Source organism: Arthrobacter sp. efr-133-R2A-63 (assembly GCF_030209795.1).
Lineage (GTDB): Bacteria > Actinomycetota > Actinomycetes > Actinomycetales > Micrococcaceae > Arthrobacter > Arthrobacter bambusae_A.
Genome location: NZ_JARVRG010000032.1, coordinates 56,847 through 98,626 on the forward strand (window position 1 = coordinate 56,847; position 41,780 = coordinate 98,626).

Annotated in this window: 37 protein-coding genes (1 of these 37 only partly in view); 27 read left to right on the forward strand and 10 right to left on the reverse strand. The window is 63.4% G+C overall.

Features of this window, described 5'->3' with window-relative positions; all coding sequences use genetic code 11:
• From QRN45_RS17920 to QRN45_RS17975, 12 genes are all read left to right on the forward strand, one after another.
• Positions 1 to 4 carry the final stretch of an RpiB/LacA/LacB family sugar-phosphate isomerase gene (locus tag QRN45_RS17920; protein ID WP_078107542.1) on the forward strand. It extends 476 nt beyond the left edge of the window, so only the last 4 of its 480 coding nucleotides appear in the window; its start codon lies beyond the left edge, outside the window; it ends in the stop codon at positions 2 to 4.
• A 152-nt stretch (positions 5 to 156) separates the two neighbouring features.
• Positions 157 to 924 (forward strand): type 1 glutamine amidotransferase domain-containing protein, encoded by a 768-nt coding sequence (locus tag QRN45_RS17925; RefSeq protein ID WP_078107541.1) that lies wholly within the window; start codon positions 157 to 159, stop codon positions 922 to 924.
• Between the two features lie 191 nt (positions 925 to 1,115).
• Complete coding sequence (locus QRN45_RS17930; protein ID WP_284764185.1) at positions 1,116 to 2,138, forward strand: LacI family DNA-binding transcriptional regulator; 1,023 nt, start codon at positions 1,116 to 1,118, stop codon at positions 2,136 to 2,138.
• Between the two features lie 111 nt (positions 2,139 to 2,249).
• Positions 2,250 to 3,560: an extracellular solute-binding protein gene (locus QRN45_RS17935; protein ID WP_241710398.1), complete on the forward strand. Its 1,311-nt coding sequence runs from the start codon at positions 2,250 to 2,252 to the stop codon at positions 3,558 to 3,560.
• A gap of 13 nt (positions 3,561 to 3,573) precedes the next feature.
• Complete coding sequence (locus tag QRN45_RS17940; protein WP_284764186.1) at positions 3,574 to 4,536, forward strand: carbohydrate ABC transporter permease; 963 nt, start codon at positions 3,574 to 3,576, stop codon at positions 4,534 to 4,536.
• Between the two features lie 217 nt (positions 4,537 to 4,753).
• Positions 4,754 to 5,509, forward strand: a complete 756-nt coding sequence (locus tag QRN45_RS17945) for a carbohydrate ABC transporter permease (RefSeq protein WP_241710426.1) — start codon at positions 4,754 to 4,756, stop codon at positions 5,507 to 5,509.
• A gap of 5 nt (positions 5,510 to 5,514) precedes the next feature.
• On the forward strand, positions 5,515 to 6,597 hold the full coding sequence (locus QRN45_RS17950; protein WP_284764187.1) for a glycoside hydrolase family 130 protein: 1,083 nt from the start codon (positions 5,515 to 5,517) through the stop codon (positions 6,595 to 6,597).
• 72 nt (positions 6,598 to 6,669) lie between these two features.
• Entirely contained in the window at positions 6,670 to 8,754 is a 2,085-nt protein-coding gene (locus tag QRN45_RS17955; protein ID WP_284764188.1) for a hypothetical protein, read from the forward strand.
• Between the two features lie 24 nt (positions 8,755 to 8,778).
• Positions 8,779 to 9,858, forward strand: a complete 1,080-nt coding sequence (locus QRN45_RS17960) for a glycoside hydrolase family 130 protein (protein WP_284764189.1) — start codon at positions 8,779 to 8,781, stop codon at positions 9,856 to 9,858.
• Between the two features lie 68 nt (positions 9,859 to 9,926).
• Positions 9,927 to 12,524 carry a glycoside hydrolase family 2 protein gene (locus QRN45_RS17965; RefSeq protein WP_284764190.1) on the forward strand — a complete coding sequence of 866 codons (2,598 nt, stop codon included), beginning with the start codon at positions 9,927 to 9,929 and terminating at the stop codon, positions 12,522 to 12,524.
• Entirely contained in the window at positions 12,521 to 13,408 is an 888-nt protein-coding gene (locus tag QRN45_RS17970; RefSeq protein ID WP_284764191.1) for an N-acetylglucosamine kinase, read from the forward strand. Before QRN45_RS17965 ends, QRN45_RS17970 begins: the two co-directional genes overlap by 4 nt.
• A 148-nt stretch (positions 13,409 to 13,556) precedes the next feature.
• A complete protein-coding gene (locus tag QRN45_RS17975) occupies positions 13,557 to 13,769 on the forward strand; it encodes a hypothetical protein (protein ID WP_078107533.1) in 213 nt (70 codons plus the stop codon).
• Between the two features lie 107 nt (positions 13,770 to 13,876).
• On the opposite strand, the gene QRN45_RS17980 is transcribed toward QRN45_RS17975, so the two are convergent.
• Together QRN45_RS17980 and QRN45_RS17985 are read right to left on the reverse strand one after the other, a co-directional pair.
• Entirely contained in the window at positions 13,877 to 15,862 is a 1,986-nt protein-coding gene (locus QRN45_RS17980; protein WP_284764192.1) for an ABC transporter ATP-binding protein, read from the reverse strand.
• Positions 15,859 to 17,592 (reverse strand): ABC transporter ATP-binding protein, encoded by a 1,734-nt coding sequence (locus QRN45_RS17985; RefSeq protein WP_284764208.1) that lies wholly within the window; start codon positions 17,590 to 17,592, stop codon positions 15,859 to 15,861. Before QRN45_RS17985 ends, QRN45_RS17980 begins: the two co-directional genes overlap by 4 nt.
• Before the next feature lie 164 nt (positions 17,593 to 17,756).
• On the opposite strand from QRN45_RS17985, the gene QRN45_RS17990 reads away from it, so the two are divergent.
• Together QRN45_RS17990 and QRN45_RS17995 are read left to right on the forward strand one after the other, a co-directional pair.
• Positions 17,757 to 18,596, forward strand: coding sequence for an alpha/beta fold hydrolase (locus QRN45_RS17990; RefSeq protein WP_241710405.1), 840 nt, complete (start codon positions 17,757 to 17,759; stop codon positions 18,594 to 18,596).
• Positions 18,597 to 18,726: 130 nt separating this feature from the next.
• Positions 18,727 to 19,200 (forward strand): sensor histidine kinase, encoded by a 474-nt coding sequence (locus QRN45_RS17995; RefSeq protein ID WP_241710406.1) that lies wholly within the window; start codon positions 18,727 to 18,729, stop codon positions 19,198 to 19,200.
• Between the two features lie 188 nt (positions 19,201 to 19,388).
• Here the strand turns inward: QRN45_RS17995 and QRN45_RS18000 are convergent, their stop codons facing one another.
• Both QRN45_RS18000 and QRN45_RS18005 read right to left on the reverse strand, forming a co-directional pair.
• The gene (locus tag QRN45_RS18000) at positions 19,389 to 20,744 is read right to left on the reverse strand and encodes a formimidoylglutamate deiminase (RefSeq protein WP_284764193.1); all 1,356 of its coding nucleotides are present in this window, start codon (positions 20,742 to 20,744) and stop codon (positions 19,389 to 19,391) included.
• Positions 20,741 to 21,940 carry an allantoate amidohydrolase gene (locus tag QRN45_RS18005; RefSeq protein ID WP_284764194.1) on the reverse strand — a complete coding sequence of 400 codons (1,200 nt, stop codon included), beginning with the start codon at positions 21,938 to 21,940 and terminating at the stop codon, positions 20,741 to 20,743. The genes QRN45_RS18000 and QRN45_RS18005 overlap by 4 nt, the downstream gene beginning before the upstream one ends.
• Positions 21,941 to 22,136: 196 nt before the next feature.
• On the opposite strand from QRN45_RS18005, the gene QRN45_RS18010 reads away from it, so the two are divergent.
• From QRN45_RS18010 to QRN45_RS18020, 3 genes are all read left to right on the forward strand, one after another.
• The gene (locus QRN45_RS18010; RefSeq protein WP_284764195.1) at positions 22,137 to 22,868 is read left to right on the forward strand and encodes an IclR family transcriptional regulator; all 732 of its coding nucleotides are present in this window, start codon (positions 22,137 to 22,139) and stop codon (positions 22,866 to 22,868) included.
• Positions 22,869 to 22,880: 12 nt separating this feature from the next.
• A complete protein-coding gene (locus QRN45_RS18015; protein WP_284764196.1) occupies positions 22,881 to 23,126 on the forward strand; it encodes a hypothetical protein in 246 nt (81 codons plus the stop codon).
• Positions 23,127 to 23,191: 65 nt separating this feature from the next.
• On the forward strand, positions 23,192 to 23,995 hold the full coding sequence (locus tag QRN45_RS18020; RefSeq protein WP_284764197.1) for a hypothetical protein: 804 nt from the start codon (positions 23,192 to 23,194) through the stop codon (positions 23,993 to 23,995).
• 255 nt (positions 23,996 to 24,250) lie between these two features.
• Here QRN45_RS18020 and QRN45_RS18025 read toward each other — a convergent pair whose 3' ends face one another.
• The 3 genes from QRN45_RS18025 to QRN45_RS18035 form a co-directional block, all read right to left on the reverse strand.
• Positions 24,251 to 25,180, reverse strand: coding sequence for a serine hydrolase (locus QRN45_RS18025; protein WP_284764198.1), 930 nt, complete (start codon positions 25,178 to 25,180; stop codon positions 24,251 to 24,253).
• A 173-nt stretch (positions 25,181 to 25,353) separates the two neighbouring features.
• Positions 25,354 to 25,659, reverse strand: a complete 306-nt coding sequence (locus QRN45_RS18030) for a putative quinol monooxygenase (protein ID WP_241710419.1) — start codon at positions 25,657 to 25,659, stop codon at positions 25,354 to 25,356.
• 28 nt (positions 25,660 to 25,687) lie between these two features.
• The gene (locus QRN45_RS18035) at positions 25,688 to 26,425 is read right to left on the reverse strand and encodes a glutamine amidotransferase (protein WP_241710420.1); all 738 of its coding nucleotides are present in this window, start codon (positions 26,423 to 26,425) and stop codon (positions 25,688 to 25,690) included.
• 384 nt (positions 26,426 to 26,809) lie between these two features.
• Here QRN45_RS18035 and QRN45_RS18040 point away from each other — a divergent pair, with 384 nt between their 5' ends.
• Complete coding sequence (locus QRN45_RS18040; RefSeq protein ID WP_284764199.1) at positions 26,810 to 28,156, forward strand: ammonium transporter; 1,347 nt, start codon at positions 26,810 to 26,812, stop codon at positions 28,154 to 28,156.
• A 47-nt stretch (positions 28,157 to 28,203) separates the two neighbouring features.
• On the forward strand, positions 28,204 to 28,527 hold the full coding sequence (locus QRN45_RS18045; RefSeq protein WP_284764200.1) for a DUF6221 family protein: 324 nt from the start codon (positions 28,204 to 28,206) through the stop codon (positions 28,525 to 28,527).
• A 277-nt stretch (positions 28,528 to 28,804) separates the two neighbouring features.
• Here QRN45_RS18045 and QRN45_RS18050 read toward each other — a convergent pair whose 3' ends face one another.
• Positions 28,805 to 30,301 (reverse strand): lysozyme, encoded by a 1,497-nt coding sequence (locus QRN45_RS18050; protein WP_284764201.1) that lies wholly within the window; start codon positions 30,299 to 30,301, stop codon positions 28,805 to 28,807.
• A 276-nt stretch (positions 30,302 to 30,577) separates the two neighbouring features.
• Here QRN45_RS18050 and QRN45_RS18055 point away from each other — a divergent pair, with 276 nt between their 5' ends.
• Both QRN45_RS18055 and mctP read left to right on the forward strand, forming a co-directional pair.
• Complete coding sequence (locus tag QRN45_RS18055; RefSeq protein WP_241710423.1) at positions 30,578 to 30,868, forward strand: DUF3311 domain-containing protein; 291 nt, start codon at positions 30,578 to 30,580, stop codon at positions 30,866 to 30,868.
• On the forward strand, positions 30,865 to 32,562 hold the full coding sequence (mctP, locus tag QRN45_RS18060) for a monocarboxylate uptake permease MctP (RefSeq protein WP_284764202.1): 1,698 nt from the start codon (positions 30,865 to 30,867) through the stop codon (positions 32,560 to 32,562). The genes QRN45_RS18055 and mctP overlap by 4 nt, the downstream gene beginning before the upstream one ends.
• 44 nt (positions 32,563 to 32,606) lie before the next feature.
• Here the strand turns inward: mctP and QRN45_RS18065 are convergent, their stop codons facing one another.
• On the reverse strand, positions 32,607 to 34,079 hold the full coding sequence (locus QRN45_RS18065; RefSeq protein ID WP_284764203.1) for an HNH endonuclease: 1,473 nt from the start codon (positions 34,077 to 34,079) through the stop codon (positions 32,607 to 32,609).
• Positions 34,080 to 34,280: 201 nt separating this feature from the next.
• Here QRN45_RS18065 and QRN45_RS18070 point away from each other — a divergent pair, with 201 nt between their 5' ends.
• The 6 genes from QRN45_RS18070 (at position 34,281) to QRN45_RS18095 (ending at position 40,587) form a co-directional block, all read left to right on the forward strand.
• Complete coding sequence (locus QRN45_RS18070) at positions 34,281 to 35,180, forward strand: LysR family transcriptional regulator (RefSeq protein ID WP_284764204.1); 900 nt, start codon at positions 34,281 to 34,283, stop codon at positions 35,178 to 35,180.
• Positions 35,181 to 35,304: 124 nt separating this feature from the next.
• Entirely contained in the window at positions 35,305 to 36,402 is a 1,098-nt protein-coding gene (locus QRN45_RS18075) for a tartrate dehydrogenase (RefSeq protein ID WP_264636987.1), read from the forward strand.
• A gap of 159 nt (positions 36,403 to 36,561) precedes the next feature.
• Complete coding sequence (gene dctA, locus QRN45_RS18080) at positions 36,562 to 37,956, forward strand: C4-dicarboxylate transporter DctA (RefSeq protein WP_264636988.1); 1,395 nt, start codon at positions 36,562 to 36,564, stop codon at positions 37,954 to 37,956.
• A gap of 1 nt (position 37,957) precedes the next feature.
• The gene (locus QRN45_RS18085; RefSeq protein WP_284764205.1) at positions 37,958 to 39,106 is read left to right on the forward strand and encodes a glycerate kinase; all 1,149 of its coding nucleotides are present in this window, start codon (positions 37,958 to 37,960) and stop codon (positions 39,104 to 39,106) included.
• 80 nt (positions 39,107 to 39,186) lie between these two features.
• Positions 39,187 to 40,278: a type I restriction endonuclease gene (locus QRN45_RS18090; RefSeq protein WP_264636990.1), complete on the forward strand. Its 1,092-nt coding sequence runs from the start codon at positions 39,187 to 39,189 to the stop codon at positions 40,276 to 40,278.
• 93 nt (positions 40,279 to 40,371) lie between these two features.
• Complete coding sequence (locus QRN45_RS18095) at positions 40,372 to 40,587, forward strand: type II toxin-antitoxin system Phd/YefM family antitoxin (RefSeq protein ID WP_264636991.1); 216 nt, start codon at positions 40,372 to 40,374, stop codon at positions 40,585 to 40,587.
• Positions 40,588 to 40,764: 177 nt separating this feature from the next.
• On the opposite strand, the gene QRN45_RS18100 is transcribed toward QRN45_RS18095, so the two are convergent.
• Positions 40,765 to 41,634: an ABC transporter permease gene (locus tag QRN45_RS18100; protein ID WP_284764206.1), complete on the reverse strand. Its 870-nt coding sequence runs from the start codon at positions 41,632 to 41,634 to the stop codon at positions 40,765 to 40,767.
• Between the last annotated feature and the right edge of the window lie 146 nt (positions 41,635 to 41,780).

Genomic DNA, 41,780 nt, shown 5'->3' on the forward strand with positions numbered 1-41,780 from the left:
CTGAGTCCCGTCCCCCGTCCCAACTAGCTCGCAGTTGTTGTCGTTATGAGCCTCCAAAACGACAACAACTGCGAGCTAGTTGTGGTGCTATAGCGCCGGGGGTGGGCCTGAATTTGGGCTTGGCGTAGGGTGGAATGTGGACGATAGGAGCATTTCATGAAGAAAATCCTCATGGTACTGACCAGCGTTTCCGAGCTCGGCGATACGGGAAAGAAGACCGGCTACAACGTGGCCGAGGCCGCACATCCTTGGAAGGTCTTCAAGGATTCCGGGCACTTCGTCGATTTCGCATCCATCAAGGGCGGACAGCCTCCGCAGGATGAAGTAGACCCGCAGGATCCCATCCAGGTTGCCTTCACGACGGACGAGACTACGCGCGCCGGACTCTACAACACGGCCCGCGTGGACGTCGTTGATCCGGGCCAGTACGACGCAGTCTTCCTCGTGGGAGGCCATGGCACCATGTGGGACTTCCCGGACAGCGAAGGCCTGCAGAAACTGGTTGCGAACGTGTACGACGCCGGTGGAGTGGTTGGCGCTGTCTGCCACGGACCCGCGGGTCTGGTGAACGTGGACCTGGCCGACGGGTTCCGGCTCGTCGGGGGCCGGGAAGTGGCCGCATTCACCAACGACGAAGAAGTTGCAGCAGGCATGGACAAGGTCATCCCGTTCTTCCTGGCCGACCGGCTCAAGGAAGAGGGTGCAACCCACGTCTTCGCCGACGTCTTCGCAGAGAAGGTCGTGGTCTCCGACCGGCTGGTGACCGGGCAGAATCCAGCCTCCGCCGCCGGCGTGGCCAAGGAGATGGAAAAGCTCCTCGCGGTGGTCATCCACCAGGAAAAGGCCGAGGAACAGCACGAGGCCGAGGCCCTGCGGGCAGAGAAGGACGCCAAGAAGGCTGCTGCGGCAGACGCAGAGCAGTAACGCCCACAGCCCACTGACAGTGGCGGCCGCCCCCGACGACGGGCGGCCGCCAGTGTCCGTCGCCGCCAATGAACGGCCCGCAAATAACCATAATTTCTTGATTGCCCTTGACAAGCGCTCTCTGAACCGGTTCAGTAGATATAACAAAACCGGTTCAGTGATCCCAATCACCAAGTGGCAATGAGGCAAACATGACAGTGACCATCAACGACGTTGCGCAGGCAGCCGGCGTGAGCAAGGGTGCCGTCTCGTACGCGTTGAATGGGCAGCCCGGCGTCAGTGACGACACCCGGGAGCGCATTCTCAAGGTGGCCCGGGAGCTGGGATGGACGCCCAATCTTCGCGCTAAGAGCCTGTCTTCAGCCAAAGCGTTCGCGGTCGGGCTTGTGGTCGCAAGGGACCCCAGGCTTCTGGGAACAGACCCCTTCTTCCCCGCGTTCATCGCCGGGATCGAGACCACTTTGGTTGAGCACGAATACGCACTGGTGCTCACCGTTGCCGCCAGCGCCGACGCCGAAGAAATGGGCTACCGGAAGCTGGCTGCCGACAGCCGCGTGGACGGCGTCATCCTTACGGACATGAGGGTTGACGACTCCCGTATCGCTTTGTTGAAGAGCCTCAAGATTCCGGCCGTCACCCTTAATCGGCCCGAAACCTCCTCGCCGTTCCCCGCCGTCTGCATGGACGATACCGACGGCATTGCCGCCGCCGTCGAGCATCTGGTTTCCCTCGGGCACACCCGGATTGGGCACGTGGGCGGGCCTCAGAGTTACATTCACGGCCGAAGCCGGCGGGTGGCCTGGCAAAACGCTATGTCGAAAGCCGGGCTCGAGGCCAGTTCCTTCATTGAGGCGGACTTCACGGCAGCCGGAGGACTGGCGGCAACTGCTGAACTGCTTCGCTCGGCCCAACGGCCCACTGCGATCATCTACGCGAACGACCTGATGGCCACTGCCGGACAGTCCTACGCCCAGTCCCTCGGACTGACCGTTCCCGACGATCTGTCCATCACGGGTTACGACGACACAGAGCTCGCCACCTACCTCAACCCTCCGTTGACCACTGTCCCCGCCGATCCGCTGCTCTGGGGGCGTGTTGCGGCCCAGCAGTTGCTGAGCCTCCTCGGCGGAGCGCCTGCGGCGGACGTCTATCTGCCCTCTCCCAAGCTGGTAGTCCGCGCCTCCACCGGACCGGTCCCCCAGCATGCCGAATAACTAATCCCTACGAAGACCGATTTACCCGCCATTGGGTGGGGCTATTTGCCATTCCCCTGGAAGGCAATGTCGCCGCCGCATTTTCAGTTTTTACCCGCAAAAGGAGTTGCAATGAAGCACGGAAAATTTGGTTCGAGAGTCCTCTCCCTTACGGCTATTGCCGTTATCGGAGCCGGCCTGGCAGCATGCGGTGGAGGCGCCTCCAGCAACACAGCATCTGGCGCGAGCTCCGCCACCACGGCCAAAGGCCCCATCAAGATCTGGTACTCCAACAACGAGTTCGAGGTGAAGTGGGGCAAGGACATGGTGGCCTCATGGAACGCTGCACACCCGGACCAGCCAATCGATGCGCAGGAGATCCCGGCCGGGAAGACCTCCGAAGAGGTCATCGGGGCAGCGATTACCGCCGGCAATGCTCCTTGCCTGGTCTTCAACACGGCACCGGTGGCTGTTCCGCAGTTCCAGAAGCAGGGTGGCTTGGTCCCGCTGGACTCCTTCCCGGACGGCGCACAGTACATCAAGGACCGCACCGGCGATCTCGCCAATCAGTACAAGTCATCCGACGGCAAGATGTACCAGCTTCCGTGGAAGTCCAACCCGGTGGTCCTCTTCTACAACAAGGACCTTTTCGCGAAGGCCGGGCTCGACCCGGCAAACCCCAAGTTGGGCACCCAGCAGGAGTTCCTGGACACCGCCCGGACCCTTGTGAAGTCCGGCGCGACCCAGACCGCGATCTGGCCCTCGCCCACGAGCGACTTCTACCAGCCCTGGTTCGATTTCTACCCGTTCTATGCCGCCAGTACGCAGGGCACCCAGCTGCTCAAGGATGGCAAGTCCACCTTTGACAGCGATCAGGGCAAGCAGGTCGCCACGATGTTCCAGACCCTGTACAAGGAGAACCTGGCATCCAAGGAAGCGTACAAGGGAGATTCCTTCGCGGACGGCAAGTCCGCCATGGCCCTGGCAGGCCCGTGGGCCATCGACGCCTACAAGGGCAAAGTGAACTGGGGAACTGTCCCGGTTCCGGGCACCCAAGCCCAGACCGACGGCTCCACCTTCTCTGACGCCAAGAACATCGCCATGTACTCGGCGTGCAAGAACCAGGGCACTGCGTGGGAGGTCATGAAGTTCGCCACCAGCAAGGAACAAGACGGCAAGCTGCTCAGCGGAACCGGCCAGATGCCGATGCGGAAGGACTTGACCACCGCCTACCCGGACTACTTCAACCAGAACCCGGCCTACAAGACGTTCGCCGACCAAGCCGCACGCACCGTGGAAGTCCCCAACGTCTCCAACTCAGTCCAGATCTGGCAGACCTTCCGGGATGCCTGGAGCAAGTCCGTGATCTTCGGCAACCAGAGCATCGATGACGCCTTCAAGGGTGCTTCCGACAAGATCAACCAACTGGCAGCCCAGAAGTAGCAGGCGAATCCCCATGTCACTACGCTCAGCTGGGGGTCCCACTACGGGAGACACTGCCGGGCGGACCGTGGATCAGCGGCAGGCGCCCAGGAAACGCAAGAACTTCCTGGGCCGCCAGCCACTGGGACTGCTGTTCAGCGCCCCCTACGTCGTCTTCGTCCTTGGAGTGCTGGCATACCCGCTGGGGTACGCCGTCTACATCTCCTTCCACCAGTTCTTCTTCACCGCTCCGGGCGTCCAGGTTGACCGGCCCTTCGTGGGGTTGGACAACTACATCACTGTCCTGTCCGATCCGGAAGTACAACGGTCCTTCGCCAATATCGGCGTCTTCCTTGTCATCAACGTGCCGCTGACCGTGGGACTGTCCCTGGTCCTGGCCAACGCCTTGAACCGCGTGACCCGGCTCAAGACCTTCTTCCGGGTCAGCTACTACGTCCCGTACGTCACGGCGAGCGTCGCCGTCGTCGGGGTCTGGCTGTTCCTGTTCCAGCAGAACGGGCTGGTCAACGCCATTCTGGGGCCACTGGCTCCGAACCCCTCGTGGTTGACGAACTCCTGGCTGGCAATGCCAACGGTGGCCCTGTACGTGACGTGGAAGCAATTGGGATTCTTCATCCTGCTTTACTTGGCCGCACTGCAGAACATTCCGGATGAGCTCTACGAGTCCGCCTCGGTGGACGGCGGAAACAAATGGATCCAGTTCTGGAACATCACCGTTCCGGGAGTGCGCTCCGCCAGCGTCTTGGTGACCCTGCTTGCCACCATCACCGGAGCGAACCTGTTCACCGAGCCCTATCTGCTCACTGGCGGAGGCGGTCCGGACGGCGCCTCGACGTCACCGGTGTTCCTGATGTACCAGAAGGGGATCCTGCAGGGGAACCCCGATGTGGCAGCGGCGCTGGGAGTGGTGCTGGTGATCGGCGTGTTGCTGATCGCCCTGATCCAAAAACGCCTCGTAGGCGGGAAGGAGGACTGACGTGTCTATTTTCAATAAAGCGCCTCTCCGGAACGACGACGACGGCGCCCGCCGGCCAGGTGCCGGCGCTCCCGAAGGAGCGGGTCCCGAAGCCCCGGTCCCCGGATCCGCGGCCTCCCGCAAGGGCAGTTCCGTGTCGAAGCGCAAGAACCTGGGCGTGGGCAGCTTCGTGCTCCTGGCCGTCGGAGCCTTCGTCTTCCTGTTCCCCTTCTACTACATGTTCATCGGCTCGCTCCAGACCAATCCGGACACCTCCGTGGGTGGCGCGTTCCCCAGTCCGGCAAACATCACCGGCGAGAACTACAGCAACATCAACAACTCGATCGACCTGCTCAAAGGCCTGGCCAATTCGGGTATTTTCACCGGTGGCGTCATCTTCTTCACGGTGGTGTTCGGGCTCCTGGTGGGCTATGCACTCGCCCAGATGCAATTCCGGGGCAAGGGCTTTGTGTTCGGGATGATGCTGCTGGTGCAGATGATCCCGTTCCAGCTCCTGCTCATCCCGCTGTACGTCATGATCGTGCGCGACTATGGGCTCGCTGACACCTACCTGGGCATGATCCTGCCGTTCGCGATCAATTCCACCGCGGTGTTCGTCTTCCGTCAGTACTTCATGCAGCTGCCCTCCACTTTGTTCGAGGCCGCCCGCATTGACGGAGCAAGCGAGCTGAGGATCCTCTGGCAGATCGCGATCCCCCTTGTCCGGCCAGCCATCGTCACGGCAGTCCTGCTGACGTTCATCGGGCCGTGGAATGAGTTCCTGTGGCCATTCCTCGTCACCAAGGACCAAGCCATTCAGCCGCTCGCAGTCTCCCTGGCGAACTACATCTCGAACATCGCCGCCACGGCATCAAACCCGTTCGGCGCGATCCTTGCCGGTGCCTGCGTTCTCGCGGCCCCCGCCGTCGCGCTGTTCATTTTCTTCCAGCGCCAATTCATTTCTACCAATATCGGATCAAGCGTAAAGGGCTAAGCTCTATGACTTCCTCAACTTCAGCACTCCCCACTGTCCCGTTCACCCTCACCCGCGCCGGCGTCATCATGACCCCGGAAGACGGGAACGAGTTCGAAGCCGAAGGCGTCCTGAACCCCGCCAGCGGCCGCGGACCCGACGGCGAGCTATACCTCCTGCCGCGCCTCGTGGCGAAGGGCAATGTCTCCCGCGTGGGGCTCGCCAAGGTGATCGTCGGCGACGACGGCGTCCCGTCCGGCGTCGAACGCCAAGGCGTTGTCCTGGCACCGGACGAAGGATGGGAACGGGGCCGCAACAACGCGGGAACCGAAGACCCCCGCATCACCTGGGTACCGTCGCTCGGCCGCCACCTGATGACCTATGTAGCCTACGGACCGCTGGGGCCCCGCCTGGCCTTCGCCCATTCCGAAGACCTGCGTACGTGGGACCGCCTGGGGCCCTGCCACTTCGAGTACCAGGCCGACTTGTCCATGGACTTGAACTTGTTCGCCAACAAGGACGCAGTCTTCTTCCCGGAACCGATCAAGGACCCCGACGGGGTCCCCTCCTACGCTTTGCTGCACCGCCCCATGTGGGATCTCGGCTGGATCCGCGAAGGCGAAGGCGAGCACCTGCCGGCCGGCATCGAAGACAACCGCCCCGGTATCTGGATTTCCTATGTCGCAGTTGACGATGTCGAGAGGGACATCCGCAATCTCGTTCACATGCGCAAGCACAAGCTCGTGGCCCTGAGCGAGTTCCCCTTCGAAGAACTCAAGATCGGCGGCGGACCGGCCCCGATCCGGGTCGACGAGGGCTGGCTCCTGATCTACCACGGCGTCTCCGGATCGATGGAAAAGTCCGCCTTCGACCACCAGCAGAACGTCAACTACACAGCCGCGGCGATGATCCTCGACAGCGACGATCCCTCCATCGTGATCGCCCGCAGCGACAAGCCGCTTCTGGAGCCGGAGACGGAAGACGAGATCTCGGGCATCGTCCCCAATGTCGTTTTTCCCACGGCAATAGAGAAGATCGGCGAGCAGCTGTTCGTCTTCTATGGCATGGCTGATTCGAAGATCGGCGTGGCGCGGCTGGACCGCGCGTAGGGCGGACCGCGCCCCAAGGCACCACCCCGCCCCAGCAGTCCAGCCTTTCTTCCATGCCCCTAGGAGTTAGCCATGACACCTCCCCTCGTTTATGCGCGGCTGAAATCCGCCCCGGTCGCAGTTGTTGCCACCTTGTCGATGCTCCTGGCCGGGGCTGGGGTGGCCTCGGCGGCGCAGCCGGTTCCGGCCGCTGCGTCGCAGGCGCCGGCGTCGGCGTCGCAGGCACCGTTGACCAATCTGTCCCACCTGAATTTCCTGCTGGACACGGTTCCCCTGAACGCCGTGGATGGCCACACCACCTACCAGATCGCTGAACACCCCGCGGCGCAGGCGCCGTGGACGTACGCCAACAAGAACGCCGACGGCAGCTACACGCGGGTAGGAGGAGGTTCCAAGGACGCAACCACGGGTTACTGGAGCCAAGGGGCCTTCAACGCGGACGACATCGCCCGCACCGCCGTCGTCTACTTGCGCCATTGGCAGCAGACCGGCGACGCGTCGAGCCGCGCCCATGCCTTCGACGTGCTGCGCGAGCTGACGTACCTGCAGACGTCTTCCGGTCCCAATGCCGGCAACGTGGTGTTGTGGCAGCAAGCCGATGGCACCCTGACGCCGAGTGCCAAGCCGGTGGAACTTCCTGACCCCAGCGATTCGGCCGAGTCCTACTGGCTGGCCCGGACCGTGTGGGCCCTAGGCGAAGGATATGCGGCGTTCAAATCCGCCGATCCCCAGTTTGCCGCGTTCCTGCAGACCAGGATGGACCTTGCCGTCGCGTCCCTCAACAAGCAGTCCCTCTCGAAGTACGGAAAGTACGACGTTGCCGACGGCACCAAGGTCCCTGCCTGGCTGATCACCGGAGGGGCGGATGCCTCCGCGGAAGCCGTGCTCGGACTCTCCGCCTATTCAAAGGCAGCGCCCGACGACGGCGCTGCCGCCACCGCGCTGGGCCAGCTCACCGAGGGCATCGCCGCGATGTCCTCGGGATCGGTCCATCAGTGGCCGTTCGGCGCGATTCTTCCGTCGACCCAGACCCAGACCCTGTGGCATGCATGGGGCGGAATGGCTGCAGCCGCCGTCGCGACCGCGTCCCCGTTGCTGCATCGCCCTGAGCTGTTGACCGCCGCTGTGAAGGACTCCGCCCAATTCACTCCGCAGCTCCTCGCCGCGGGAGGACCGGACAACGCCTGGAGCCCGACCCCCGGTGAGGCACAGATAGCCTACGGCGTGGACTCGCGGGTTGAAGGACTCGTGGCGACCGCAAAAGCCGCGAACGCTCCCGGACTACTCGACGTCGCGGCGGTTGCCGCAGGCTGGTACTTCGGTGCCAACCGCAGCGGAAAGCCCGCCTACAACCCGGCAACAGGCACCGCTATTGACGGCATCGAAACCGACGGCCGTGTCAACCCCAACTCCGGGGCGGAATCCACCATCCACACGTTGTTGTCCATGCTCGCTTTGGACGCCAATCCGGAGCTCAAGGCCAAGGCCCTGGGGATCAGTAGCACCGTGGGGACGGACGGACTCAAGGTAGCCGAAGCCGAAGCCGGAACCATCACCGGCGGCGCGGTCGTCAAGCCAGCCTCCGCATGGACCGGTGAGGCGAATTGGTCAGGCGGTGCATACGTCGCCCTCAACGCGGGCGGCACCGTGAAGATCCCGGTCCCGGCTTCGGGCCAGGCACGTAATGCGTACCCGATCGTGAACCAGCGCTCCGAAGCCGCCGGAACGACGTCGTGGACTGCCGGGAGCACTTTCCTCGGTATCACGCCCAACGGCGGGGCAGGGGAACAAGGCATCACGGCAACTCCCGGCAAGCTCTTCCCGTTCTCCCTTGACCGGGCCCTGCCGGCCGGCCAGGACAGCGTGACCGCCAAGGCCGGAAGCGACGTATCGATCGACGGTGTGCTGCTGCAGCCGCAGATTTCCTCGGTTTCCGTCTCCGGTTCCGGAGGCCAATCAACCCTGTACATCAGCGCGGCTCCGGGAAGCATCGATCGAAAAGTGGACATGCCCCAAGGGTTCCATTTGAGCCAGCAGGCCTTCGATGCTTCCGGCCAGCCCGTCGCACCAGGTCCCGACCAGAACGGGGCAGACCATTCCGGCCGCGTCACCGTAGCCCCGGGTGGGTTCACCTGGGTGACCCTGGTCCACAACTGACACTTATCACCACAGGAAGAACCCATGCAGAAAATCACCACGGAAGCCCTGCTCCACAGTTACGAGGGAGCGCTCACGTTCAGCAATCCGCTGACCGACACCATTTCCACCGACCAGTTTTCCGCCGCGTATCCCGAGCACCCTGAATGGGCTGTTGGTCCGTTCCGCAAGGACGATTCCCTGACGTTCCGGCAAGTCCAGGACTGGGCCGATCCGACCGGCATCGGCTGGACGGCGGATTCGATCTTCAACCCCTCGGTCATGGAACGCGACGGCAAGCTCTACCTCTTCTACCGCGCATCCCCGCGCAAGGAATCGGTCTCGAGCCGCATCGGCGTTGCCGTCTACGATCCCGAAACCGGCTGGCAGGACAACCCCTCCAACCCGGTGATCTACCCCACCCAGGACAATGAGATCCTTGGCTGCGAAGATCCCAAGGTGTACCAGGCCGATGGCCGCTACTACATGTTCTACAACGGGATCTGGACGATCGACCGCAGCGAGGAGCAGGCTGACCAGGACCCGGATGTCTATCCCCTGGGCGACGTCGGCTGCGACATCAATGTCGCCGTATCCGACGACCTGATCCATTGGGAAAAGCTCGGCCTGGCCGTCCCCTACGAGGTTTCGCGGTTCTGGGCCAAGGGGGCCGTCATCCCCCGGAACGCCCAGGGCGACGCCGTCAAGATCGGCGGCCACTACCTGATGTACCTGTCCGAGGGCTGCGGCGGAACCACCCACGTGGGCCGGTCCACCGACATGGTGAACTGGACGTTCGAGCCACAGGAGTACCTGGACCTAGGGCCGCTGGGCGGCTCACTGCACGAAGTGGCCTGCGCCATCGTCGACGACGGCGGCAACACCGGGAGCGACGGCGGCAAGCTGGTGCTGGACTTCTTCTACGGCGACACAGACGGCCAGTTTTCCGCCGCACAGGCGCTCTATGACATGAACGAACCGTTCACCCAGAAGGCGATGCACCGAGGAGGCTCCCTGGCTTGGGGCGGGCTCCTGAAGTTCGGCGGAACCTGGATGTTCGCCCAAGGCTGGGATGCCCCTTCGGGCTCGCGGGAGATGTACTTCTACCGCGCAGACCAGGGCTAAGCACCTCCAGCCGCCTGCCGTACCCCGCCACCCTTGGCAACAGACATTCGATTGATAAGGCACACATGATGATTGAGACGAGCAACCTCGCCAAGGGATGGACTCTAAGAGTGACCGCTCCGGCCCCGGACGCCCCGTCCGGGGCCGAGGGCTGGAAGCTGGATGCCTCCGTTCCGTCGGTTGTGCACACGGTCCTCATGGACCATGGGCACATCCCGGACCCCTACGTGGGGCAAAACGAGGAGTCCCAGCATTGGGTGGGCCGGAGCGAGTGGGAATACTCCACAACCTTCAACCACGACGGCAATGAAGACCGGCGGACAGAGCTCGTCTTCGAAGGTCTCGACACTGTCGCCGTCATCCGGGTCAACGGGCAGGACCTTGCGCACACGTACAACCAGCACCGCAGCTACGTCGTGGACGTCTCCGACGTGGTCAGGCCGGGTGCCAATGACCTGGCCATCGTTTTCAAGAATGTACGCGAGTACGCCGAACACATCCGGGCCTCCGTGGGTGAACAACCCAACGGCAATCCGGAGCCATTCCAGTATGTCCGCAAATCGGCCTGCAATTTCGGCTGGGACTGGGGCCCGAACCTCGTGACGGCCGGACCGTGGAAGCCTGTGGGCATCAGGCGGTACGGGACGGCACGGCTGCAGTCCGTTCGTCCATCGGTGACCACCACCGTTGTACCCGGGACCGGACCGGGAGAACTCCCCACCCACGGACATGCCCGGGTGGAAGTGGAGGTCGAGGTTCTGCGGGCGCCGGGCGTTTCAGGCGAGCTCGGACTCAAGGTCGCCATCCAAGGCAAGACCGAGTCGTTGTCCATTCCGGCGGGCTCCCACAAGGCCCGGGTAGTGGTGGATCTCGAGGGTGTTGAATTGTGGTGGCCGCACGATATGGGTGCCCAACCGCTCTCCCAACTGACGGTAACACTGTTGGCCGACGGGCACGGCCTTGACGTCTGGTCCAAAAACATCGGGTTCCGGCAATTCGAGCTCAAAACCGAACAGGACGAAGCCGGAACCGGCTTTGTCTTTGCCATCAACGGAACCGACATCTTCGTCAAAGGTGCCAACTGGATCCCGGACGATTGCTTCCCGTCACGCATCACCGAAGACCGGCTCCGGCAGCGCCTCTCGCAAGCGACTGCGGCAAACATGAACCTGCTCCGTGTGTGGGGCGGCGGGGTGTATGAATCGGACACCTTCTACGAGCTGTGCGACCGCATGGGGATTCTCGTCTGGCAGGATTTCCTCTTTGCCTGCGCCGGCTACCCGGAGGATGGGCCGCTGTCCGGAGAAGTCGCTGGCGAAGTCCGGGACAATGTCACACGCCTCATGAGCCACCCGAGCCTGGTGCTGTGGAATGGAAACAATGAATGCGTTTGGGGCTTCTGGGATTGGGATTGGAAGCCACAGCTCGATGGTCGAAACTGGGGATGGGGCTACTATTCCGAGCTCCTGCCCGCTTTGGTAACAGAGTTGGATCCCACCCGCCCGTACTGGAACGGCAGCCCATATTCGGGAGATCCCGAACTGCATCCCAACGATCCCAGGCACGGGAACGTGCATATCTGGGATGTCTGGAACCAGAAGGACTATTCGCACTACGCGGAGTGGAATGCACGGTTCGTTTCCGAATTCGGATTCCAGGGCCCACCCAACTGGTCCACCCTCACCCGCGTCCTGGAGCCGGCGGACCTGGACCTCGAATCCCCGGCATTCCTCCAGCACCAAAAGGCCGAAGACGGTACCGGGAAGCTGCAGAGAGGGCTCTCCGCACATCTTCCCGAGCCCGCGAATTTCCAGGAATGGCACTTCCTCACGCAGGTAAACCAAGCCCGCGCCATCCGCTTCGGCATCGAGCACTTCCGTGCCGGATCGCCTGTTTGTGCCGGATCGATTGTCTGGCAGCTCAACGACTGCTGGCCCGTCACCTCCTGGGCCGCCATCGATGGATATGGTCAGCTGAAACCGCTGTGGTATGCAATCCGTGAGGCCTACCGGCCGCGGCTGGCGACCATCCAGCCCCGCGGCGACGGGCTCGCCGTCGTTCTGGTCAACGATTCCGTGGAGGCCTGGAGTGGAGCCCTCACCGTGGAACGCGTCGGCACGGATTCTCCGAAGGAGGCTTTTGCGGGGGGCGTCCGGCTGGAGGCGTCCCATGAATTCGCGTTCGAGGTCGAACCCCGGGGCAAGACAGAAATCCGCCTTCCGAAGGATTTGCACGAGGCTGAGCGGCCCTTGACCGATGTTCTCGTGGCGCGAGGCGCAGGACTCGGGCATGGGGACCGGATCCTCCACTTCTACGCCGAGGACAAGGATCGCATCAAGGAGCCGGCGCGGGTCACCGCCCGGGCATCGAAAGTCCCCGACGGCGTTGAAGTGACTGTCACCGCTGACAGTATTGTGCGCGATCTGGTTCTTCAGGCGGACCGGCTCGACCCCAAGGCGACTGTCTCCGAACAATGCATCTCACTGCTGCCCGGGGAAAGCCATACCTTCCGGGTCGCCTCCACGGTTGATGGTGCCGACGGGCCGGGACTTGAGGCATGGTCGCGGTATCCGGTGCTGCAGGGGGTCGGAATCCGAGCCGAAAGCATCATGCCACCCGCCGGATTCGCATTCTCGAACTCAACTGAAGAAGGATCATTTCAATGACACACCCCGGCACGATCGGCGCCGTCGTAGGTCTGGACATCGGAGGCTCGAAGACGCGCGGCATCAAATGGCTGGATGGCACCGCCGTCGCCGATACTTCCGGCGGCAGCGCCAATGTCCAGAACGTGAGCCGCGCCCAAGCCCGAACCAACCTGGAGGGTGTCTTCGCCACCCTCCAGGGCGGGTCCGTTGCGCGGGTGGTGGTCGGTTCCGGAGGGATCGACACTGCCGAAGACGCGAACGCACTGAAGGAACTGATCCAGCCCTTGGCTCCCGACGCCGCCGTCTCCGTTGTTCACGACACGCGCCTTCTGCTGGCTGCCGCCGGATGCAGCGTTGGAATCGCCGTGATCGCCGGTACCGGGTCCGCGGCCTGGGGCACCAACGGCGAGGACGAGGCGCGCGCTGGCGGCTGGGGTTACTTGCTCGGCGACGAAGGCAGCGGGTACTGGTTCGGTCGTGAAGCGGTGAGGTACAGCCTCGAACGCATGAACAGCGGGCTGCGTCCCGACGGACTGACGGAAGCGTTGGTGAAGTCGTGTGGTCTCGCCGGTCCGGAGGGATTGATTGCCCTTTTCCATGGCGACGCGGGACGCGAGTTTTGGGCGTCGAAATCACCGATCGTCTTTGAGTGCGCGGCCTCGGGGCACACAGCGTCCTTGGACATGATCCTCCAAGCAGGCGCCGATCTCGCCTCCTTGGCGGCAAAATGCGCCGAGCAACTGGACATCGAGGGCCCCATTGTCCTTGGCGGTGGCCTCGGGATGAACCAGCCCACCTTGCAGGCAGCCATGCGGATCGCCCTCGCAACCCGGGGTCTCCACACTCTGCAGGTCCTGACCCAGGATCCGGTCTTCGGCGCTCTGCATCTTGCATCCCACTAGGCGCCACTGTGATGAGTCTCACGAGCAACAAACGCCGTTCTGGCTTGAGCAGTCCGCGCCTCGCTGTGCACTATGGAAAAGCTGTACGGCGGCTTTCGCACTGGCGCGATAGCCGGATATCCGGATTCATGAATGGAAGCACTGAACAATGACGTTTGAAACTGCCGATTCCGTAACCCTCAAAATTTGGGACCGCTCAACCACCCACCACACCCTGGACGCCCTGGTGCACGACTTCTCGGTGCGCCACAACACCTCCAAGGCCAGCATTGCAGTCACCTGCAGCGGGCCGAACACCTTCACTGTCAGCCTGAACGGCAACGCGGCCAAGGCCACCGCCTTCGACGCACACTCCCTGTAAACAGCGCCTTTTCGGACGCAAAGCAACGACGACGGCGGGAGCCACCTCCCGCCGTCGTTCGCGTATCCGGAGGCCTGCCTGGAGGAACGGCTATGTGGACAGAGCCGTCAGACCTCCGTCACCGGCGCCGCGAACTGTGCTTCGTACAGCCTCGAGTAGGCGCCCCCAGCGGCCAGCAACTCTGCGTGCGTACCCTGCTCCACGATCTGCCCGGCTTCCATCACCAGGATGAGGTTGGCATCGCGGATCGTGGACAGGCGGTGCGCGATCACAAAGCTCGTCCGGTCAGAACGCAGGGCACTCATGGCCTTCTGGACCAGGACCTCGGTCCGGGTGTCCACGGAGCTCGTAGCCTCGTCCAGGATCAGGACTGACGGCCGGGCGAGGAACGCCCGTGCAATGGTGAGCAGCTGCTTCTCACCGGCGGAAACGTTGCTGCCTTCGTCGTCGAGCACGGTGTCATAGCCCTCCGGGAGGGAGTGCACGAAGCGATCCACGTAGGTTGCTTGTGCCGCCTCCAGGATCTCGGCTTCGGTGGCGTCGGGCCGTCCGTAGGCGATGTTGTCCCTGATCGTGCCGCCGAAGAGCCACGTGTCCTGCAGCACCATGCCCATCCGCGAGCGCAGCTCGTAGCGCGACATTGAGGCGACGTCGACGCCGTCGAGCGTTATCCGCCCGGCGTCGAGCTCGTAGAAGCGCATCATCAGGTTCACGAGGGTGGTCTTGCCCGCTCCGGTGGGCCCGACGATCGCCACAGACTGCCCAGGTTCGGCCACCAGGCTCAGATTCTGGATCAACGGCTTGTCCTCGGAGTAGGAGAAGGAAATGTTCTCGAACACCAGGCGCCCGCGCGTCACGTCGGGGACGGCCGAGGGCTCGGGGTCCGCGCTCTGCTCTTCAGTATCGAGCAGCGAGAACACGCGTTCCGCGGATGCCACGCCCGACTGAAGCAGGTTGGCCATCGAGCCGAGCTGGGCCAGCGGCTGCGTGAACTGCCGGGAGTACTGGATGAAGGCCTGGACATCGCCCAACTGCATGGCACCGGAGGCCACCTGCAGGCCGCCCACCACGGCGATCCCCACATAGACCAGGTTGCCGATGAATGTCAGTGCCGGCATGATCAAGCCGCTGATGAACTGGGCGCCGAAGCTGGCCGAGAACAACTCTGCGTTCTTCTCGCGGAAGCGTTCCTCCACTTCGCGCTGGCGTCCGAACACCTTCACGAGCGCATGACCGGTATAGGTTTCTTCGATCTGCCCGTTCAGCTCGCCGGTGTTCTTCCACTGGGCCACGAACAGCTTCTGCGAGCGCTTGGCAATCAGCACGGTGGTCACGAGCGTCAACGGCACCGTGACCAAGGTGATGAACGCCAGAATCGGCGAGAGCAGGAACATCATGAAGATGACACCAGCCACCGTGAGGAGGGACGTGACCGCCTGGCTGATGGACTGCTGGAGGCTTTGCGAAATGTTGTCGACGTCGTTGGTCACGCGGCTGAGCAGTTCGCCACGCTGCACCGAGTCGAAGTAGCGCAGCGGGAGCCGGTTGATTTTCGCTTCGATCTGCTCACGAAGCCGGTACACCGTCCGCTGCACGACGCCGTTGAGAACGTACGCCTGAATCCAGCCGAACGCGGAGGCCAGGACATACAAGACCAGCACCCACAGCAGTATCGAGGACAGCGCCCCGAAGTCGATTCCGACGCCGGGAGTCAGGTCCATGCCCTTCAACATGTCCGCTTTGGAGCCCTGGCCGGAAGCGCGCAGCCCGTCGATGACCTGTTGCTTGCTCACCCCGGCGGGAAGTTGCTTGGATACGACGCCGGCGAAGATCAGGTTGGTGCCCTCACCCAGAAGCCGTGGGCCGATCACGGACAGGGTCACGCTTGCGACGGCGAGGAAGAGAACCAGGGTCAGCCACATGCGCTCGGGCCGCAGCGTGCCCAGGAGCCGCTTGGCCGAGGGCAGGAAGTTCATGGCCTTTTCGGCCGGGATGCTCATTCCCGCGAAGGGTCCGCCGCGGCCTGGCCCCATCGGGGGACGCTGCGGGCGGTTTGCGGTGCCTGCCGTGCCGGTGCTGGGTGCGCTGCTCATGCCGTCTCCTCCGCTGCCAGCTGCGAGGAAACTATCTCACGGTATGTTTCGGAAGTTTCCAACAACTCGTCGTGGGTTCCGCGCCCCACCAGCCGCCCGTCGTCGAGCACCAGGATCTGCTCGGCGTCCGCGATGCTCGATACCCGCTGCGCAATGATGACCATGGTGGCGCCGGAGGTGTGGCGCTTGAGCGCCTGGCGGAGCCTCGCGTCGGTGGCGGTGTCCAGGGAGGAGAAGGAGTCGTCGAAGATGTAGAGCTCGGGTTGCTTCACGAGTGCCCGGGCAATCGCCAGCCGCTGCCGTTGGCCGCCGGACACGTTGGTGCCGCCTTGCGAGATCGGTGCGTCCAGGCCGCCCTCCATCTCTTCGACGAAGTCCTGGGCCTGCGCAATGGAGAGCGCCCGCCAGAGTTCTTCCTCCGTGGCGTCGGGCTTGCCGTAAAGAAGGTTGCTTCGGACCGTGCCGGAGAACAGGTAGGGCTTTTGCGGAACGAGTCCGATGTGCCCCCACAAGAGGTCCGGGTGCAGTTCACGGACGTCGACGTCGTCGATTCGCACCGAGCCGCTGCTCGCGTCGAAGAGCCGTGGCAGCAAGTTCACCAACGTGGTCTTGCCGGCGCCCGTGCTGCCGATGATCGCCGTCGTCTGGCCTGCTCGTGCCCGGAAGCTGATGCCGCTGAGGACCGGCTGCTCGGCACCGGGGTAGGCGAATCCGACGTCGAGCAATTCAAGCTCGCCGCGGCCGGCGGTCTCCGTCACAGGGTTCTCGGGAGGCCGCACGCTGGATGGGGTCTCGAGCACCTGCCCGATGCGGTCCGCGGAAACAGCCGCACGCGGGATCATGACGGCCATGAACGTCGCCATCATGACGGACATGAGGATCTGCATGAGGTAGCTCAGGAACGCGATCAACGTGCCTACCTGCATGGATCCGTCGTCGATCCGGAACGATCCGAACCAGATCACGGCCACGCTGGAGACGTTAAGCACCAGCATCACTACCGGGAACATGAGGGCCATGAGCCGCCCGGCACGCAGGGCCATTTCCGTGACGTCCTGGTTGGCCGAGGCGAAGCGCTCGGTCTCCATGTCCTCACGCACGAACGCGCGCACCACGCGGATGCCGGCGAGCTGTTCCCGGAGGACGCGGTTCACGGTGTCGATCCGGACCTGCATCTTGCGGAACAGCGGCACCATCCGGCTGACAATGAGGCCCACCGCAACGAGCAGCACGGGGACGCTCACGGCAATCAGCCAGGACAACTGGGCATCCTGCCGGACGGCCATGATGACCCCGCCGATGCTGAGCATGGGCGCCGCAACCATGAGCGTGCAGGACATCAGGACGAGCTGCTGGACCTGCTGCACGTCGTTGGTTGAACGGGTGATCAGCGACGGCGCGCCGAAGCGGGTGACCTCCTGCTCGGAAAACTCCCCCACCCTCGTGAAAATAGCGCCGCGCAGGTCCCGGCCTAAGCCCATGGCGGCTTTCGCGCCGAAGTACACGGCCGTGATCGAACAGGTGATCTGCAGGAGCGTGATGAGCAACATGAGGCTGCCGGTGCCGAGGATGTACCCGGTATCCCCCTTGGCCACGCCCTCGTCAATGATGTCGGCATTCAGCGTGGGCAAGTACAGCGACGCTATCGACTGCGCCAACTGGAAGATGACGACGGCGATCAGGAGCCGCCGATGTGGCCGCAGGTACTGAACGAGAAGTTTCCAGAGCATCGTTCTCCAACTCACGTAGTGATTCGAAGGCCAGTCTACGACTGGTTGCTGGGGGCAACTAGAGCTTTCCCTCAGGGCGAAGCGGGGCGGAGGGTGTGCCACCGTCGTACCCGGACAGTAGGCTGGAAACGCTCGGCAAGATCCGCTACGAAAGGACCGTAGTCATGGCTTACATCACCGTCGGAAATGAAAACAGCACCGGGATCGAGATCTACTACGAGGACCACGGGACCGGCCAGGCAGTGGTTTTGATCCACGGCTATCCGCTGGATGGTTCGTCCTGGGAGAAGCAGACCGCCGCGCTGCTCAACGCCGGCTACAGGGTCATCACCTACGATCGCCGCGGCTTCGGCAAGTCCAGCAAGCCGACCGTGGGCTACGACTACGACACCTTCGCCGCGGACCTTAACACCCTGTTGAACACCCTCGATGTCAACGACGCCGTCCTCGTGGGCTTCTCGATGGGGACCGGAGAAGTGGCCCGCTACCTTGGCACGTACGGCTCGGCCAGGGTGGCCAAGGCCGTGTTCCTGGCATCCCTGGAACCGTTCCTCCTGCAGACCGCGGACAACCCCGGAGGCGTCCCGCAGTCCGTGTTCGACGGACTCTCCGAAGCCGTCATTTCCGACCGCTACGCGTTCTTCACCGAATTCTTCAACAACTTCTACAACGCTTCCACTTTCCTCGGAACGCACCGCTTGAGCCACGAAGCAGTCGCCGCCAGCTGGAACCTGGCAGCCCAATCCGGCGCCTTCGCCTCGGTGGCAGCGCAGCCCACGTGGCTCACCGATTTCAGGTCCGACATCCCCAAGATCGACGTGCCCGCCTTGATCGTGCACGGCACCGCGGACAACATCCTCCCCATCGACGTCACCGGCCGCAGGTTCGCCGAAGCGCTCCCCGGCGCCAAATATGTGGAGATCGACGGCGCCCCGCACGGCTTGCTGTGGACGCATGGTGCCGAGGTCAACCAGGCCTTGCTTGGCTTCCTCGAAAATTCCTGACAAGAAATTAGGACGAAACTAACTGAATATCGCGGGAACCTTAACTCCTCGGGTCCAGTCTTAATGCAAGCCCAGGCGGAACCCATTCGCCGGCGAAAGCACCAAAGCTGCAAGGGGAGCAGGACCGGCCATGAAGACAACAACAGCCCGGGACGAAGTCACCGCCATCAACGGAGTGATCACCGATCAGCAACCCGTTGACTTCCACGCTTTGGGGCTCGCGGGCTGCATCGACCGCTTGGCCGCCCCGCTCCGCCGGGAAGGGACCGAAATCCACTGGGAGACGCCGCACCATGGAGTCGAAATCTCGTCCGACTCCGCGTCCTTGCTCTACCACGCAGCCAAAGAAGTGCTCAGCAATGCGTTCAAGTATGCGCATGCCCACGACGTCACCGTCCGGCTCGCCGCGGTCTACCACGGGATCCGGCTGACAATCACAGACAACGGCGCCGGCTTCGACGGCCAGGCAACACCCGCCGGTCCACACCACGGATTCGGGCTCCGCCTCATGTCCATCGCGGTCAGCGAAGTGGGCGGCGAGGTCTCCGTCGCCTCCAGTCCAGGCAACGGAACCTGCGTCACCGTTACCCTCCCGCTCGACTGATAGGCGTCGATGCCCGACGGCGGCACGCACCCGCCGTCGTCGGTTTCGGCACTACTGAACCAGGCTCCGGCCCTGTCACGCCACGCAATCTTTTGGTGGCTTCGGCATCCGGGCGCCCCGGAATTCCGGGGTGGAGCGCTGGCAGCTCCTCCAAAAACCTGCTCAGCGTGACGGCCGGGCCACGGCACCTAGGAGAACTCCTTCAGCGCCTCGGTGAGCAGGCTCCCCGGAGAACCCAGCCGAACATGGACGCCGTTGGAGGCCACCAGCTCCCCGGCAACCACGACGGCGGTGACGTCGCTCGCGGTCGCGCTGAACGCGAACTGTTGCGGCATGGAACCGGCTGTCCGCGCCGAGTCCGGGGCCACGGCCATGAGGTCGCACACTGCCCCTACCTCCAGTGCCGACGCTATGGGCGTGGACATGGAAGCTGTTGCACCGATGGTGGCGGCGCGCAGCAGTTCCTGGGGGGAGAACCTGCCCCGTTGGCCGGAGCCGAGTCGTTCTCCGTGTTCCAAGGTGCGCATTTCAATCCAGGGATCGATCACCGCGTGCTGGTCCGTTCCCAGCGCGATGGTCGCTCCGGCGTCGGACAATTCGCGTGCCGGCCCGATGCCGTCGGCAAGATCGGCTTCGGTGCTGGGACACATCACGACGGTGGCTCCCGCGTCCCCGAGGAGCTGGACGTCGTCCGGCGTCAGGTGCGTGGCGTGGACCGCGGAGAGCCTCGGGGACAGCAGTCCGTGCCGGGCGAGAAGCCCAGCGGGGGTGACACCGTAGGCCTGCAGGCAGGCATCGTTCTCGGCCGGTTGTTCGCTGAGGTGGATGTGGAGCGGGATGTCCGCAGGCAGTTGCCGCGCGACGGTCTTGAGCGCTTCCTCGGGCACTCCGCGGACGGAATGCAGGGCTGCCCCCACGCCCACCATGTCCGCCGGGAAGCCCTGCGCTACCTCGGCGCGCAGTGAGCCGAGCCGGTCCAGCCAGGCTTGGGCATCGGCGTCGCCGAACCGTGCCTGTTCCGGGCTGAGCGGCGTCCCGATGCCTCCCGCGAGGTACAGGGTGTCCAGCAATGTCAGTCGGATCCCGGCCGCAACGGCTGCCCTTGCCAACGCCAGTTCCATCGCGTGCCGTTCCGGGTACGGCGTTCCGTCGGGCTGGTGGTGCACGTAGTGGAACTCGGCCACGCTGCTGAAACCCGAGACCACCATTTCGGCGAAGACCGCCGTGGCGAGCTTCTCGTATTTCTCCGGTGTCAGTTCCGCAGCGCTCCTGTACATTTGCTCCCGCCAAACCCAGAAGTCGCCGCGCCCGTCATGGGTCCGTCCACGCAGGATCCGGTGAAAAGCATGCGAATGGGCGTTTGCCGCCGCGGGGAAGACCACACCGTTCAATATCCGGTCACTCGTTTCGGGCCCGACGCCGGTCAAGATCCCGGAGATGCGGCCCTCGAGCACTTCCAGCCGCACACCGGCGGCGACAACCGCACCGCCGTCGCTGCCGCCGTCGACGTTTACCAAGGCGGTTTCGCACCAGAACCCGCTCACAAGAGTCCCTCCAGAACGTCGGCGAGGGCGACGGCGCCGGCTGAGGCGTCCTCGTCAGCCACGTATTCTTCCGGGGAATGGGAGATTCCGCTCGGGTTGCGCACGAAAAGCATCGCCGAGGGGACATGTCCAGCCAAGACTCCGGCGTCGTGCCCGGCGCCGGTCGCGAGCACGGGTGCTCCCGGCAGGAGCTCGCCGATGCGTCGGCTCAGCTCGGGATCGAAGTGCACGGTGTCGCTGTAGGACTCCTCGGTGAGGCTAACGGTGCATCCCTCGCCCGCCGCGATTTCCCGGGCTGCGCGGTAAATGGATTCGATCAGTTGTGCGGTCACGGCGTCGTCGGGATGCCGGGCGTCGAGCCAGAGATCGACGCGCGAGGCAATCACGTTGGTGCCGCCGGGAACCGGGGTCAAGCGCCCCACGGTGGCCCGCGCATCCGGCTGCCTCGCCGCCGTGTCGCGGACTGCAACGACGATCTGCGCGGCCGCAACCATCGGGTCGGCGCGGTCGGTCATGAGGGTCGTCCCGGCGTGGTTGCCTTGGCCGCTGACGCTCAGTTTCCAGCGGCCATGGCCCAGGATGGAGCTTCCGACGGCGATGGTCGGCCCGCCTTGGCCCAGTCCCTTTCCCTGTTCCACATGCAGTTCAACGAAGCTGCCGATTCGCGCCATGGCCTCCGGATCGGGTCCGACGTGCCGGGGATCCAGGCCGTTGCTTCGGGCGACGTCGGCGAAAGTGTTGCCGTCGACGTCGCGCAGGTTCAGCGCCTTGTCGATGTCGATGGCGCCAGTCAATAGTCGCGAACCCAGGCAGGCCACCCCAAAGCGGGATCCTTCCTCTTCCGGGAAGACGGTGATGGCCAGGGAACGCCCAGGCTCAAGACCGCGGGAAACGAGGACATCGACGGCGGCGAGTGCGGACGCGACGCCAAGCGGCCCATCAAAGGCCCCTCCTCCCGGGACGGAATCGAGGTGGCTTCCTGTGACGAGCGCGCCGTCCTGGGGCTTTCCCCACCAGGCCCAGATGATGCCGTTGCGGTCGGTCTCGACCTCGAGGCCGCGGTGCTGGGCTTGTTCGATGAACCAGTGCCTGAGGTCGAGCTCGGGCGTCGAGTAGACGGCCCTCGAGTATCCCCCGCGCGCCGCATCGCGGCCCACGTCCTTGATTGAGTCAAGGAGCTGATTGACGGTATTCACGTGTTCCTCCGATTATGTCTGCCACCAAGTAAAAACCAGATGCCACCCCATGACAAGGGTTCCGACACGGAACCGCGACAATTAACGGGCCCGAACACCACCGATATGCCCTGGCGCCACAGAATGTCTCAAATCCCGGAATCTCAGACAATTTCCAGAAATCTATTGCCACCCGATGAAAGTTCATTTTTACTTAGTGGCAAGACATGGTGATTCAGACCACTTGAAAGCAGGCCAAGCAGTGGCAGCAGATTCCTCCACACGGACGGTCGAAAGGGCTTTGGCCCTCCTGAGCGCGGTCTGCACCGATGGCTGCATCAGCCTGAGCGACGCCGCACGTGTTGTTGACTTGTCAGCCAGCACCGCACTCCGTCTCCTCCGCACCTTGGAAGGCAGCGGATTCGTGAAGCGGGATCCGGGTGGAAACTTCCGTCCCGGCGCCAGCGTGATCCAGTTGGGAGCCCTCGCGTTGGGACAGGAGTCCCTCGTATCGCTCTGCACGCCACACATGAAGCGGTTGGTGGCTGAAACGGGCGAATCCTGCTATTTGAGTATTCCCGGTCCTGGGGAAACCGGTATCTACATTGCCATCGTCGAAGGTACGCACTCTGTCCGGCACACCAGTTGGGTCGGCAGGAGCATTCCGTTGGAAGGATCCGCCGCCGGGAAGGTCCTGACTGGCGGGCAGAACGGCCGCGGCTTCGCCATCGTGCGAAGCGGCGTAGAAGACGACATCACGGCCGTCGCCGCACCCATCGTGATCGGCGGCCGCACCGTGGCAGCCCTCAGCATCGTCGCACCGAGCTACCGCTTGGGCGAAGCGAAGGCGCAGACATTTGGCGAGGAACTGGCGAGGGTGGCGGACAACATCTTCGTGGAACCCTCCGGAGACCATGAAGTGCCCCAGGAAGGCATGAAACAGAAATAGTCACGTTTGAAAATGTCACCAAGGCGTACCCTGATCAACCGCCTCATCGAACCCACCAGCGGTACCATCTACCTCGATGACCAGCCGACGTCGACCATGGACGCGGTCTTGCTGCGCAGTCACCGAGATGGCCGGGGTGCTGCGGCCTCGTGGAAGGCAGCGGTGACCCGGCGAGGATCCAGGATTCCTGTTGCTTCCCGAATTCTGGAACTAAGCATGCTTAGCTATGGACTGCCGACCACGACCGGCGTACCTTAGTTTCCAAACACCGCACTGGGGAGGTGGAGTGTTTGGCCAGGTCTCTGGGGCGCCGTGGCATTTATGTGTTACGCCCCCTGCTATTCGCCGCTTTCGGCGCATTGGCATGGTTGCTGTGGCTCGCCGGTCCTTCGCAAGCCACCGACGCCATGCCGGGGATCCCGGCTGTCCCGGCACCTTCGGTTTCCCTCCCTCCGGTTCCCCTTGCCGATCCCCTGGGACGGCTCGTCAACCAGGACCCCTCCGGGGTTGCAGTCCCGAGTCAATTGGCCACAGTTCCTGGGGCCGTGGTCCGTCAGCTAACAGACCACGCCGTGACGCCGGTGGTCGGGGTCGCCCACGGCGTGCAGCGCGTGGTCACCAACACGCTCAAGGAACTCGCGGCGTTGACGGAGGGTCCTTCCGTGCCGGAATTGCCGCGGGTGCCCGTAATACTGCGGAATACAGGACCAAGTGTTCCTGCTGTCCCCGCTGCTCCCCCGCGTGCTGGACCCGGCGCGGCGCTCACTGGCCCCTCCACGCTTGTCCATACGAACCCCGTTCCACCTGCCGTCCAGGCCGGCTCAGGAGCGAGCACAAGGACTTCCGGATTCCCGGACGGTGTTGTCTTCGCTCCCCCTGCTGTATTCGCGCCGTCGGATGTGTCTACGGTTCCGGGCGGACCTCCGCCTGACGCGCCGGCTTCCGCGGCTGCGTCGCCGCATGAGGCCGGATCGATGTCGGGCCCGGAGGGCGGTTCCACTTTTGGCGCGGCAGATCTGCCCGAACAACGTGGACTCGCGCCCCCGCCCGGCCACTGTCCGATACCCGACCGCAGGCAAACGCCTTCAACCGAACCTGCATTCGATCCTGGATCTTCCCCCGACTGACCAGGCCGCTCCTGCCCTTTTGGCAGGCACGACCAACTGCGCCACCAGCGCAGGACACGTCTAGTCAGGAGAAGACCATGCAGGACAATAACCGACTGATAGGTAATTGGCCCGACCCCATGAGTAAAGGAGGCATATAGGTATAAGCGAACATCGCGACAGGCGCTCAGCGCCCAAGGGAACAACGACGCCGGCCGTACAGTCAGTCTGACTGCACGGCCGGCGTCGTGATATTGAAAAGTAGCCTGGGTCCCTTTAGAACAGGCCGCCCACCACAGCCTGGGTGAGCTGGTGGAAGATGTCGGTGCGGGCGGGGATGTCGCTCTCGTCCTGGCCCTTGGTGTAGACCACGAAGGCATAGCTCTTGGTCCCGTTGGTGAGGATGCTGGCATCGTGGAGTTCGTCGTCGAGCAGTCCATATTTGTGGAAAACGGTGATTCCGGCCGGCACTGCGGCGGGGATCAGTGATTCGTAGTTGGTGTTCTGCATATAGGACAACAACTGCGCCGTGTCCTGCTGGTTCAGGAGCTTCCCGTCGTAGAGACCAGCCATGATACTGGCCATCTCGGCGGGGGTCAGGGTGTTGTTCTCCGGGTCGTAGTTGATCCCGATTGACGTGGCGTAGGCCTGCAACTGTGGGTGACCGATGGTGTCCATGATCAACGACCATGAGTCGTTATCGCTGTCCTGGATCATTTCCTTGATTTGGAAGCCCGAGGTGTAGTCCCCCAAAGGATCGTCGAGCGACGCTGCGCCTGTTTCGACGAGGTGGTAGTAGGCAATCGCTGACAGCACCTTGGCTGTGCTTGCTGCCTCGAACGGATCCTGGACCCCGTATTGGTGCGTCGAACCATCGGACAGATCAATCAGGGCCACGCCGATCTGGTACCCATTGTTGGCGTCGATGATCGCATTGATTTGCCCATCAAGCGCGGGCGTCACAGTTCCTGCCGCCGTCGGGGCCGGTGCTGCGGCCGCCGTCGGGGCCGGCGCAGCGGCTACCGGGGCAGGAGCCGAAGCCGCCGCCGTAGGGCTAGCCGCCGTCGTCGTCGGGGCAGCCGCGGCCGGGTCACCCGAGGGTGCCGTCGGGGCCGAAACGAAATCGGAAGCGGGGCGGGCGTGCGCAGCTGAGTAGACCGTGGCCGTCAGGGTCAGAGCCAGAATGGCGGCGCAGGCTGTCAGCAAGGCCGATCGACGCCGGCGAGGGCTCCACTGGTTCCACCGGCTTCTCTTTCGTCCGGACCTTTGGCCGGGACGACGGGGCTCTTGCTCTTCCATAATGATGCAACCGTAGCTACTGCAGCTATGTGGGAGCTATGAAAACCCTGTCCGTCAGCCGCGTGTCACCTGGGTGAATATCAAGCGTCGCGGATTGGTGAGCCCAATACAGTGAACCGCGTGCCACCCATCTCTCCGGACAGCAGCGGCATTGCCTCGGCTATCGCGGCCCGGACACTGTCCAACTCCAGCGACCCTCGGTGCGCTTCTGCCGATTCCCACAGTTCGCAGACAAACACCGTGTCCGGCGCTTCGTCATTGATGCCCACCTCGTAGAGAAGGCAACCCGCGCCCCGGAGTTCAGGTTTCGGTGTCAGCAGGATGGACACGACGGCGTCGCGCTGGCCGGGTTTCGTGCCGAGACTGCCCACGTTTGCAAAGGTCATGCGCCTATTGTGCTTCATTCCGCCGACGTTATTGAGGAATCGCGTATCGGCGGACAAAGTTGCCGAGGATCTTCATCGGTTCGGTCGCCGTGACCTTCCGGGCGTCCGCCATCAGCTGTTCAGCAGCCTCGGGCGGGAAATATCCGGCGTGGCGATAGGTGTCGATCCGGGTGACGAGCCCCTCGGCGTCCAGCTCCGGATGGAATTGCGTGGCGTAAAGATTGCTCTTGATGCGGAACATCTGCACCGGGCAGGCGGCCGAACCGGCCAGCAACACCGCGTGTCCCGGCAGGACCGTGCAGGCTTCCTTATGGCCCGTAAAGGCGACAAAGCGCTCGGACATGCCTTGGAGGAGGGGGTCCTGGAGGCCCTCCGCCGTGAGCTTGATGGTTACCCCTCCAAGCCCTTCACCGTAGGTGCGGTCAATCACCGCGCCCTGGTGAAGGCCCAGGGTTCCGACCCCATAGCAGGCCCCCAGAAAGGGAAAGTCGGAGGCCACAATCGTGTCCAGCAGGTGAGCGAGTTCCTTCTCCACCCGTTTCTGGACCGGACTCTTGTGTTCCGGAGGGTCGCTCGAAGTGAACGGACTGCCGCCCACGATCACGCCGGAGTAGTCGGAGAGCTCAAGCGGGGGAAGTGGCGCCGCTTCCATCCGGATGCGTTGCAGCTGCTTGGGAGCGAGCCCTCCAAAACGGAGATACGCCTGGTACTCTTCCTCGGCGGCGGCGTCTTCGGCACGAGATGCGAGCAGGAGAAACGGCTTCACAGGCTAAGTGTGCACGCGGTGGCCCTGGCGCGCCAGCGTCCGGCTGAAACATCCCTTTGGAGGCGGTGAGCCGCCGTTCACGTGGAAGAAATGTCCGGCATTCCGGCCGGATGGGAGGATTTCACCTCCTTCGGCCTTGGATTCCGCGGAATCACCGGCATCCCGCACGTCCGCTCCGGGTGACCCGGCGTCCCTGCGGAGACGGAGTTAACATTCCCGAAACACGCCTGTCATGCGTTCTTCACGCCTAGACAAGTTATGTAACGTGCCCGCAATTTTTCCTCGCATTGCTTGAAACACGGAACCGGAAATATTGGGCAGGGGAAGAACGGGACCACGCTGCAACGGTCCTCCTACGGCATTCCGATCAGAAGGGAAGCGCACGTGAATATCACTGCGGAAAACGTTTGGGTGATGGTGTCGGCGGCACTTGCACTGCTCATGACTCCGGCACTCGGCCTCTTCTACAGTGGCATGACCCGGGCCAAGGCCTCCCTCAACATGATCATGATGAGCTTCATCTCCGCGGGCATCGTAGGCGCCGTCTGGATCCTGTGGGGCTACTCAATGATCAGCGGCAAGAGTGTCCTGGGCATTTTCGGCAATCCGTTCAGCAGCTTCGGCTCGGCAGACCTGGTCGGTTCCACCGATCTCATCAAGCTTGGTTTCAGCGCTACTTTCGCCATCGTCACCGTGGCCCTGATCAGCGGCGCTATCGCCGATCGTGCCAAATTCACCTCCTGGGTCGTTTTCGTCCCGATCTGGATCACCCTGGTCTACTGCCCTTTGGCCTTCATGGTCTGGGGCGGCGGCCTCCTGAGCCCCGGCGGAGCCATCAGTTCGGTCTTCGGTCAGGTGATCGACTTCGCCGGCGGCACAGTGGTGGAGATCAGCTCCGGAGCTGCCGCCTTTGTCCTGGCCCTGATCCTGGGCAAGCGCCACGGCTTTGGAAAAGATCCGAACCACCGCCCGCACAACCTCCCCTTCATCATGCTTGGCGCCGGCCTCCTCTGGTTCGGCTGGTTCGGTTTCAATGCCGGTGCGGCCACGACGTCGGCGCAGGCCGGCTTGATCTGGGTCAATACCCTGGTTGCCCCGGCCGGGGCCATGCTCAGCTGGTTGCTCACCGAGAAAATCCGGCATGGCCACCCCACATCTTTGGGTGCGGCTTCCGGCGTCGTTGCCGGCCTTGTGGCCATTACTCCGGCTTGTGCCAACGTGGCTCCTGCTGCGGCCCTCGGCCTGGGTTTGCTGGCAGGCGCCGCCTGCGCCGTGTTTGTCGACTTGAAACACAAGTTCGGCTTCGATGACTCCCTCGACGTCGTAGGCGTCCACCTTGGGGGCGGCCTTGTGGGCACGCTCGCGCTCGGATTCATCGCCTTGCCTGTGAACGGCAAGGGTGGAGGATTGTTCTACGGCGGCGGACTCCAGCAGCTCGTGGCGCAGATCGTCGCCATCCTTGTCACCCTCGCGGTGTCCGGAATCATGACGGCAATCATCGGCCTTGTCATCCACAAGACCATAGGATTCCGCGTCAGCCACGAGGCGGAGCTCGCCGGAGTGGACCTGTCCGAGCATGCCGAGACCGCCTACGAGTTCGGCGGCATGGCCCGGAGCCACTTCAACGCCCTCCCGCACGTCAACATCCCGGTGGCCACTGCCGCCGCTTCGTCCTCCGCCGCCGCTCCCGCCGTCGAGCTCCAGCGCGAAAAGCAAGCCGACCCCGCTTAGCTGGGGCGGCCGTTTCCGCAGCCGCGAGGGACGCGTACGCTCAGTTTGTGGACATCGTCGATTTCCTCTCGGACCGTCTGAGTGAGGACGAAGCTGCGGCGCGGAAACTCCTCGGCGACCGTTCCGTCTCCGAGGCGGGCAAATGGTACGAGCGACGTCTTCTCCTGGAATGCGAATCAAAGAGAAGGCTGCTCGGCATCGTGGAATCCGCACGGCAGGCGGCCCTGGCCACGATGGTTCGCGGCACGCTTGGTGATTCGCCGCAGTGGATTCCGGAATCGATCGAATGGACCACGAAATCGTTGAATGCCCTTGCGCTTCCTTATTCCGACCATCCGGACTTCGAGCCGGAATGGCTGGCGGGGACGTAGCTGGCGGGCCTACCGCTCCTCCGCGAGCCGAGACCCTCGGCTCGCCACAACGCGCTGCCGCCGCCAACGCATTGGCCCTGTCAGCTTCCGGGAAGGTCAGATTGGAGGACCTACCGTTCACACCCCGCTTCATCAGTTCAGTTCACTGATGATTTCACTGACGGTTCCCTGTGAGTCGGGCCAACGTGTCTGACGGCTAACCAAATTCACACATGACAGAGGGCGGTCACCGGCATCGGTGGCCGCCCTCTGCAGTTTCATTTGCAGGGCGTTCCTGTCAGTGCATCGTCCCGAAATTGGTGTTGTACCGGTACATGAAAGCAGCCATGGCGTCGCGGTTGACCGCTAGATACGGACGGTAGGTTTTGCTTCCGTCGGACTCGGTCCATCCCGTACTGATGCCGCTGTTTGCGAGCCAGGTGATCTGCTTGTAGAACGGGTTGTCAGTGGCGACGTCGGTGAATGGCGACGTCGCCGGTGCCGTGAAGGCCGGGCTACCCGCGAGGCGGTACATGAAAGCGGCCATGGCGTCGCGGTTGACCGAAAGATACGGACGGTAAGTTTTGCTTCCGTCGGACTCGGTCCATCCCGTACTGATGCCGTTGATCGCAAGCCAGGTGATCTGCTTGTAGAACGGATTGTTCGTGGCGACGTCAGTGAATGGCGACGTCGCCGGCGGGGTGAACGCCGGGCTGCCCATCAGGCGGTACATGAAGGCAGCCATTGCGTCCCGAGCTACCGCCGTCAGGGGGTTGAAGTTCCTCGACCCGTCGGACGCGGTCCACCCGGTGGAGATGCCACGGGAACCAAGCCAGTTGATTTCGGACGTGAACGGGTCCCCGGAAATGTCCGAGAAGATGGGGCCCGGGTTGGTGGCGAAGTCGGTCAGCTGGGTGAGGGTGCCGTTGAAGACGTCCTGGTCGCCGGGAAAAACGCCTGTATCGGAGTTCTGCCACAAGGTGTAGTCCGGCCAGCCGGCCGGCAGCGGTCCGGCGTCAGTCGAGAAATAGGAAATATGCAGGGGGTGGTTTCCGAAACCCGCCGCATTGCCGGTGCACGTTGTCCACCAGTCAGTGGTGGTGTAAATGGCAGGCAGGCGCCCGGTCTTGGACAGGATGGTCGTGGCGAAATCGGAGATCCAATTCACCATGTCCCCTTGGCTCAATCCGTAGCAAGTACTTCCATACGGGTTGTATTCGATGTCCAAGAGGGCAGGAAGGGTCTTCCCGTCCGGGGTCCAGGCTGCGCCGCTCTGCAGAAAGTAGTTGGCCTGGTCCGCTCCTGAGGACGCGTCGGGAAGCGCGAAGTGGTAGGCGCCGTGCAAGAGTCCGGCGTTTGCGGATCCGGCATATTGGCTGGCGAAGTACGGGTTGGCGTAACCGGTGCCCTCACTGGCCTTGACGTAGGCGAACTTGGCGCCATTTGCGGCCGCGGTGGGCCAGTCCACATTGCCTTGGTGGCTGCTGACATCCATCCCCGGCACCCCGGACGCCACCGAAGCAGGCGCTACGGCCTGGGCAGACATCCGCGTTGGCGTAGCGGTCTCATGACTGCGGACCGTTGAACCCATCGCATGGTCATTCGAGGTACTTGACGTCGCGGACGGAGAGGGTGACGGTGAAGTCGTCGTGGGAGCCGCGGAAGCCGCGCCGGCGCCGGGGGCGGCGAGGACGATGCCCGCCATGAGCAGGGCCACGTACCCGGCGATGCCTTTCCGGATACGGGGTCGAACAAGTTTCGGCCGCCTGGGAGCGCGCAGGATCGACGCGTTCATATGAATTTCCTTCCGTTTTGGCAACGGAAGAGACCCGCGCCTGCAAACAACGCCCGCAGGAGCGGACGTCACGGACATTACCAGCTCTAGTCAAGACGGATGACAAACAGGCGGCATCAAACCCGGCCGCGAAAAGAGCGGGGGCACTGCCCCTGTCAAAGAATTAATCCAGAATCTATTCTGTTGATGAACCGGTACACATACGGTCCATCAGGCCGCCGGCTCGTCCCGGGAAGCCCATCCCGCTCCGGGGGCCGTCTCTCTGAGGAGGCGTCCATGTCCACTCCCGATGTGCCGACCCGGGGGCCCGCAAGGCCCGGTCCCTATATTGCGGCCGGAATCCTGCTGGCCGTCGCCATTCTGGTTCCGCTGTTCGTCCCCGCGTACTCGATTGATCAACCGCGGCTCGCCGGCATGCCGTTCTTCTACTGGTACCAAATGCTCTGGGTCCCTATCACCGCGGGCATGGTGGGCATCTCCTATCGCTTGGTCACCAAGGAGGACCGTCGGCGCCGAGAAGCAGTGCGGGGCGGACGAGGCGCACGCACCGAGGAGCAGGAACAATGAGCGCGCTCACTGTCCCGCTGGCGACCACAGCGGACCGGCCCGTCAACGGCGTCGCGCTCACCGTCGTCGTCGTCCTCTTCATCCTCGTGGCGGTGCTGGGCTTCTTCGCCGCGCGCTGGCGCGCGGGCAAGGAGACGGGCCTGCACAGCCTCGATGAGTGGGGCCTTGGCGGCCGCGGGTTCGGAACGTGGGTCACGTGGTTCCTCCTTGGCGGGGACCTCTACACGGCCTACACGTTTGTGGCAGTCCCGGCGGCAATGTGGGCCACCGGCGCCGTGAGCGGCTTCTTCGCCGTGCCGTACACGATCGTGCTCTACCCGATCGTGTTCCTTTTGATGAGCCGTTTGTGGTCGGTCTCGCACCGGCATGGGTTCGTCACACCGGCTGACTTCGTCGGCGGGCGCTATGGCAGCAGGGCGTTGACGGTTGCGGTGGCCCTCACGGGGATTGTCGCGACCATGCCCTACATCGCGTTGCAATTGGTTGGCATCAAGGCGGTGCTCACCGTGCTGGGCCTCGGCAGTGCGCAGAATGTGCTGCTGACCGACTTGCCCCTCATCATCGCCTTCGTGGTCCTGGCCGCCTACACCTACACCTCGGGCCTGCGGGCGCCGGCGCTTATCGCCGTCGTGAAGGATCTGCTGATCTACCTCGCGGTCATCGTTGCGGTGATCTACCTGCCAATCAAGTTCGGGGGCTGGGACAACATCTTCGGTGCAGCCCAGACGAAACTCGACGCCGTCAGCCCGGCCACAGGCAAGCCGGCGGGTGTCTTCATCCCGGGTGCCGCCAGCTATTCCGCGTACTGGACGCTGGCCCTTGGCTCGGCCATGGCGCTGTTCATGTACCCGCACTCGGTCACCGGAGTCCTGGCGACCAAGAGCAGGAACACGATCCGCAAGAACGCGGCGGTCCTTCCGCTGTATTCGCTGCTGCTGGGATTCCTTGCCCTCCTGGGGTACGCGGCCATTTCCGCGGGCACCAAGCCGATTGACTTGAACGGTGCCGTCAATCCGCAACTGGTGGTTCCGCAACTGTTCCTGGACAACTTCCCGGCCTGGTTTGCCGGTATTGCCCTGGCGGCCATCGCCATCGGCGCGTTGGTTCCGGCCGCCATCATGTCGATCGCTGCCGCCAACCTGTTCACCCGCAATATCTACCGGGACTTGATACGGCCCGACGCCGACCCGCGGCAAGAAGCGAAGGTCTCCAAGATCGCCTCGCTCGTGGTGAAGTTCGGGGCGCTGATCTTCGTGATCGCGATGGACCAGTCGGCGGCCATCAATATGCAGCTCCTCGGCGGCATCTGGATCCTGCAGACCTTCCCGGCGATCGTGGCAGGGCTCTACACCCGCTGGTTCCACCGCTGGGCCCTCTTCGCGGGCTGGGTGGCCGGGATTGCCTACGGCACCGTCGCGGCGTACAACGTGGTCAACCCCGTGACGAAGGCGAACTTCGGCGGCTCCATCGCTGCCATCCCCGGCACCAACGTGCAGGTCTACATCGCCGTCGTGGCATTCGCGATCAACCTCATTATTGCTGCCGTCCTGTCCCTGGTCTTCCGGGCGATGAAGCTCCCCGACGGCAAGGACATCACCCGGAATTCGGACTACGGAGCTGACGAGGACGACCCCAAAGTTGCCCAACTCCAGCGCGAATACCCGCTGGGCGAAACGGGAGGCCCTGCGTTCTGACTGGATGGCACTACCAATACACGGCCGGGCGGGTTTGTGCGTGCCTAAGCGGCCGGCACGTCCTGTCCGTGGCGCGCGCGAAACAGGTCCCCGAAATAGTGCGCAGCCATGACGGGCGGGTCTCCGTTCAAAGGCGTTCCTGGCAGGGGCCGGGCTGTTGATCGGTAGTGGTGTCCGGTGGGGGTGCGGATGTCGAGGACGTGCCGTGTCCCGGGGCTTGTTGTTGCCGTCCCGGTTTGTGCTGTCCAGCCGGGGAGTTCTTTGGTGTGGTTGCAGGCTTCGCAGAGCCCTGCCCCGTTGGCCAGGCTGGTGGTGCCGCCGTGGTGCCAGGGGATGATGTGGTCGATGTGTCTGATGGGTGCGTCGCAGTAGGGGGTGCGGCAGGTGTCGTCGCGGGCCTGGATGAAGCGCCGCAGCCCGGGCGGGTACAGCCGGGCACGGGAGTCGACGCCGACCAGTTCCCCGGTTCCGGGGGCGGTGTAGAGGCGCCGGAGCCAGACCTTCAAATCGTGATTGTGGCCGGGACCTGCTTGTCCGTCCTCGGTCTGACCTGGAGCGGACGTTCCATGGCCGCTGCTGCCGCTGAGCAGTGACCGTGCCCAGCGGGCGGGGACGATGCCGTAGCCGGGGAGCCGGGCTGGTTCTGCGTCGCTTTGGAAGAGGGTGCGGTCGGTCATGACGAGCTGGATCTCCACGCCGCTGATTCCTGCGGGGGTGCCGGTGGTGCGTTCGACCAGGGTGTCGGCCATGATCTGTCCCCGGGTGCGGGTGTCCTCTCCGGCGTTGCGGAGGGTGTCGGCGTGCCGGGACAGGGCAGCGTGCACGGCCACCCCGTGGGCGACGGGAAGCAGCGCGGTCAGGTAGGTCATGGTGTCCGGTGCCGGGCGGAGGCTGACGTGCCGTTCGGTGGCGGCGTGGCTGGCGCGTTCGGTGACGGTGCGGGGGTCCCGCCGGTAGGCCGCGGCCCGGGCGGCCGCGAGGATGGCCTTGTCTCCGGCGCCGTCGAAGGTTCCGGTGTCGGCGGCGAGTTCCTCGTCCACGGCGCAGCGGTCTTCGGCGGACAGGCAGGCTGTTTCCTTCACGAGCAAGGTGGCGCGCCATTCGTTCAACTGCCCGCTGTCGAGGGCGGCGAGGGTGCGCGGCATTTCGGTGACCAGCGCTTTCGCGAGTCCGAGGAGCCGGGATCCTTTGGCGGGGGATTCCCGCCGGGCCAAAGCCACCTGGGCTGCGACGCCGCGTCCGCGTTCCTCGGCCGGGACCCCGGCCGCGGCGTCGGCGCTGCGCTGGACGGCATCGAACGCGACGGCGATCCTGGCCTGCGCGGCCGCTGCCGCGGACTTCAAGTCCTCCAGGGCACGCAACTGGTCAATCAATTCGGCGCGGTCGGAACCTGGCCGAAGCGAAGCAACGGCGCCGATCAGGTCCCGCACGCAGACGCCCGGTACGGCAGCCTCCGGACCCGCACCGCCCGAAGGCGCACCCGATCCGATCAGCTGCGTTCCCCGAATACCGGCCATAAGAAAAGCCTCGCAGGGACCTACGACATTTTTAGGCCGAAAAAGACCCGTCCAAGCGAAAGAACCGAAAAAATTTTGAAAATTTTTGGGAAGGGCAAAGAAAGTGCCACCGAAGGAACCCAGACAGCCCGACCATCGCTTGCGTCACTGATAGGCGTAGGCTATCGATCGTGTCGGAAGCCCAGCCAGAGGAGCCGCACTGTGGACACGCGAAAACTGAAGTACTTCCTCGCCGTCGTCGACCACGACGGATTCAACCGCGCTGCCGAGCATCTGCTCATCGCCCAACCTTCGCTTTCCCAGACGATCGCCAGCCTCGAGAAGGAGCTCGGCGTTCCGCTCTTCCACCGCATCGGCCGCAGGGCAGTCCTTAGCGAAGCCGGCAAAGAGCTGGTCGGCCCGGCCAGACTCGTCATGCGGGATCTCGACGCCGCGCAATCAGCGGTCCAGTCACTCCAGGGGATCAGGAGCGGTCGACTCGACATCATCACCATGCCGTCCCCCGGCATCGAGCCGCTGACGTCCATGATCGCCGCCTTCACCGAGGTTTACCCCGCAGTCCGGCTCAACGTCAGTGCCGCGTTCACTCCCGAAGAAGTTATCGAGTCAGTCCGGAATGGCAGCTCCGAGATCGGCCTGGCCGGCTCGCCTACGCCGATCCTGGTTCCAGGCGTCGAGGTCATCGAACTCGAAAAGCAACCGCTCATCCTGATCGTCAATCCGCAGGCCGACTCCTTCGGCGCCGAGCAAACGGCCATCCAACGCGAGGATCTCGGGGGCCAGCGCATCATTGCGAGCCAACGAGGCTCCCTTATGCGTTGGCTCGTGGATGACGCCCTGGCGCACGGCGTCGAGGTGGAGATCGTCGTCGAAGTTGCCCACCGGACCTCCATCTTGCCCCTGGTCCTGGCGGGCGTCGGGCACGCGGTGATGCCGTCGTCGTGGGCTCCCACCGCGCACAAGGCCGGGCTGCGCACAATGCTCGTCGAACCGGTGACCCATCTGGATGTCGCGGTGCTCAGCCGCAAGGACAACCTCACTCCGGCGGCCAAAGCGTTCTTGAAGGTCGCCGCGGAGCACACCGCGCGCACCAATAACTAGAAACCAATAGGCATTACCTATCAGTTGTATCGAAACTAAGTCTTGGACGCCACCTACCCGCCGCCCGTCTACTTGAAGAGGAAAGCAGTGTGACTCTGCTAACAAACTCAACGAGGAGGTAGGCATGAGCGCCACCCAGAAATTCAGCATCGCATCGATCCCCGCAGACGGTGTGGGCAAAGAAGTTGTCTCCGCGGGACGCCGCGTCCTGGACGCCCTGGCCGCGAACTCCGCCGGTAAGTTCGCCTTTGAATGGACCGAGTTCCCGTGGGGCTGCGGCTACTACGAGAAGACCGGCCAGATGATGGACCCCAGGGGCCTGGACGCCCTCAAGGACTTCGACGCCATCTACTTCGGAGCCGTCGGCTGGGAGAACGTCCCGGACCACATCAGCCTCTGGGGCCTGCGCCTGAACATCACGCAGAACTTCGACCAGTGGGCCAACATCCGCCCGGTCAAGTTCCTCCCCGGCATCCAGTCCCCGCTCCGCAAAGCTGACAACACCGAGCTCGACTGGATCGTTGTCCGCGAAAACAGCGAAGGCGAGTACGCCGGCCTCGGCGGACGCAACCTGAGCGGGCGCGGCCCGGGGAACGAAGTAGCGCTGCAAACCGCACTGTTTACTGAGAAAGGCTGCGAGCGCATCATGCGCTTCGCCTTCGAGCTCGCCCGGACCCGCACGGTCAAGAAAGTCTCGTCGGTCACCAAGTCCAACGCCCAGCAGTACGGCATGGTCCTCTGGGACGAAACCTTCCAACGCGTCGCCCTCGACTACCCGGACGTGCGGACCGAGAGCGTCCTGGTCGACGCCATGAGCGCCAAGTTCATCCTCCACCCCGAGGAACTGTCAGTGGTGGTCGCGTCCAACCTGAACGCCGACATCCTCTCCGATCTCGGCTCCGCCCTCGCCGGCAGCCTCGGCCTCGCCGCGAGCGCAAACCTGAACCCTGAGCGGCGCTTCCCGTCGATGTTTGAGCCCGTCCACGGTTCCGCGCCGGACATCGCGGGCAAGGGCATCAGCAACCCGATCGGGGCCATCGCCAGCGCCGCCCTGATGCTGGACCACTTCGGACTGCACGAGGAAGCCCGCCTGGTCGAGGCCGCCATCGAGCAGACCACCGCCGCCGGGTTCTTGACCCGCGACGTCGGCGGCGAAGCCACCACGGACGACGTCACCGAAGCCATCATCAAGGCTCTTAGCCACTCGCTGGCCGCCGTCTAAAGCAGCCGCAACTCCGGTGGCGTTCGACGGCGGCTGGCCGGCCGCCGTCGAACGCCGCGGAGGTCCCTTCCCAACGCTCGCAAGCTCGCGTCGGGGCCCTCGGGACGCCGCTTACCCTTTCAGCTTTCTCCAGAGATTTTCCACAATGAGGTAGGAAACATGGGACACTCATCAACCGCCGGTCATCCGACCCCGGCCCCCAAAAAACGCTGGTACCGGCAACTGTATTTCTGGGTACTGACCGCCATTCTCATTGGCGTCCTGCTCGGCTGGCTCGCGCCGACCGCAGGCATCGCCATGGAACCGATCGGAACCACGTTCGTCAATGCGATGAGGATGCTCATCGGGCCGATCGTCTTCCTGACCATCGTCGGCGGGATCGCGAGCGTCGCGGACCTGAAGAAGGTCGGGATGACGGGCCTCAAGGCTCTCACGTACTTCCAGATCGGAACGATTTGTGCGTTGGCGTTCGGTTTGGTGGCGATCAATATCTTCCGGCTTGGCGAGGGCGTCAACGCTACTGCGGGCACCATCAAGACCACCGCTGCCGCGGCCCAGCTTATCGATGCCGGCGCGCACCAGGAATGGTGGCAGTTCCTGACCAACATCATCCCCACGAGCATCGTCCAGCCCTTCATTGCGGGCGATATTCTCCAGATCATCTTCATCGCGGTGGTCTTCGGGATCGCGTTGAACGCGATGGGCAAGCTTGGCGCCCCCGTGCTCGACGGCGTGCAGCGGCTCACCGGCGTGATGTTCAAGATCCTGGGCTTCATCATGAAGGCCGCGCCGCTGGGTGCCTTCGGCGCCATGGCCTTCGCGGTCGGCAAGTACGGTGTGTCCTCGCTGACAAGCATGGGCGGGTTGATCGCGCTGTTCTACGTCACCTCGATCCTCTTTGTGGTGGTGGTCCTTGGCTCCGTCATGGCGTTCCTGAAACTGAACATCTTCACGATGATCAGGCATTTCAAAGAGGAATACCTGATCATCCTGGGCACTTCGACCGCCGAACCGGCGCTGCCGGGCCTGATGCGCAAGCTCGAGCATGCGGGGGTCAAGAAGGAGACAGTGGGGCTCGTTGTCCCCACCGGCTACAGCTTCAACCTCGACGGCGCAGCGATCTACCTTTCCCTGGCCGCCGTGTATATCGCCCAGGCCACCAACACGCACTTGAGCATCGGCCAGCAATTGGGCCTCATCGCCGTCATGCTGCTTACGTCCAAGGGGGCTGCCGGTGTTGCTGGCGGCGGATTCATCGCTCTCACTGCAACGTTGGCCACCATCGGCACCATCCCGGCCGCGGGCATCATGCTCATCTTCGGCATCGACAAGTTCATGTCCGAATGCCGCGCCCTCGTGAACTTCACGGGCAACGCCGTCGCCACGTTGTTCATCGCCTGGTGGGACCGCACCCTCGACGCCGACCGCGTCCGCAGTGTCTTCGCGGGCGAAGCTGTGGAGCCGATTCAGGTGGCCGATCTTCCGGCGCCCGCTGCCGCCGTCGAGCCCTTTCAGCCCGCCGATCGCCACCCCGCCTATTCGGAATCCATCTGACATGAGTAACGCAACCGCCCCGAAAACCGTCCTCATCGCGCCCGACAAGTTCAAAGGCAGCCTCACGGCCGGCGAGGTGGCAGACGCCCTGGCGACAGGGCTGCGTTCCGTCGGAGCAGTTCGCTGTGAGCTGCTGCCGCTGGCGGACGGAGGTGACGGCAGCGTTGATGCCGCCGTCACCTCCGGGTTCGCCCACCACGGCTGCACGGTGAGCGGCCCCACTGGCCAGCCCGCACAAGCGAGCATCGCGTTCGACGGCGCCACTGCTGTTGTGGAGGTAGCGAACACTTGCGGTTTGGGGCTCTTGCCGGACGGACGGCTTTTGCCGCTGGATGCGTCGAGTCGCGGGTTCGGCGAGGCTGTTCTCTTTGCCCTTTCGTTGAGGCCGGCTCGGATCGTGCTGGCGCTCGGAGGCAGCGCGAGCACCGACGGAGGAATGGGCATGCTCACCGCCCTGGGCTTCCGCTTCCTGGATGCCTCCGGCCGTTCTTTGGACGGCAACGGGCGGAACCTTGGCCTTGTTCATTCCGTTCTCGGGACGTTGCTTTCCGGGCTAGCCGAGACGGAACTGATTGTTGCGAGCGACGTGCACAACCCGCTGTGCGGGCCGGACGGAGCTCCTGCGGTGTTCGGTCCGCAGAAGGGCGCATCGCTTGCGGATGTTGCAGCGCTCGACGCCGGCCTGATGCATTTTGTCTCTGTGCTCGCCTCCGTTGGCTTTGAGGATGCAGCTTCCGTTGCCGAGCATCCGGGCGCTGGAAGCGCCGGTGGGATCGGCTTCGCGTGCATGCTGCTGGGTGCTTCCCAGGTCTCCGGGGCGGACTACTTCCTCGACCTCCTGGACTTCGACACCCGCAAGGACAGCTGCGATCTGGTGGTCACCGGCGAGGGCAGCATCGACGAGCAGACCCTCGCCGGAAAGCTGCCGGCCGCCGTCGCGCGCCGCTCGGGTACGCGGCCGGTCATCGCCGTCGCCGGCCGTTCGTTGCTGCGGCAGGAGCGGTGGTCCGAGATGTCGCTTTCTCACGTCTACACCCTGGCGGGCTACACGGATCTGGACTCGTCGAAGGACCCTGTGTTGTCGGCGGACCTGTTGCGGCGGATCGGGCGGGAAATTGGGGAGGGGCTCGGTCGCTTAGGTGGCTTGTAAACAGACACGCCCGACTTCCGCGATCTCTTGCTACCGCGGGTCTACGGTTGGCTCAATGTCGGATTGGTCAAGGGGGACACATGGAATTCGCAGAACGGCTATCGGCGCTTGCAGCAAAGGTGCGTCAGCAGCGCGAGGCTATTCAGACCGAGGAAGCAACGAAGAACGCATTCGTCATGCCGTTCATCTCAACGATCCTCGGCTACGACGTTTTCAACCCTCTTGAGGTCGTACCGGAGTTCACAGCGGATGTGGGAATCAAGAAAGGCGAGAAGATCGACTACGCCATCGTGAAGGATGGCGAGATACAGATCCTCATCGAGTGCAAGAAGTCCATTGGACCGGTAAGGATCGAACACGCTTCCCAACTATTCCGCTACTTTGCAGTCACAAATGCGCGGATTGCCATACTCACCAATGGCGAGGTGTATCAGTTCTTCACTGATCTCGATGCTCCGAACCGTATGGACGAAAAGCCGTTCTTGGTGCTGGATCTCAATGACATCGATGATTCGCTCCTGCCGGAACTCCAGAAACTCTCAAAAGATGTCTTCGATCTTGACTCGATCATCAACGCAGCTGGCGAACTGAAATACATCGGCGAGCTAAAACGGACACTGGCCGCCCAGTTCCGCGAGCCTGAAGACGAGTGGGTCAAGTTCTTGACCACACGTGTGTACACCGGCCCATATACGCAACGTGTGCGCGAGCAGTTCACTTCGCTAGTCAAAAAGGCATCGAAGCAGTTTCTCAACGACCAGGCCAATGAACGTCTTAAGAAAGCCCTCGGCTCTCAGACCTTTACGCAGGTCGACGATTCGGCACTTCTTCCGAAGGTGACGAGTGAGCCGGTGGTTGAATCAGACCTCGCCGAGGCCGATGGTATTGAGACCACACTCGAAGAAATCGAGGGCTACCAGATTGTCCGGGCGATCGTTTGCAGCGACGTAAAGCCCTCAAGAGTCTTCCAGCGCGACGCCAAGTCGTACTTCGCGGTACTCCTAGATGACAATAACCGCAGGCCGATAGCACGTCTGCATTTCAACCGAACACAGAAGTACATCGGACTTTTCGACGAACACAAAGAGGAGCGGCGTGTTCCCATCGACTCCCTTGAAGACATCTACGAACACGCTGACGCTCTTCGCGCCAGTGTGAAGGGCTACCTGTAGCACCTGCCAGCTGGGTGGGGGCGCCGACTTGGATGGACACGTTCACAACGAGGATTGCTGTCGCACCCGTATCAGCGGGGACACACTTGGTGCATGGGAACTGTGACGGTGCGCGAGCTAAGGAACCATGGCGACGAAGTGCTTGAGCGGGTCGCTCGTGGCGAAACGTTGATCGTTACCCGCGAAGACCACGAGGTGGCTGAGCTCCAGCCCGTACGCCGACGCGGCCGCCAAACAGAACAACTGATCGCCAGCCGCCGGCACCTGCCGCGCGTGGACATTGAAGCATTCCGGGCAGATCTGGACTAGATCCTGGCTTCGAGTTCGGGACCCCTATGGTCAAGGACATGAACTCCATGCTCGTCTGGTTCAAGACCGGCAAATACGTCGCGGACACCTCGCGCCAAGCCGAAGTATTCGGACCGCCCCCGACGGCGGAAGACGCGGTCGGGGGCGGTTTGCTCGGAGTCTGGGGCGCTGGGGGAGCTACAGGTCCCTCAGCGAGGAATCCGCATCGAGCCGAGCGAGTCTTGCGACGTGCCCAACGGCCCCAAGGCACAAGAACATAGGAACACAGAAGAGTGCCCCGAGCACGAGCAACCAGTTGGGCATGGCCCACGCAGCCACCGGCAGGAGGTCGAGCTGCAGTCCGCTGAAGACCGCCGTTCCTATGACGGAGCAAAGAGTTCCCAGGAGCGCTCCCACAACGCTAATGATCAGACCCACTGCGGCCAACTCGACCATGTAAACCCCCGCTATCGAGGCCCCCGACCAGCCGATGGCTTTGAGGAGACCCACTTCGCGAGCTCTCTGCTTGATCCAACTGCCACCAACAGACATTCCGACCCCGAGGCAGAAGATGATCAAGAACCCACCGATCACCCAGCTGACCAGGGCGAGAAGAGCGAAGAGACCTGAGAGGGACCGGATTTGGCCCGCAACGCTGTTCACTGAATATCCGAGCGCTCGGACTTGGTTCTGTACATTGACCACCTCGTCTGCTGAGTCAACGCGAACATATGCGCGGGGGTAGGTCAGCGCTTTTGTATTCGGCCGGGCATTGGCGAGCGTTGACTGGAGCACCTTACTGGATACGTAAGCAGCCTGTGCGCCATCCGTACCCGGCGACGAGTTGTCATAGATACCTGAGACGCGGAGAGATATGGAAACAGGTTCCCCATTGCCAGGGCCGATTTCCTTCGTGTACACAAAGCTCATTTCCTTGCCGAGCAGCTGGGCGTATCTCTGGCCCTGCCCCTTGTCGGGAAGCAGGATCTGGCCTTCCCCAGGGCCGTCCCCGGAGACGTCTCCCAGCAGTATTTTCGGAGTGATGCCGCTGATGAATGGCGTACCCATGAACGCGCCGGGATTGTTCGGAGACGGCCAGTACGCAGGGTCCTCTATGGCGAGGTCTATTTGTGCCCAACCGGAGGATCGCACTACGTGAAGTGGAGTCCCGCATAGTGGTGTAACGCCACGGTGGTTGTCTGCGTCGTTGCTGA

Excerpts from the sequence above, each read along its gene's own strand:
- QRN45_RS17925 (WP_078107541.1), top strand. The coding sequence starts at position 157 with ATGAAGAAAATCCTCATGGTACTGACCAGCGTTTCCGAGCTCGGCGAT.
- QRN45_RS17930 (WP_284764185.1), top strand. The coding sequence starts at position 1,116 with ATGACAGTGACCATCAACGACGTTGCGCAGGCAGCCGGCGTGAGCAAG.
- QRN45_RS17935 (WP_241710398.1), top strand. The coding sequence starts at position 2,250 with ATGAAGCACGGAAAATTTGGTTCGAGAGTCCTCTCCCTTACGGCTATT.
- QRN45_RS17940 (WP_284764186.1), top strand. The coding sequence starts at position 3,574 with ATGTCACTACGCTCAGCTGGGGGTCCCACTACGGGAGACACTGCCGGG.
- QRN45_RS17945 (WP_241710426.1), top strand. The coding sequence starts at position 4,754 with ATGTTCATCGGCTCGCTCCAGACCAATCCGGACACCTCCGTGGGTGGC.
- QRN45_RS17950 (WP_284764187.1), top strand. The coding sequence starts at position 5,515 with ATGACTTCCTCAACTTCAGCACTCCCCACTGTCCCGTTCACCCTCACC.
- QRN45_RS17955 (WP_284764188.1), top strand. The coding sequence starts at position 6,670 with ATGACACCTCCCCTCGTTTATGCGCGGCTGAAATCCGCCCCGGTCGCA.
- QRN45_RS17960 (WP_284764189.1), top strand. The coding sequence starts at position 8,779 with ATGCAGAAAATCACCACGGAAGCCCTGCTCCACAGTTACGAGGGAGCG.
- QRN45_RS17965 (WP_284764190.1), top strand. The coding sequence starts at position 9,927 with ATGATTGAGACGAGCAACCTCGCCAAGGGATGGACTCTAAGAGTGACC.
- QRN45_RS17970 (WP_284764191.1), top strand. The coding sequence starts at position 12,521 with ATGACACACCCCGGCACGATCGGCGCCGTCGTAGGTCTGGACATCGGA.
- QRN45_RS17975 (WP_078107533.1), top strand. The coding sequence starts at position 13,557 with ATGACGTTTGAAACTGCCGATTCCGTAACCCTCAAAATTTGGGACCGC.
- QRN45_RS17980 (WP_284764192.1), bottom strand. The coding sequence starts at position 15,862 with ATGAGCAGCGCACCCAGCACCGGCACGGCAGGCACCGCAAACCGCCCG.
- QRN45_RS17985 (WP_284764208.1), bottom strand. The coding sequence starts at position 17,592 with ATGCTCTGGAAACTTCTCGTTCAGTACCTGCGGCCACATCGGCGGCTC.
- QRN45_RS17990 (WP_241710405.1), top strand. The coding sequence starts at position 17,757 with ATGGCTTACATCACCGTCGGAAATGAAAACAGCACCGGGATCGAGATC.
- QRN45_RS17995 (WP_241710406.1), top strand. The coding sequence starts at position 18,727 with ATGAAGACAACAACAGCCCGGGACGAAGTCACCGCCATCAACGGAGTG.
- QRN45_RS18015 (WP_284764196.1), top strand. The coding sequence starts at position 22,881 with ATGTCACCAAGGCGTACCCTGATCAACCGCCTCATCGAACCCACCAGC.
- QRN45_RS18030 (WP_241710419.1), bottom strand. The coding sequence starts at position 25,659 with ATGACCTTTGCAAACGTGGGCAGTCTCGGCACGAAACCCGGCCAGCGC.
- QRN45_RS18050 (WP_284764201.1), bottom strand. The coding sequence starts at position 30,301 with ATGAACGCGTCGATCCTGCGCGCTCCCAGGCGGCCGAAACTTGTTCGA.
- QRN45_RS18055 (WP_241710423.1), top strand. The coding sequence starts at position 30,578 with ATGTCCACTCCCGATGTGCCGACCCGGGGGCCCGCAAGGCCCGGTCCC.
- mctP (WP_284764202.1), top strand. The coding sequence starts at position 30,865 with ATGAGCGCGCTCACTGTCCCGCTGGCGACCACAGCGGACCGGCCCGTC.
- QRN45_RS18065 (WP_284764203.1), bottom strand. The coding sequence starts at position 34,079 with ATGGCCGGTATTCGGGGAACGCAGCTGATCGGATCGGGTGCGCCTTCG.
- QRN45_RS18075 (WP_264636987.1), top strand. The coding sequence starts at position 35,305 with ATGAGCGCCACCCAGAAATTCAGCATCGCATCGATCCCCGCAGACGGT.
- dctA (WP_264636988.1), top strand. The coding sequence starts at position 36,562 with ATGGGACACTCATCAACCGCCGGTCATCCGACCCCGGCCCCCAAAAAA.
- QRN45_RS18085 (WP_284764205.1), top strand. The coding sequence starts at position 37,958 with ATGAGTAACGCAACCGCCCCGAAAACCGTCCTCATCGCGCCCGACAAG.
- QRN45_RS18090 (WP_264636990.1), top strand. The coding sequence starts at position 39,187 with ATGGAATTCGCAGAACGGCTATCGGCGCTTGCAGCAAAGGTGCGTCAG.
- QRN45_RS18095 (WP_264636991.1), top strand. The coding sequence starts at position 40,372 with ATGGGAACTGTGACGGTGCGCGAGCTAAGGAACCATGGCGACGAAGTG.
- QRN45_RS18100 (WP_284764206.1), bottom strand. The coding sequence starts at position 41,634 with ATGGGTACGCCATTCATCAGCGGCATCACTCCGAAAATACTGCTGGGA.